We start from the raw sequence: 40,874 nt of genomic DNA, 5'->3' as shown, positions 1-40,874 counted from the left end.
GGGGCACCAAGCGCGCGGGCACCAAACGGCCACCCGCTAACGAACCCGCAGCGTTCCCCACAGCCCCAGCGCCGCAAAGGCCAACACCGGCAACAGCGCCGAAAGCGACGGCGGCACCCCATAAACCACCCCCGCCTGCCCCAGCGCCCGATTGAGCAAGAAGAACGCCACCCCCACCAGCACACCAATGACAATCCGCTGCCCCGCCCCCGACGAACGTACCGCCGTGAATACCAGCGGAATGGTCACCAGCAACATCGCCAACGTCGCCAGCGGCGTCGCCACCTTCTCCCAAAGCGCCAACCGATACGGCCCGCTGTCGAGTTCATTGGCCTCCAGATAGCGGATGTACGTCCACAGCTCCGGCACCGGCAGCGTCGAGGGATCCGCCACCACCACGGCGAGCACCTCCGGGCTCAGCGCCCCCTCCCACGACCACTGCGCCAGCTCCCGGCGCTCCAGCTGATGCTCGCCGTAGACCGTCTTGACCACGTCCTCGAGCCGCCACTGTCCGTCGTGGTAGTGGGCGCCCTCGGCATCGATCCGCTCGGTCAGACGCCCCTCGACGAAGCGGAAGAGCGTCACCGACTCCAGGTGGGACGCCGAGCGCGGCCGCTCGGCGCGCAGGAAATCCCGCCCATCCCGGGCCCACAGCGCCCCGTCCGGTCCGGTGCGCAGCTCGTCGGCCTCGGACAGCCCGCGCACCGCCGCGGCCTGCCGCTCGGCCGGCGGCACCACCAACTCGCCCACCGCCGTCGCCAACAGGGCCAGGATCACCCCACCAACCAGCACCGCACCGGCGATCTGCACCACCGAGACCCCGGCGGCGCGCATGGCAGTCAGCTCCTGCCGGGCGGCCAGGGCACCCAGACCCATCAGGGCGCCGATGAGCGTTGCGAAGGGGAAGGCCTCGTAGGCCAGCGCCGGCGCCTCGAGCAGGGCCTTGAGCAGCGTGGTGGGGGTATCCAGGTCGTCGTCGGCGACCCCGTCGACCATGCTAAAGACAAAATCCAGAGCGAGGATGGCGGCCAGGGCAACCAAGGACGCCGCGATAACCGTCCGCGCCAGGTAACCGGTGAGGATGCGCATCAGCCACGCCCCCGGGCCGCCGACCGCAGCCAACCCGGCCCAGCGCCGAAGCGCCGGCGGGTCCAGAGCACCACGGCCACCCCAGCCAGGACGTGGACCCACCACAGCCCCAGGGGGGCCGGCACGATACCCGCCTCCAGCCACTCGCGTCCGCTGCTCAGCAGCTGGAAATAGGCGACGAAGACCAGCACCGCGCTGAGCAACTTGCCGTAGCGGCCATCGCGGGGCTCGGCCTTAGCCAGCGGCACCGCCAGCAGGCTCAGCACCACCACCATCACCGGCATGGAAAGCCGCCACTCGATCTCGGCCCGGTCCTGCAACCCGCCGGCGGCCCACAGCTCACCCATCGGCGTGCCCTCGCGGTCGCGGCTCACCTCCCGCGGCGTGCGGGTGTCGATCAACAGCCCGTGGCGATCGAAAGCCGTCACCCGCCAGTCCAGCTGCCCCGGATGACCGTCGTAACGGTACCCGTCCTCAAAGACGAAGAAACGCTGCCCCGTCTCCGGGTCGATCAGCTGCCGGCCCCGGTCAGCGCGGATGACGGTCTCCAGCTCGCCATCGCGGGCGTGGGCGAAGACCTCGCGCAGCACGCCGTCGCCCTCGGTACGGCTGGCGTAGACCGTGCCGGCGTCACCGCCGCCGATGAACCGGCCGGCCTGCAACGCACCGAGATCCGCGGTGCGTGCCGCCTGTTCGGCGTAGACATCAGCGGTGTGCGAGGCCCACGGTGCCGCCACGGTGGACAGCCCCCCCACGGCCAGCGCCACCGGCACGGCCAACAGGAGCAGGCCGCGCATCTGCCGCCCGGGGCCCACGCCGCAGGCGGCGAGCACGGGCAGCTCGCTGTCGCGGTAGAGCCGGCCCAGCGCCAGGACGATGCCGAGGAACAGCGCCGCCGGGATCACCACACCCAGATAGCGCAGGATCTGCAGGCCCATGAGCACGGCCACCGCCTCGCCGGGCAGATCCCCACCGGCGGCATCGGCCAGGTAGTCGATGAGCTGGTTCGCCGACAGGACCGCGAAGAGTACGGCGAGCACGGCCAGCGCCGCCCAGGCCGCCTCGCGGACCAGATAGCGATCGATGATGGTCAGATCCAAGGGTGACGGCCCCATCCCGGCGTGCGCTGCAAAAAAGCTACACGATTCCGTAGACTGTGCGTCTGCGCAAGGCAACCGACGCAGCGCGGCCGAGCATAACCGAGCCAGCGCGCGGTGACGAGGGCACGGGAGACTTCCATGGAGCTCAGGACCAAAAGCGGCGATCCGGCACGGCAACGCACGGCGTGCGTGGTAGTGGGCGTCTACGAGCGCCGACGGATGAGCGAGGCGGCGCGGGCGGTGGATACCGCCAGCGACGGCTACATCAGCCATCTGCTGCGCCGGGGGGATCTCGACGGCGAGGCCGGGCAAACCCTGCTGCTGCCCGACTGCCCCGGGGTGCGCACCGACCGCGTGCTGCTCGTCGGCTGCGGGCGCGCGCGCGACTTCAGCGAGCGCACCTACCGCAAAGCCGTCGCCGCCGCCGCCCGCGCGCTGGAGCAGGCCGGCACCGGCGAGGCGACCCTGTTCTTGCCCGAGCTGCCGGTCCGCGGCCGCGACGTGGCCTGGCGCGTGGCCACCGCGGCCGAGCTGCTCGAGACCACGCTCTACCGCTTCGACGCCTACAAGAGCGACCCGCGCCCGCCGCGCCGCCCGCTGCGCCAAGCCACACTGGCCGTGCCGCGCCGCGCCGATCTGCGTCGCGCCCAGCCGGCCCTGACGCTGGGCCAGGCCGCCGGACGCGGCGCCAACTTCACCCGCGACCTGGGCAACACCCCGGCGAACATCTGCACCCCCGGCTATCTGGGCGAGCAGGCCGAGGCACTGGCCGAGCGCTTTGACAGCGTCCACGCGGAAGTCCTTGGCCCGGCACAGCTCGAAGAGCAGGGCCTGGCGGCCCTGATGGCCGTGGCCCGGGGCGCCGAGACGCCGCCCCGGCTGATCGTGATCCATTACCGCGGCGGCGCCGACGATCAGGCGCCGGTGGCGCTGGTCGGCAAGGGCATCACCTTCGACAGCGGCGGCATCTCCATCAAGCCGTCGGCGAGCATGGACGAGATGAAGTACGACATGTCCGGCGCCGCCGCCGTCTTCGGCGCCGTCCACGCCGCCGCCGAAGCGCAGCTGCCGCTCAATCTGGTGGCCATCATCCCGGCCACCGAGAACATGCCCGACGGCCGCGCCACGCGCCCCGGGGACATCATCGACAGCCTGGACGGCCAGCGCATCGAGGTGCTCAACACCGACGCCGAGGGCCGCCTGGTGCTGGCCGACGGCCTGGCCTACACCCGGCGCCTGGAGCCGAGCGAGGTGGTCGACGTGGCCACCCTCACCGGCGCGGCCATCGTCGGACTCGGCCACCATCGCCACGCGGTGATGGGCAACGCCCCGGGGCTGGTGCGTGACCTGCTGCAGGCCGGCGAGCGCGCTGCCGACCGCGGCTGGGAGCTGCCCCTGGACGAGGAGTACGACGAGCAGCTGCGCTCGCCCTTCGCCGACGTGGCCAACATCGGCGGGCAGCCGGCGGGCACCATCACCGCCGGCTGCTTCCTGCAGCGCTTCGCCCGCGGACTGCGCTGGGCGCACCTGGACATTGCCGGCACGGCCTGGAAAAGCGGTGAGCACAAGGGCGCCACCGGCCGTCCGGTCCCGCTGCTCACTCACTTCCTCGCCGGCCGTGCCGGCTGGACCCTGTGAGCCGGGTCGACTTCTACATCCTCGGCGGTCCCGGTGCGGCGCTGCGCGAGCGCTTCGCCTGCCGGCTCGCCGAGAAGGCGTACGAAAACGGCTACGGCGTGCTGCTGCTCACCGAGGACGACGAACAGAGCGAGCGGCTCGACGCCCTGCTGTGGACCTTCCGCCAGGGCAGCTTCGTCCCCCACGCCACCCTCGCCGCCCGCGACGGCGAACCGGTGGTGGTGGGCCGCGACGAGCACGCCGCCGACGACGCCGTGCTGGTCAACCTCACCGAGCACACCCCGGCCACCTGGCGGGAGCGCCGGCGCGTGGCCGAGGTGGTCGACCAGCGCGAGGCGGTCCTGCGCGCCAGCCGCCAGCGCTACCGCCTCTACAAGGAGGCCGGCTGCGAGCCGCACACCCACCGCATCGAGGAGGGGCGCCGATGAACCCGTCCAACGACGAGCCGCAACCGCCGCTGCTCTACGACGTCGTCGTCCCCGGCGAGCAGGTGCGCGCCAACGACGGCCCGTGGCTGCGTCCCGAGGCCGACGGCGACGCCCCCGGGGAGCAGCCGCAGCCGCCCTTCGCGGAGGCGGCAGCAGCGCCCGCCGCCTCCGAGCCCTCAACGGCGCATGATGCCGCGCAAGCGCCGCCGGCCGGAGCGGCGTCCCCCCTAACCGCGGCGCAGCGCGCCGATATCGAGCGCCACGCCACCCGGGAGCTGGCCCGGCACCTGCGCAGTGAACTCGAGCGCCGCCTGCCCGACGCCCTGCGCGAGGCCGAGGCGCCCATCCGCAAGGCGGTGGACGATGCGCTGATCGACGCCGTGGCGGCCAGCCGCCGCCAGCAGCCGCCGGAGGAGCCGAGCGGCGGCTCCGGGGGCACCACCCCCGGAGCGGACGACTCCGAATATCCGAACACGAACCAACCCGCACCGAATCGCTGAGGATCGAGGCCCCGATGGAGAAGACGTACGACCCGAGCGCAATCGAGTCCCGACTCTACGAGCTCTGGGAGCAGGGCGGACACTTCGCCCCCTCCGGCGAGGGCAGCCCGTACTGCATCATGATCCCGCCGCCGAACGTCACCGGCACCCTGCACATGGGGCACGCCTTCCAGGACACAGTGATGGACGCCCTGGTGCGCTACCACCGCATGGAGGGCCACAACACCCTCTGGCAGCCGGGCACCGACCACGCCGGGATCGCCACGCAGATGGTCGTCGAGCGCCAGCTTGAGGCCGAGGGGCTGAGCCGCCACGACCTGGGCCGCGAACCATTCCTGGAGCGCGTCTGGCAGTGGAAGGCGGAGTCCGGCGGCACCATCCAGAACCAGCTGCGCCGCATGGGCGCCTCCGTGGACTGGAGCCGCGAGCGGTTCACCATGGATGAGGGCCTCTCCGAGGCGGTCACCGAGGTCTTCGTCCGCCTCTACGAGGAGGACCTGCTTTACCGCGGCGAGCGCCTGGTCAACTGGGACCCGGTGCTGCACACCGCCGTCTCGGATCTGGAGGTGGTCTCCGCCGAGGAGCAGGGCCACATCTGGCACATGGTCTACCCCCTCGCCGACGGCAGCGACTCCGTGGTGGTGGCCACCACCCGCCCGGAGACCATGCTCGGCGACACCGCCGTGGCGGTGAATCCGGAGGACGAGCGCTACACCCACTTGATCGGCAAGAGCGTGCGCCTGCCCCTGGTCGGCCGCGAGATCCCGATCATCGGCGACGACTACGTCGACCCGAGCTTCGGCAGCGGCTGCCTGAAGATCACCCCAGCCCACGATTTCAACGACTTCGCCGTCGGCGAGCGCCACGGCCTGGCGCGGATCAACGTCCTGACCGAGGATGCGCGCATCAACGACAACGCCCCGGAGCGCTATCAGGGCCTGGATCGCTACGAGGCGCGCGAGCGGGTGGTCGAGGACCTGCGCGCCGAAGGCCTGCTCCAGCAGGTCGAGGACCATAAGCTGATGGTCCCCCGGGGCGACCGCAGCGGGGCAGTCATCGAGCCGTACCTGACCTGGCAGTGGTTCGTGCGCGCCGAGCCCCTCGCCCGCCCGGCCATCCAGGCCGTCGAAGACGGGCGCATCCGCTTCATCCCCGGCAACTGGGACAAGACCTACTACGAGTGGCTGCGCAACATCGAGGACTGGTGCATCTCGCGGCAGATCTGGTGGGGCCACCGCATCCCGGCCTGGTACGACGAGCAGGGCCGCGTGTACGTCGGCCGCTCCGAGGCCGAGGTCCGCGAGCGCCACGGCCTGGGCGACGCGGTGCTCACCCGCGACGAGGACGTCCTCGACACCTGGTTCTCCTCCGCCCTGTGGCCCTTCTCGACCCTGGGCTGGCCGCAGGAGACCGAGGCACTGCGCACCTTCTATCCGACCTCGGTGCTGGTCACCGGCTTCGACATCATCTTCTTCTGGGTGGCCCGGATGATCATGTTCGGGCTGCACTTCATGGGCGACGTCCCCTTCCGCGAGGTCTACATCCACGGCCTGGTCCGCGATCCGGAAGGGCAGAAGATGTCCAAGTCCAAGGGCAACGTCCTCGACCCGCTGGACATCGTCGACGGCATCGACCTGGAATCGCTGGTGGCCAAGCGCACCGCCGACATGATGCAGCCACAGCTGGCCGAGCGCATCGAGCAGATGACCCGCCGCCACTACCCGGAGGGCATCAAGGCCCACGGCACCGACGCCCTGCGCTTTACCTTCGCCTCGCTGGCGACCACCGGGCGCGACGTCGTCTTCGACCTCGGCCGCGTGGAGGGCTACCGCAACTTCTGCAACAAGCTCTGGAACGCCGCCCGCTACGTGCTGATGAACACCGAGGGTGCCGACTGCGGCAGCGGCGGGCCGTTGGAGCTGGGCGCGGCCGAGCGCTGGATCCGCTCGCGGCTCGATCGCACCGTCGCCGAGGTCCGTCAGGCCTTTGCCGACTACCGCCTGGACCAGGCCGCGCAGGCGATCTACGAGTTCACCTGGGACGAGTACTGCGACTGGTATCTGGAGCTCTCCAAGCCGGCCCTGCGCGAGGGCACCGAGGCCCAGGCCCGCGGCACCCGCCAGACGCTGATCCAGGTCCTCGAGGAGCTGCTGCGCCTGACCCATCCGCTGATGCCCTTCATCACCGAGGCGATCTGGCAGCGCGTCGCCCCGGTGGCCGGCGTCACCGGTGAGACCATCATGCGCCAGCCCTACCCGACCCCGCTGGCCGAGCGGCGCGATGAGACCGCCGAGGCGGAGATCGACTGGGTGCAGCGGGTGATCCTCGGCGTGCGGCGGATCCGCGGCGAGATGGACATCTCACCGAGCCGGCCGGTGCCGGTGCTGCTGCGCCACGCCGGCGAGCGCGACCGGGCCCGCCTGGCCGAGCACGAGGGATTCGTCACCACCCTGGCCCGGCTCGAGTCGATCCGCGTCCTCGAGGCCGACGAGCAGCCGCCGGAGTCGGCCCTCGCCCTGGCCGGCGAGATGGAGGTCCTGGTGCCCATGGCCGGGCTGGTGGACAAGGACGCCGAACTCGCCCGCCTGGCCAAGGAGCGCGCCCGGCTCGAGGGGGAGATCGAGCGCGCCGAGAAGAAACTCGGCAACGAGAGCTTCGTCGCCAAGGCCCCGGCCGAGGTGGTGGACAAGGAGCGGGCGAAGCTCACCGAGGCGCAGCAGGCGCTGGAGAAGGTCGCCGAGCAGGAGCGGCGGGTGGAGGCGCTCTAGAACGGGGGCGTCACCGCCCTGGCCATGATCAGCGCATCCTCACGGCCGGAGGGGGCCGGATAGTAGTCCGGCCGCCGGCCCACCTCATGGAAGCCGTGGCGCTCGTAGAGGGCGATCGCCGCGGTGTTGGAGGGTCGCACCTCCAGGAAGAGGTTCTCGGCCTGCATCACCTCGGCGCGCTCGACGGCCACGCGCAGCAGATGAGCGGCGATGCCCTGGCGCCGCCAGTCGGGGTCGACGCAGATATTGAGGATGCTCCCCTCGCCGCCGGCGCAGCTGACCACCAGGTAGCCGAGGAGCTCGCGCCCGTGCGCCTGGACGAAACAGCCGTAGCCGGCCGCCATGCAGTCGCGGAAGATGCGTCCGCTCCAGGGATAGGCCACCGAGCGCTGCTCGATGGCGAGCACAGTACGAAGATCCTCGTAGGTCATCGGCCGGGGTTTGCCGATTGAATCCGCCATGGCTGTTTCTTGCTTGTTATGGGCAGCCCCGGAAGCACTACTGCATCCGTACGATCGCGAAGATCGCCGCCAGGATCACGGCCGTCTGCCCGGCAAGTAGACCGACCAGCCAACGCAGGACGCTGGCGCGCAGCTGCTCGATCTCCTTTTGCAACCGCAGTTCCGTCTCGCGCAGGTGCGTCTGTGTCGCCAGGTCCTTGACCTCCGGATAGCGCTCCTCCATACGCTCGAACGCCTCCGCAATCAGACGCGCGCGCGTTTTATCGTCAGGCGCGGAGGCCAGCTGCTCGTAGAGTTCGACAACGGAAGTCATGCCTTCGACGCTAGCACCAGCGAGATCCGACGGCAACGCGGTAGGCCCTGGGCATCGGCCGCCGCTCTATCCCACCTGCTTGGGCACCGAGTCGTTCTCCACCAGCGCGCGGATCCGCTTGAGATCCTGCCACACCTTGGCCTTCTCACCGGGGGAGCGCAGCAGGTAGGCCGGGTGGTAGGTCACCCAGACCGGGATCGACTGCTCGCCGTAATGGTGGAGCTGCCCGCGCAGCTTGGCCAGCGGTGCTTTCGTTTCCAGCAACTGCTGTGCTGCCACCCGCCCGAGGGCGACGATGGCCTTCGGCTCCAGGAGCTCGAGCTGCCGGCGCAGGTAGGGGGTGCAGGCGGCCACCTCGTCGGGCCGCGGATCGCGATTGCCCGGCGGCCGGCACTTGACGATGTTGCCGATGTAGACCCCGCCGCGGTCGCGGCCGCGATCGATGGCGGCGAGCATGGCATCAAGGAGCTGCCCGGCGCGGCCGACGAAGGGCTCACCCTGACGATCCTCCTCCGCACCGGGCCCCTCGCCGATGATCACCAGATCCGCCTGCCGGTCACCAACCCCGAAGACTGTCTGCGTGCGCCCCTCGCAGAGCTTGCAGGCCTGACACCCGGCCACCCGCGCCGCCAGGGCGTCCCAGTCGAGGCCGTCGCAGTCGTTGCTCGGATCGGCCGGCGCCGCGGGGGCAACCGGCTCCGGTGCGGCGGCAGCCTGCCCGCCCGTCTTGTCCTCGGGGGTCGCGGTGGCGGAGGCATCGGACGTCGCCGGCACCGCACTCTCTGCGGCACCACGCTCCGGCGGATGGCCGTCGACCGCCGTCCGCGCCGGGCCGTCACCGGCGGCGCCGGCGGCAGTCGACGCCAACGGCGCCTCCGGCTCTAGCACGGCGGCGTCGCGGGGGATGTAGCAGTCCACCCCCAGCCGGCGCAGGTAGCTGAGCCGCCGGGTATCCACGCCCTAGACGTCCGCGGCCTGTGGGTGGCGCCGATCCGGCGAGGCGAGGAGCTTGTTCAGGGCGTTGATGTACGCCTTCGCCGAGGCGATGACGATGTCCACATCGGCGCCCTGGCCGTTGGCCACGCGGCCGCCGCGCTCCAGCCGCACGGTGACCTCACCCTGGGAGTCGGTGCCGGAGGTGATGTTGTTCACCGAGTAGAGCAGCAGCTCGGTGCCCGACTGCACCAGCGAGTCCACCGCCATGAACGCCGCATCCACCGCACCGCTGCCCGGGGCCACGGCCTGGCGCTCCTCGCCGTCGATCAGCAGCGAGACGGTGGCCTCCGGCTGCTCGCCGGTCTCGGAGCAGACGTGCAGCGAGAGCAGCCGGATACGCTCGTTCTCCAGCGCCGCGCCGGCCTCGGTGACCAGCGCCTGCAGGTCCTCGTCGAAGATCTCGTGCTTCTTGTCGGCCAGCGTCTTGAAGCGCGCGAAGGCCTCGTTGAGCTGCTCCTCGGAGTCGAGGTGGATGTCCAGCTCTTCGAGCCGCGAGCGGAAGGCGTTGCGGCCGGAGTGCTTGCCCAGGACCATGCGGTTGGTGTGCCAGCCGACGTCCTCGGCGCGCATGATCTCGTAGGTCTCGCGGTGCTTGAGCACGCCGTCCTGGTGAATGCCGGACTCGTGGGCGAAGGCGTTGACGCCGACGATGGCCTTGTTCGGCTGCACGTGGAAGCCGGTGATGTTGGCCACCAGCTTCGACGTGGGCACGATCTCGCGCGCGTTGATCCGCGTCGAGCAGGAGAAGACGTCCTGGCGGGTCTTGACCGCCATGACCACCTCCTCGAGCGCGGCGTTGCCGGCGCGCTCGCCCAGACCATTGATGGTGCACTCCACCTGCCGCGCCCCGGCCTGGACCGCGGCCAGGGAATTGGCCACCGCCACGCCCAGGTCGTTGTGGCAGTGCACCGAGAAGACCGCCTTGTCCGAGTTGGGGATGCGCTCGCGCAGGGTGCGGATCAGCCCGCCGAACTGCTCCGGCAGGTTGTAGCCCACCGTATCCGGGATGTTGATCGTCCGCGCGCCGGCGTCGATGGCCGCCTCGATGATCCGGCAGAGGAAATCGTGCTCGGAGCGCCCGGCGTCCTCCGGCGAGAACTCCACGTCGTCGCACAGCTGCCGGGCCAGACTCACCGCGTGCACCGCCGCATCCACCACCTGATCCGGGGTCATGTGCAGCTTGTTCTGCATGTGGATCGGCGAGGTGGCGATGAAGGTGTGGATGCGCCCGGCCTCGGCCTGGGCCAGGGCCTCGCCGGCGGCGTGGATATCGGGATCCCGGGCCCGGGCCAGGGCGCAGACCCGGCTCTCCTTGATGGCCTCGGCCACGGCCCGGACGCTCTCGAAGTCGCCGCTGCTCGCCGCCGGGAAGCCGGCCTCGAGGACGTCGACGCGCATGCGCTCAAGCCCCTTGGCGATGCGCACCTTCTCCTCGCGGGTCATGGAGGCGCCGGGGCTCTGCTCCCCGTCGCGCAGCGTGGTATCGAAGATGTAGAGATGGTCGCTTGCACCCATGGCTGCTCAGCCCTGTGTCGTGGCGGCCTACGCCGCCGAATGGAATACGTTCACGGCGCCGCCGCGGGCACCCGTGCAGAAACGGTCGTGGGGAAGGATTCGAGCCGGCCGTCAGGCCGGCAGTCGATCCCCGCCGCGCAGGCGGGCGTTGCTAAGCAGCCGCACGCCGCCGGCGCCGCTGCAGCGAAGCCAGCGGACGTGGGGCGCGGGATTGGCCGGGCAGGTATTCATGATGCCTTCGAATATATCGCCGCAGCGCCGCCCGGGCAAGCGTTCAGGCGCGCCGGTGGCGGCGCCGCCGGCGCAGCCGCAGCACGGTCAGCACCGGGCCGGAGAACATGTAGATCAAAAAGCCCAGACAGATCGCCGTCGGCGGGTGCACCGCCACCAGCGCCATGGCCAGCACCAGCCCCACCACCGAGGTGAACCGCACCCGGTAGCGGAAGTCGAGCTCCTTGAAGCTCTCGTAACGGACGTTGCTGACCATCAGCACCGCCCCAAGCACCACCACCACCCCCACCGGGATGGCGGCCTCAAGCCCGGTCAGCCCGATACGGTCGCCGAACCAAACCAGACCGACCACCGCCCCGGCCGCCGCCGGACTGGGCAGCCCCTGGAAGTAGCGCTTGTCGTCCACCCCGCTCTGGGTGTTGAACCGCGCCAGGCGCAGCGCGGCCCCGGCGACGAAGAGGAAGGCCACCAGCCAGCCAACGTTATCCCAGGGCGTGCCGGCGCCGGTGTTGCCCAGCGCCCACAGGAAAGCCACCGCCGCCGGGGCGAGGCCGAAGCTGACCATATCGGCCAGGGAGTCGTACTGCACCCCGAAGTCGCTCTGCGTACCGGTCAGCCGCGCCACCCGGCCGTCGAGGCCGTCGAAGACCATGGCCACCAGCACGGCCACCGCGGCGCGACCGAACTCGCCGTCGATGGCGGAGATCACCGCCATGAAGCCGAAGAACAGGCACCCCGTGGTGAACAGGTTCGGCAGCAGGAAGATGCCGCGGCGACGGACCCGCTTATTCATGCCGCGCCCCCGGCACCGTATCCAGCGGGAGGCCGTCGGCGTTCCAGGCCATCACCCCGCCCTGCAGGTTGAAGACCGGCTCGAAGCCGTGCCGGGTGAGCAGGTGCGCCGCGCCGGCCGAGCGCATGCCGCTATGGCAGTACACCACCACGGGACCACCATTCGGGCAGTGGCCGCGCAGCTCCTGCAGACGCCGACGCAGTTGATGCTTGGGGATGTGCACGGCGCCGGGGAGGACGCCGCCGCGGACCTCGGGACCGGTCCGCACATCGAGGAACAGGGTCTCGCCGTCGTTGACCTGGCGCACCGCCTCGGCCACCGGCAGCGGCCGATAGCGACGCGTCAGGCGACGCCAGAGCAGCCGCCCGCCGAGCACCGCCACGGCGGCGATCGCGACAAAACGGACAGGGTCCTGCTCGATCCAGTGAAGCAGCTCGGTCATGGGGCTCCCGGCGCCACCGGCGGGCGGGCCCGACGGGCCCGCCCCACGCGCGGACGCTGGCTCAGTCGCGGTCGACCAGCTTGTTGGCCGCGATCCACGGCATCATGCCGCGCAGACGCTCGCCCACCTCCTCGATGGGGTGCTCGGCGGCCAGCCGGCGGCGGGCGTGCAGGGTCGGCGCGCCGGCCTTGTTCTCCAGCACGTACTCCTTGGCGAAGTCGCCGTTCTGGATCTCCTCGAGGATCTCGCGCATCGCCTCGCGGGACTCCTCGTTGATGACCCGCGGGCCGCGGGTGAAGTCGCCGTACTCGGCGGTGTTGGAGACCGAGTAGCGCATGTTCGCCAGGCCGCCCTCGTAGAGCAGATCCACGATCAGCTTGGTCTCGTGCAGGCACTCGAAGTACGCCATCTCGGGGGCGTAGCCGGCCTCCACCAGCGTCTCGAAGCCGGCCTCGATCAGCGCGGCGATGCCGCCGCAGAGCACGGTCTGCTCACCGAACAGATCGGTCTCGGTCTCCTCGCGGAAGGAGGTCTCGATGATCCCCGAGCGGCCGCCGCCGTTGGCCACGGCGTAGGCCAGGGCGATCTCCTTGGCCTGGCCGCTGGCGTCCTGCTCGATGGCGATCAGCGACGGCACGCCGGCGCCGGCGACGTAGGTCGAGCGCACGGTGTGGCCGGGGCCCTTGGGGGCGATCATGATCACATCGTGATCGGCCGCCGGCTGGATCTGGCCGTAGTGGACGTTGAAACCGTGGGCGAAGGCGATCGCCGCGCCGTCCTTGAGGTTCGGCGCCACCTGCTGGTTGTAGATGTCCGGCGCCGCCTCGTCGGGGACGAGCATCATCACCACGTCGGCCCCCTGGGTGGCCTCCTCCACCGAGGCGACCTCCAGGCCGGCCTCCTGGGCCTTCGCCGCCGAGCCCGAGCCCGGGCGCAGGCCGACGACCACGTTGACGCCGGACTCCTTGAGGTTGTTGGCGTGGGCATGGCCCTGGGAGCCGTAGCCGATGATCGCCACGCGGCGGCTGGTGATCAGCGAAAGATCGGCGTCCTGATCGTAATAGACCTTCATGTTTCCCCCTGAACGGATTCGCGAGTCCGCCCGCCGCCGGGCGGGCGGAGATGAGACGGGACGGCGCTAGACGCGCAGATGGCGCTCGCCGCGGCTGATGCCGATGACACCGGAGCGGACCACCTCCAGGATGTTGCTCGGGCCGATGGCCTCGATGAAGGCGTCGAGCTTGTCGCTCGTGCCGGTCATCTCGATGGTATAGATCTTCTCGGTGACGTCGAGGATGCGGCCGCGGAAGATGTCCGTCAGGCGCTTGAACTCCTCGCGCTGCTCGGCGACGCCGGCGGTGACCTTGATCAGCATCATCTCGCGCTCGATGTGCTTGCCCTCGGTCATGTCCACGACCTTGATCACATCGAGCAGCTTGTTCAGCTGCTTGATGATCTGCTCGATGATCTGATCGTCGCCGATGGTGACCAGGGTCAGCCGCGAGATGCTCGGGTCATCGGTGGGGGCGACCGTCAGGCACTCGATGTTGTAGCCACGGGCCGTGAACATGCCCGAGATGCGCGACAGCGCGCCGGACTCGTTCTCCACCAGCATCGAGATGATGTGCCGCATGTAGCTCTCCCCCGGACCGCAATGTGCGGAGTAAATGCGGGAAAATACTGGCCGGTGGGGCGGAGGTCAAGCAGGGGCCAGCCAACCTCTCCATCGGCCGCCACCGCAACCGCCTCGGACGAGAGCACAGCCTACCATCTCGCCGATACGCGCCCATGACCGCGGTTTGACTCCCCTCGCGCGCGCGAGCTAATTTTTGGGTCGAAAGCCTGCGTGCAGGGAGAGATCATGCGGCACACAGGGAACCTCTGGATCGCCGGCCCGCTGACGTGCCTGATCGGCCTGGTTTCAACCTCAGCTACGGCCCAGACGCCGGGGCAGGATCAGGCCTCTTTTAGCCAGGAAATCTCGGTCAAGGAACCCATCCAGGCCGGGATTGAGGAACCGAACCCCCACATGAAACTCAACGGAGGGGCCCCCATCACCGCCGGGGAGAGCGCCTCCGGAGCGTTCAGGTATCTCGTCAAGGGTTTAGGCCCCATGGAGATCACCTTTGACGAGTCGCTCCGACAAGGTCCCGATGGGGCCGAGGATCATGCAGACCTAAAGGTACCCGGGACGCGGCAGGAGTTCGTCACGGGGGTGCACGTGGATGACGGAGAGGTGACCGCAAAGACCGACGAGGAAGCACCCTCCGGCAGCTATCAGTGGGAGGTCACCGTCACCGCCTCGTACGACTGGTGACACCACCCCTAAACGCCGCGAAAGCGCCGCCCAGGTAAGCGCCCCTCCCGGCTAGCACTTCACTGCGACTCCAGACCGAGCTTCCCGGTGCGCTCCCAGTGGGCGATCTCGTCCAGCGGAGCCTGATCTGCGGGGACGATCACCGAGTCCCCATCGTCTGGATCACCATTGAGCATCCGCACCTCCTCGACCAACGCCGCTAGATCTTCGTCGGACATTGGGGCCCCCAGCCGCTCCAGCACGTGCTCGAGGTGGTCGCGAAGGCTGTACCCCTCGTCGAATTCGAAGCGAATCTCCTCTACCGGAGACGCTGGCTCAGCAGCCTGGACGATCTCACCGTCATCGTGGATGGTCAGGTCGTAACCGCGGGCTAAGTCCCCGTCGTCCTCGATGGCGACCCGCTGCGCGGTCGCTGACTGCGGCACGCCAAGGCGCTCCGCCTGCTCTTCGGAGGCCTGGATCCGGTAAGCGCTAGGAGGAAGTTGGTCGAGGATGTAGAGGCCGTCAAAGACACTGCGCTCGCTGCGCACGACCTCGCCGCTCTCGGCATCGACCGCTTCCATCTCGAAACCCGAAACCTCCTCGGGGTCGTGCAGCCCGCGCCGCCGGTGCACCGTACCGTCCACCTCCCCGGTCTCGTGCAAGGCGTACTCCAACGGCAACACCCTGCCGGGGCGCGGCTGGAAGCTCACCCCCTCCTTGGCCGGTCGCACGAAGGGGTTCTCGATGGAGCCGACATCGACCTCGACATTGACCGGCTCGTGTGGCTCCAGTCGGGCCACCCAGGCCTCACCGTCCTCGTTACTGGCCCCGCACTGACGGTCGGCACAGACCTCGACATTCTCCACGGGCTCCCCGTCCTGGTGCACGCGGGCCAGGACGGCGCCGTGATCGTAGCCGCGCCCGGCCTCCGGATCGGGATACCAGCCGCCATCCGGATGGGGCAGACCGCCGACGTCCACGCCGACCGAGACCTGCCAGCTCCCCTCGGTATCGATCTGGCCCCGCCCCGACAGCCGCCAGTACTCGCGGCTCGTGCGGGAGAGCCCCAGCCGTAGCCGGTGGGGGCGATCGTTGAAGCTCCCGCGCACGCTAGCGCTGCCGCGCCAGTTCGCGTTGAGGTCCTGGCTGTACTCCGCGTTAGCGCTGTCCATCTCCGCCTCGGGGGCGAGGTCGTAGCTGACCCCGAGGCTCAGCCGCCCCTGGCGATGGCGGCCCCAGCGGGTTTGGAGGCTTCCCCGCGCTGCGGGATCCTCGTCATCCGTCCGGCTGACGCGGAGCGAATGCCTCAGGCGCTGCCCACCGATGGTCACGTTTTCGCGGGTGCGCAGCCGCTGCCAGGTGGATTCGCCGTCCGCCGACTCCTGGTGCTCATAGCGCAGCCGCGTGCGCAATGGCCCGAGGGAGCCGGCGGCCTGGAGCTCATGGCCGTGGCGCAGCTCGCCGCTGACGCGGCTGCGGATGGCCTCACCCTCGAGGCCATCCACATGGGTGTACTCGTAGCCGAGATCCAGCGGCCCCAGCCCCCGATCCAGGGACAGCCGCCAGGCGCTGCCATCCTCGCGATCGAAGGCACCGCGCACACGGCCCCAGACGCCCAGGGCGCTGAAAGCGGCGTCCGCACCCACAAGCTCGCGCTCGGCCGGAGCCGCCTGCTCATCGGGCTCCTGGTAGTGGACGTCCGCGCCGACAGTCACGGCCTCGGTCACGCCGACATCCACCCGCCCGGCAGCGCTCCGGACGTGCTCATCGGCTGGGTCCTGCTCGTAGAGGCTCTCGCCCTCCCAGACGGCGTCGAGGCTGTAGTGCACCCTGCCCGGGGGCAGCAGCCCGGGGCCGATCTCGATGGTGCGCGTGATGGTCTCCCGCTCACCGTGCGGCCCGTAGAACTCGATGGTGTAGGGGTTGGTGCCCGGCCGGGCGTCGATATCGTCGAACTCGAGGCGGTCCGTATCGACGTCCTGGGCGAAGTCGATCAGGTCACCGTCGCGATAGAGTTCGACATCCCAGCCCTCGGGGACCTCGATCTCGATTGTCTGATCGGTGAAGGTCGTTCGCGCCACGCCCTCCGGACGGTTGGTCGCGGTCACCCCCATCCCGGAGCGACCGCGGCGGACCAGGTCATAGCGCGGCGGATTGACCCGACCTAGCTCGTAGCGCTCCAAAGCCGGGTGGCCAACCTGCTGGCCGAGCGCGCCGTCGAACCGGCGGAGGCCATCCTCGTCATTGGCCAGGAGCCGCCACTCCGACTCGTGCCAGAGCACATCACCGGCCCCTGCAAGATCGCCCCGTGTAGCAGTCTGCTCGTCGTTCAGCCGCTGATCGAGGCTCAGGGACCATGCGGGGCGGGTCAGCGCGCGCCGCGGGAGCGGCTCCCGGGGCAGCCACGCCTCCCCCTCGTCGGCGGGAGCCCCGTCGCGAAGCTCCGCCCAGCGGGACTCGCGCTCCAGCCGGCTGAGCACAGGAAGCTCCTCCTCAGCGCGCATGTGGATCTCGGCATCGCGCGGGCGGTGCTCGAAGTCCACGGGCAGGAACGCCTGGATGGCCTCCTCCCGGAGGTAGAGGTCATCGTGCTCCTGGATCCAGTCCTCGTCCCCGAGGACCAGGGGGTCGCCTCCGACCTTGCCCATGCCGCTGTCGGCGTCGAAGGAGACCGTGCGGTCGGGATCGAGGACCCACCCAGTCACCTCGCCCTCGCGGGGTTGCACGTCCAGCGCCAACTCCAGGTGGCTGGCGATCTGCCCGAGGGGGTAGTAAACCGCTTCCCCCTCCTGGATCAGGTACTCGGTATCGGCGAGCGTGTAGCCCTCTAGGCTGAGGCGGACGATCATGTCGCTCCGCGCTTCCTCGTCCGCCTCCTCGAGGGCATCCAGTGAGAGGGGGCTCGATGCGAGGCCGATCGATGGCTGCAGCGCCAGGGAGAGGCCAACGACACCGGCCAGGAGCGCGGCGCGGGCGGACACCACCCCGACCGGTCACTCGACCGTCACGACCTCTTCCGCGAGGACATGGCCGCCCTCGGGGGCCGGGCTCCCGTCCTCCGCCTCGTCGAAGGCCCGGTAGACCAGCCGCAGCCGGTCACCCGCCCGGATCCCGGCCTCGGCATTGTCGAGCTCGATGATGCGGTGATCCGCCATGGAGGCGGGCACCACGGCGCGGGAGCGCTCCAGGACCGGCTCCGCCTCACCCTCCCGGTAGACGGCCAAGTCGCCGTAGACGCCCCGCTCGCCGTTGCGCTCGAGCACCACCTCGAGGGTATCGTCATCCTCCTCGGCCACGCGGCGGACCTCGCCGAAGGCGGGCTCGGCCTCGGGCTCACCGTAGGTGATCGCCATGGGCACGCTCATGGCGAACAGGGTCTCGATCTCCACCGCCACCTCGTCCTCGCCGAGATCGTCGGCGAAGGCCTGGGCATCCCCGGTCGGCATGGTCCGGACCGCGAGCCGCGCCCGGTACTCGCCCGGCTCCAGGTTATCCGGGAAGCGGGCCATCATGCGCACGGTCTGGCTCTCGCCCGGCTCCAGCGTCATCTGCCGCGGATGGAACCGCACCAGGTCAGCCCCGTAGTAACCACGATCGCTGTTCGGAGGCTCGACCGGCTCCTTCAGCTCTGTGCCGGCGCGGGGTGTCACCTCCTCGTCCAGGACCAAGACGCGATACTCCTGGCGCTCGTCGCTGCGATTGAAGACCTGGACCTGCGTGGCGCGCTGCTGCTCATCCAGGAAGACGCGCTGCGGGGCGAGCTGCAACGACGCCACCGCATCGCCCACCACCGCCAAGCTGAGCCCCGCAGTTGCCAACCACGAGGCGCCGAACGCGAGCTTGCGCATGCTACCAACCTCCCCACAACTAAAAGGACGGGGGCTCCGGCATCCTCGCTTGCCCCCGGCAAGGATCCCCGATCACTTAGAAGTCCGCATAATCTACGCGGGCTTCGATCGTTGCGCTATAGTCGCCTGCTCGGATGTCCTCCGGGATCGGGGACTCAGTTGTGGCCTGATCGCCGTTGGCGGGACAATCACAGACCTTGATCGGATAGCTGTACTCACCATCGCTGTCCAGCTCAACGGGACCCTTCGAGAAGTCGAAGGCCGCCGTGAGCATCATCTCAAACGTGTCGGTGCCGTTCTTCACCTCCAGGATGGGCCTCTTGTCATCGACATCATGCAGATCGCCGGTCAGCTCAAGATTGACCAGCTTATCCGGCTCGCCCTCGATCGTGAGCTGGGGCACATCGTAGCTCTCGGGCAAGGGCTCGCCGGCGAAGAGCGGGTCATCCCAAGTCAGGTCTGGCCCGACCGTAACCGTGACCGGATCCCAGACCTCAATATCGACCTCATATTGTGCATCGTCTACGTGAAGCTCATCCCCACCAGCCCACGCTGAGCCTGCAGCCAAGACGAGTGCACTCGCCGCGGTCCATGTCGCAACGCTCGTGTGAGCCCGGCGCGGTGGATAGCGCTTCGATTGGCTCATGGCCCACCTCCTCTAGCCTTGATCCAGCGGGCCCCCTACGGGGCCCGCGCTTCATCCTTCGGATCCTCGACTAAGGAGGCGCTTAAAACTCGTAATCCGCAGTGATCGTCACGGTCTCCGTGTATTTACCCGCAGTCGTGCCGTCGTCGAGATCAGCCGAGAACTCGCCACCGACCCCCGCGTCGCCGCCATCGAGCGTGACGTTCTCATTGTCGGGCAGGGTCACCGTGATGTCGTCCGTATCGGACATTTCGCCCTCGCTAGTGTACGTGACGGTCACCCCAGCACCCTCCTCGCCCTCGACGGTAGCGGTGAAATCATCCGTAGCTTCAGCGCCCGGGGCATACCCATCGTCATCAAGGTTCGGCTCGGAGACATCGGTGATCTCCACCGGCTCCCAGACCTCGACCTCAACCTCGAAATCGTCAATGTCCTGCGAGTTGTCGGCCGCGACGTTCCCGGCCCCGATGGCCAGAACGGAACCCGCGGTCAGCGCCAGCGCACCCTTGGTCCAGTCGAACTTCCGCATGACTGCTTCTCCTCTGTTTCCCTGTGCGAATCCTTTGGTCTGCTTCAGCCAAGAAGCGACTTCCGGTGGTCCAGCCCCGGGTCATTTCTCCGATCGTCGACCCGGGATTGGCTGGCACTTGGGACGCTACCAAAGGCCCCTGACCGTCTCCGTCCAGCTGTTCCGACGAATGGGCGCCCTCGACCGTCCGAAACATCAGACACCCGCGCACTGGCCGATCTGTCCATGGATCTGGACACTCCACCCTTCCATCGCCCGTCGCCCCTCCGGTTAACTAGACGTTTACCAGTGAGGGGCCGCAACGGGGCCCCGGGAGGAGCGCAAGCGCGGGGCTACTTGGACAAGGAGTGCACCGATGAGCACGGAGCTCGAGGTCTTCATCCGCCGCTGTGCCAACGAGCAGGGCCTGTCCCTGGCCGAGGTCGCCCGGCGGGCCGGGATGAGTCGGCAGTCGCTCTACGATTTCTGGTCCCGCGACGGGTATCCGAACCTGGGCACGGTGGCGGAGGTGGCCGAGGTGCTCGGGGTGCACCCGCTGCGGCTGCTGGAGCTGCAGTTCCCTGACCACGGCGACGGCGAGGATCGCTGCCACACCCTGCGCTGGAACCTGGACCGGGCCGGGCTGGCCGCCGCGCTGCTCGAGCACGGCCCACAGCCCGTCGTCGGCCTGGACGCTGAGGGCCGGGTGGCGCTCTGCAATCCGGCCGCCAGCGAACTCCTCCAGCGCCAACCGCAGCGGGTCCTGGGCGAGCCGGCCGAGCGCATCCTGCCCGGCGAGGCGCTGGCGCGGATCCGCACCCAGTGCCCGCTGATGACCGGTGACCCCGCCCCGCCCCACGCCACCCCGCGCGGCGGCGTCCGGCTGAGCACCCGTCGCGGCGAGGACGGCAGCCTGCTGCAGGCCCGGGCGCAGCTGATCGAGGCGCCGCTGCACGAGCGTCCGCTGGTCCTGCTGCTGCTCGCCCCCCGGGAACCGGGCCCCGGGGCCACAGCCGAGGGGCCGCCACACCCCGTCGATCGGGAACCGCTTACCGGTCTCCCGGACCGGGACTCCACCGAGGCGCTGCTGCGCTGGACCATGCAGCGCGCCGAGGCCCGGGACACCGAGCTGGCCGTACTGGTAGTCCAGCTCGACGGCTTCGAGCGCACCGAGGCCGGGCTGGGTGCGGAGATCGCCGATCGGGTGGTGCACGGCGTCGCCGAGCGTATGGGCGGGCAGTTGCGCCACGCCGATCTGCTCGGCCACCTGGGACGCGGCCAGTTCGCCGCCATCCTGCCGGAGACCGGCTCGCGCAGCGGCGCCCTGCAGGTCGCGCAGCGCATCGGCCAGGCCCTCGAACAGCCGGTGGAGACCGGCACCTGCACCTGCCGGCTGCAGCCGCGCATCGGCATCGCCCTGTTCCCCGAGCACAGCCGCCACGCCGCCACACTGCTCGAGCAGGCGCGCTCGGCGACCACGCACACCGCTGCGGACCACCAACCCGGGCAGATCGTCGAGCCAGACCTGGGCGATCGCGTCGCCCGGCGCGTGTCCCTGATCCGCGACCTGCGCCGGGCGCTGGATCGGCACACCCTCTGCGTCCATTACCAGCCGGTCTTCGATCTGGCCAGCGGTGAGCTCACCGCCCTGGAGGCCCTGCTGCGCTGGCCCGAGGATCCCACCCCCCAGCCCGGCATCGAGGAGGTCATCGACGCCGCTGAGCAGGCCGGCCTGCTCGGCGATCTGGACCGCTGGGTGGTGGAGCAGGTGCTGGCCGACCTCGCCGACTGGCACGCCCAGGGGCGCCGCGTCCCGCGGGTGAGCGTCAATACCGCCGGACGCACCCTGGGCACCGGCGCGCTGGATCCGGCGGTGCTCAGCAAGCGTCTGGAGCGGCTGGGCCTGCCGGCGCACACCGTGGACATCGAGCTCTCCGAGCGCCAGCTGCTGGAGACCGGCGGCGCCGGCCATGAGGGCCTGGCCCACGCCCGCCGGCACGCCTTGGGGGTGACCATCGACGACTTCGGCACCGGCTACGCGTCGCTCGTCTCCCTGCGCGATCTCCCCGCCGGGCGGCTCAAGGTGGACCAGACGCTGATCCGGGACCTGCCCACGGACCCGGACCAACAGGCGCTAGTGACCAGCATCGCCGGGCTCGCCCAGCGCTTCGGTATGGGGCTGGCCGCCGAGGGGGTGGAAACCGGCCAGGAGGCGGAGCTGCTGCAGCAAATGGGGTTCAACGAGGCGCAGGGCTACCACTTCGGCCACCCCGCGCCGGCGGAGGTGATCGCCGGGCGGCTGACCGCGGCGTCCTGACCCGCTGCTCCCTTCGCCCCCGCGCCCCTGCTGCGCTACCCTAGTCCGGTTCCGCGGCCCAGCCGTCGCCGAAGACCGGATCCAGACAGGGAGCGAATCGATGCGCGTCACCCGTTTTCCGCTATCCACCACCCGCGAGACCCCGGCCGACGCCGAGATCGTCAGCCACCAGCTGATGCTGCGCGCCGGCATGATCCGCCGCCTCTCCTCGGGGCTGTACACCTGGCTGCCCCTGGGGCTGCGCGTGCTGCAGAAGGTGGAGCGGATCGTGCGCGAGGAGATGAACCGCGCCGGGGCGCTGGAGGTGCTCATGCCCGCCGTGCAACCGGCGGAGCTCTGGCAGGAGTCCGGGCGGTGGGAGAAGTACGGCCCGGAGCTGCTACGCATCAAGGACCGCCACGACCGCGACTGCTGCTTCGGCCCCACCCACGAGGAGGTGATCACCGACCTCTTCCGCCGGGAGATCCGCAGCTACCGCCAGCTGCCGGTGAACTACTACCAGATCCAGACCAAGTTCCGCGACGAGATCCGCCCGCGCTTCGGCGTCATGCGCGCCCGCGAGTTCCTGATGAAGGACGCCTACTCCTTCCACCTCGATGAGGACGACCTGCGCGCCGAGTACCAGCGCATGCACGAGGCGTACTGCCGGATCTTCCAGCGCACCGGACTGGCCTTCCGGCCGGTGGAGGCCGACACCGGAGCGATCGGCGGCAGTGTCTCCCACGAGTTCATGGTCCTCGCCGACTCCGGCGAGGACGCCATCGCCGTGTGCGAGCCCAGCGGCTACGCCGCCAACGTCGAGCTGGCCCCGGCACTGCCGCCGCAGGAGCCGCGCCCGGCACCCGGCGCGAACATGGAGGAGGTGGCCACGCCGGAGCAGCGGACCATCGCCGAGGTGGCTGCCTATCTGGGGCTGCCCGAGTCGCGCAACCTCAAGACTCTGGTGGTCGAGGGCGCCGAGGGCGGACTGGTGGCGCTGCTGCTGCGCGGCGACCACGAGCTCAACGCGCTCAAGGCCGAGAAGCACCCGGCGGTCAAGGCGCCGCTGACCTTCGCCGAGGCCGAGCGCGTCGAGCGCGAGCTGGGCTGCCCGTTCGGATCGCTGGGGCCGGTGGGGCTGGCGGGGATCCCCTTGATCGCCGACCACGCCGCCGCCGCGATGGCCGATTTTGCCTGCGGCGCCAACCGCGAGGGCTACCACCTGACCGGCGTCAACTGGGGCCGCGACCTGCCCGAGCCGGAGACCGCCGACCTGCGCGAGGTCGAAGCGGGCGACCCGAGCCCCGACGGCGAGGGTACTCTGACCCTGCGCCGCGGTATCGAGGTGGGGCACATCTTCCAGCTCGGCACCACCTACAGCGCGGCCATGGGCGCCAGCGTACTCGATGAGCAGGGCCAAGAGCGCACCGTGACCATGGGCTGCTACGGCATCGGTGTCTCGCGGGTGGTGGCCGCGGCCATCGAGCAGAACCACGACGATCAGGGCATCTGCTGGCCGGCGCCCATCGCTCCGTTCCAGGTCGCCCTGGTGGCCATCAAGGCCGAGGATCCGGCGGTGGCCGAGGCCGCCGAGGCGCTCTACGGCGAGCTGACCGCCAGCGGCATCGATGTCCTCTACGACGACCGCGACGCCCGCCCCGGGGTGAAGTTCGCCGACATGGAGCTGATCGGCATCCCCCACCGGGTGGTGGTCAGCCCCCGGGCGATCCAGGACAGCAGCGTGGAATACAAGGGTCGCCAGGACGACAACCCCACCAGCGTCCCCCGCACGGAGATCGTGACATGGCTGAAGAACCGTCTGACCTAGGCCCCCGCGGCCGCGTCCTCATCGCCGGCTGCGGCCGCATCGGCCAGGCCCTGGGCAGCCGCCTGGGCGCCGGCGGGGCCGAGGTCTTCGGCCTGCGCCGCCAGCCCGAGGGCCTGCCCGAGGGGATCACCCCGATCGCCGCCGACCTCGAGGACCCGGCGACCCTGGCCGAGGCGGTGCCCACCGGGCTCGATACCGTCTACTACATCCTCACCCCAGGGAGCTACGACGACGACGGCTACCGCCGCGCCTTCGTCGACGGCCTGCAGAACCTCGCCGGCGTGCTGCGTCGCCACCCGGCCGCGCCGCGGCGGCTGGTCTTCGTCTCCAGCACCGCCGTCTACGGCCAGCAGGCCGACGAGTGGATCGACGAGGACAGCCCCACCGAGCCCGGGCGCTTCTCCGGGCAGCGCCTGCTCGAGGCCGAGGCCATCGCCCTCGCCGGCCCGTGGGCCGGGGTCGCCGCCCGCTACGGCGGCATCTACGGCAGCGGCCGCGACTTCCTCATCCGCAAGGTCGAGGCCGGCGAGCCGTGCCAGGAGGGGCAGTACACCAACCGCATCCACAGCGAGGACGTGGTCGGCAGCCTCGCCCACCTCGGCCGCAACGAGGTCCCCGGCGGGGTCTACCTCGGAGTGGATGACGCCCCCTCGACCCAGTGCGAGGTGATGGACGGCATCGCCGAGCTGCTCGGCGTGCCGCAACCCCCGCGCGGCGAACCGGGCAGCGGCGGCATGCGCGGGGTGGGCAGCAAGCGCGGCTCGAACCGCAAGCTCAAGGCCAGCGGCTACCGCTTCCGCTACCCGACGTTCCGGGAGGGGTATGCCGCACTGATCGGCGGCGGGGCGTAGCGCGCCGGCGCACGCGGCCGGTGTGCGGCAGCCACAGCCGCCAATGGCCCGTCAGCGGACGGTGAAATCCGCCGGGGCCGGGTCGTCGGCCGGCTCGCAGTGGACCGCGGTGACGCTGGCCGCCGGCGGCCCCTGATGCAGCCACTCGCGCAGCTGCGCGACCGCCTCCGGCGGCCCGCAGGCGAGCACCTCCACGCGTCCGTCGCGCAGGTTGCGGGCGTAGCCGGTAACGCCCAGGCGCACCGCCTGCTCCTGGGTGGCGGCCCGGAAGCAAACCCCCTGCACCCGGCCGCTGATGGTACAGCGTGTCTTCTCGTCGGTCGTCGTCATGCTACCTCCGCACGCGCCGCCGGGCGCCCTGCGTCGGCCACCTCCTCGGCGGTGGGCTCAAGCAGGGCGCTCAGCGGCAGATCAAAGCTCTGCTCCCAACGTTCCTCCACCCGGCGCAGCCGCTCGGCCAGCCGGCGATCCCACGCCACGCCCGACTCCAAGCCCGCCGCCGGGGGCAGCGGGTAGGCGAGCATGCGGTGGAGCTCGGCCAGCTTGAAGGTCGAAGGATCCCGCGCCAGGAGCCAGGCGCCGTCGGCGCTGCGCTCGATGACGTGGTGCCGGCGCAGGGCCTCGAGGGCCTCGGCCAGGCCGGGCTCGCCGGCCTCCGGCTCCTGCTCGAGCAGCTCGGCGAAGGTGACCCCCTCGCCCCGGCGCTGCGCCTGATAGAGGTGCCCCAGGATATGCACCGCCAGCACCAGTGCCCACCGGTCGCGGGCCAGGTGGCCGCCGGTGCGCCAGCGGTAGCCACGCAGCGCCTGAGTGACCTCCGCACCGATGAGGATCACCAGCCAGGAGATGTACAGCCAGACCAGGAAGATGGGCAGCGCCGCCAAGGCCCCGTAGATGACCTCGTAGGTCGGCGCGCGGGCGATGAACGCCGCGAAGCCGCCCTTGGCCAACTCGAACAGCCCCGAGGCCACCACGCCCCCGATCACGGCGTGGTGCACCGGCACGCTGCGGTGCGGCACCAGGCTGTAGAGCAGCGTAAAGACAACGGCCTGCACCACGAACGGCGCCAGGTTGAGCAGCTGGGCGATGAGATCCGACGGCGGCTCCAGCGGGCCGAGGCTCACCGTGCCCATGTACGAGGTGGAGGCCACGCTCACGCCAAGCAGCAGCGGGCCCATGGTCAGCACCGTCCAGTAGACCATGAACCGCTGAAGGGTCGGCCGCGGCCGCTCCACCCGCCAGATCTCGTTGAGCACCCGCTCGATGGTGTTGAGCAACAACAGTGCGGTCACCGTCAGACCGGCGATGCCCACTGCCGTGAGCTCGGCGGCGCGTCCCATGAAGTTCTCCAGGTGCTCGTCGATGGCGTCGCTCGCCGCCGGCACCAGGTAATCGACCATGGCTTCGCGCAGGCGGTCGGTGACCCCCTCAAAGACCGGGAAGGCCGCCAGCACCGAGAAGCCGATGGTCATCAACGGCACGATGGCCAGCAGGGTGACGTAGGCGAGCATGCCGGCGCTCTTGGCGCACTGATCGGCCTGGATGCGCTGGACCAGGTACTCGCCGAACCCCCACGCCTGGCTGACCAGCGGGTGGGCGGGCAACGCCCGGAGCCTGTCGGCGGCAGCGCGCAGGCGGCCGCGCAGTTCCGTCATGGTGGAGCCTCTCCGTGCAGGCGTTAGAATGCCGGGTACCGCAACCAACGGAGATACCGCCGTGGCCAGGATCCTGGTGCTCTACTATAGCCGAAGCGGCGCCACCGCCGATATGGCCCGCCACGTGGCCCGGGGCGTGGAGGCCGTCAACGGCGCCAGCGCCGTGGTGCGCACGGTCCCGCCAGTCTCGCCGGACTGGGAGAGCGTCGCCCCGGCGGTCCCCGACGAGGGGGCGCCCTACGCCATCGTCGAGGAACTGGAGCACTGCCACGGGCTGATCCTGGGCAGTCCCACGCGCTTCGGCAACATGGCCGCCCCGCTGAAGTACTTCCTGGACACCACCAGCGGCGCCTGGCTCTCCGGGACGCTGGCCGGCAAGCCCGGGGCGGTTTTCACCTCCACCGGCAGCCTCCACGGCGGGCAGGAGTCCACCCTGTTGAGCATGATGCTGCCGCTGCTCCACCACGGCATGTACCTGGTCGGCCTGCCGTACACCGAGCCGACCCTGGCCAAGACCACCAGCGGCGGCACGCCCTACGGCCCCAGCCACACCGCCGGGACGGCGGGTAACCGGCCGATCACCGACGAGGAGCGCAAGCTGTGCAACGCCCTCGGCCGCCGCGTGGCGCGGTTGGCCGTCCAGCTCTACGGACCCGAGGCATGATGTCGGCCAAGGCCCTGCACCGGATCGCCATCACCGCCTTCATCGGCCTGGTCGTGCTGATGACCAGCTGGCTGCTGTGGCTGCATCCGCCCGCGGATGCGCTGATGCCCATCGCCCTGATCACGCTGCTCGGCCCGCTGGCGCTCACCGCCCGCGGGGTCCTCTACGGCCGCCGCTACACCGTGGCCTGGAGCGCGATCTTCGTGTTGATCTACTTCATCCACGGCGTTACCTACGCCGCGGTGCCCGGCCCGGAGCGCTGGCTCGGCGTCCTCGAGATCGCCCTGGCGGTGGTCTACTTCACCGCCGCCCTGATGTATCTGCGTCAAGCCGGGAGCGCTCGGCAAGGATCTCGCGGACAAACGGCACCGTAAGCCGGCGCCCGGCGGCCAGCGAGGCCCGGTCCAGGGTCTCGAAGAAGGCCAGCAGTCCGGGTAGCTCCCGCGGCAGGCGGCGGATCAGGTAGCGCGCCGTGGCGTCCGGTAGCTCCAGCCCGCGCTGTGCCGCGCGCTGGCGGAGGATGGCCAGGCAGGTGGCCTCATCCGGCTCGCGCACCGCGACCACCGGTCCCCACCCCAGGCGCGAGCGCAGATCCGGCAGCCCCAGCGGCAGCTCCGCCGGCGGCCGTTGCCCGGCGAAGAGCAGCCGCCCGCCGCGCTCCACCACCCGGTTGTAGAGGTGGAAGACCGCACCCTGCCACTCGTCGCGCCCGTGCAGCGCATCGAGATCGTCGAGGGCGATCAGCTGCGCCTGCTCCCAGCCGTCGAGCACCGCCGCGCCGTGGCCGAGCAGCTGATCCAGCGGCAGGTAGACCGCTACCCCGCCGGCGCTGGTCACGCGGCGGCAGACCCCCTGGAGCAGGTGGCTCTTACCGACCCCGTGGGGGCCGTGCAGGTAGAGCGCCGGCGCCTCGAGCACGCCGTCGGCCAGGTCCGTGACCAGGCGCAGGGCCGTATCGTTCTCGCCGGGCACGAACCGGTCGAGCTCGGCGGCGGCGTTCCAGCGGATGTTCAGTGGCAGTTGCACCGATCCCCCCGGTGGGCATTGCGGGTGGGCTCATTCCAGGGCGCCGTCGCCGCCCTGTCAAGCGCCGCCTTGTCCAGCGGCGCAGGCCTGTTAATCTCCCGCGCACGGAACCCGGCCCGCGGCCGCCGCGGGCCGCCGACCCGACACCCACACGGATCGAGGAGCCGCTCACCATGCGCAGACGTTCCATCCACCTGGCCGCGGCCGTGGCACTGGCCACCGCCGGCGGCAGCGCAGCCGCCGATGGCCGCGAGGCCTCGGCCAGCCTCGGTATCGCCATCAACCAGGGCAACACCGAGTCCGAGCGCTACAACCTCAACGCCGACTACCTGGAGCGCACCAACGCCCACCGCTTCACCGCCAACCTGGAGCTCAACCGCGGCAAGGACGGCGACGGCGATGAGGACGTCAACAACTCCCGCATCGGCGCCGGCTACGACTGGTTCTTCCACGGCCCCTGGTACGCCAACTCCAATCTCTCCTGGCGCCAGGACCGCAAGGCCGACCTGCGCCAGCGCTACGTCGCCGGTATCGGTGCCGGCTACCAGTTCTTCGACGACGACCGCATCCGCCTCTCCGCCGAGGCCGGCCCCACCTACATCAGCGAGGAGAAGCTGGACTCCGGCGATCGCAACCGCGAGGCCGCCGCGCGCTGGGCACTGGACTACCGGCAGTACTTCATGGAGGGGGCCCTGCGCTTTTTCCACCGCCACGAGCTGATCAGCGAGCTGAGCGACTCCGACGAGTGGTTCGTCACCTCGCGCACCGGGCTGCGCATGCCGCTGATGGAGAACCTCAGCGCCAGCCTGCAGCTCAATTACGACTACGACAACAACACCGAGGCCGACTCCCGCTACGACGCCACCACCCTGGTCAACCTGACCTACGACTGGTGAGCCGCGCACGCAGCGGCTACGGCTGCCAGCGGTAGCTGCGGGTCAGCTGCCCGCCGCCGGGGCCGACCTCGGCGGCGGGCAGGGCCTCCGGCCAGAGCATCTCGGCGTCGTCCAGATCCTCGGCCACCCGCTCGGGGCTGCGCGCCAGGAGCAGACGCAGGGTCACCCGATCGCCGGCAATGCGCTGCACATCCACCTGCTCGACGCCGGTGACCTCCTCCAGATAGCGCACCGCACCGAGGTAATCCTCCACGGCGTCGATGCCGGTCAGGGCGATCTCCAGCTGCTGGCCGTCGTGCTCACCGGGGACCACGGCGAAGCGGCGGGTCAGGGCGCCACCGACCTCATCGAGCCCCTCCGTCACCACGCGCTCCAGCTCACCCGGGCCGGTGTGATGCTGCAGGGCGTCCTCGCCGGTGAGCACCGTCCAGCGCGCCCGCCAGGCGCCGGTACCCGCCTTGCGCAGGCCCACCGCCACCACCGCGGCGCTGCCGTAGCGCTGCGAGGCCTCGCGCAGCGACTCGTCGAATCCGCCCCAGATGTCCACGAAGCCCACCGCCTGCCGATCGCGCAGATCCAGTGTCGGGTACATCAGCGGCAGGGCGCGCTGCTCGGCCCCGTCGTGGAGCGTTTCGAGCACCTCGCCCTCGGTCCCCGCCGCGGCGAAGCCGAGCAGATCACGCCGACCGTCGATCTCCGTGGCCACCCAGAGCAGGATCGCCGCCCGGTGCTCGCCCCAGACGGCCACGTCGCGCTCGCCCAGGTGGCGGCGCAAAACCCCGCCCTCGTAGCGCAGCTCCACGGCCAGCCCATCGTCCAGGCGCAGGTAGCGGTAGCTCTCCAGATAGCGCTCCGCGTCGTCGAGGAGCTCCCCCGCCGGGTGGTCCTCCAAGCCGTGGTAGACCCCCACCATGCGCCCGATGACCCGTTCCAGGCCGGCCTCGACGGCCGCCTCGCGCTCGGCGTCCTGACGGCTGTCCACACGGACCTCGGCGGTGTAGAGATCACTCGCCGCCGCCGTACCCACCCCGAGCAGGGCGCAGGCGGCCAGGACCACGACCGGCAGGGCGCGGCGACGGGGGTGAAGACGATCGGGGGCGGAGGGTGCGGCCGTGCTCATGGGCGGGCTGTCGGTCATCCGTAGGGGTCAGGGTTCAGGGTGGATCATTGAGGGTGCAGAGCGCACGCCTGCTGTCCAACATACCACGAGCCACGGGGCCCCATGGAGCCGCGATCCACGTCGCCGGGGCCCGACAGGCTGCACCGACGCCGTGGCATCAGGGCGCCCTGCAACCCCGGCCGCCCGCGTTCAGCCGGGCGCTTGGCGCCGCCGGGGGCCGGGCGTCATACTACGCGGCATTGGCTTACGAGCCCTGCCCACCGGTACACCCCAGGAGAACCGCCTTGGAAGAGCAACGCCCGCTGACCTATCGCGACGCCGGGGTCGATATCGACGCCGGTAACGACCTTGTCAGCCGTATCCGCCCGGCCGTCGAGTCCACCCGCCGCCCGGAGGTGCTCGGCGGCATCGGCGGCTTCGGCGGCCTCGTCGAGCTGCCCGACGGCTACCGCCGCCCGGTGCTGGTCGCCGGCACCGACGGGGTCGGCACCAAGCTGCGCCTGGCCATCGAGACCGGCCGCCACCAGGGGGTGGGTACGGATCTGGTGGCGATGTGCGTCAACGACGTGGTGGTCCAGGGCGCGGAACCGCTGTTCTTCCTCGACTACTACGCCACCAGCCGCCTCGACGTGGATACCGCCGCCGCCGTAGTGCAGGGCATCGCCGCTGGCTGCCGCGACGCCGGCGCCGCGCTGCTCGGCGGCGAGACCGCCGAGATGCCCGGCATGTACGCCGACAGCGACTACGACCTGGCCGGCTTCTGCGTCGGTGTGGTCGAGCGCGAGCAACTGATTGAGGGCACCACCGTCACCCCCGGCGACGTGCTCATCGCGCTGCCCGCCTCCGGCCCGCACTCCAACGGCTACTCGCTGATCCGCAAGATCCTTGAGCGCCACCCCGGGGCACTGGACGAGACCCTGGAGGGCGAGTCGCTGGCCGATCACCTGATGCGGCCGACGCGCATCTATGTCACCCCGGCGCTGCGGCTGGCCGAGTCGGTGCCGGTCAAGGCCTTCTGCCACGTCACCGGCGGCGGCCTGCCGGAGAACTTGCCCCGGGTCCTGCCCGAGCACTGCGCGGCGGCGCTGGAGCGCTGGCCGTGGCCGGCGGTCTTCGACTGGCTGGCACGCGCCGGCAACGTCGAGCGTGGTGAGATGCTGCGCACCTTCAACTGCGGCGTCGGCTTCGTGGCCTGCGTCGACGCCGCCGACGCCGAGCGTGCCCTGGCCGTGCTCGAGGAGCAGGGCGAGTCCGCCTGGCGGCTGGGCGAGGTGGTCGCCGCCGACGACGGCGCGCCGCGGCTGACCATCGACGGGGCCGCACCGTGAGCCAGGGCCCGCGGATCGCCGTCCTGCTCTCGGGCAGCGGCAGCAACCTGCAGGCCCTGCTCGACCAGCACGCCGCCGGGCAGCTGCCCGGGACCTTCGCCTGCGTACTCAGCAACCGGGCCGATGCCTACGGGCTACAGCGGGCCGAGGCGGCCGGTGTGCCCACGGCGGTGGTCGACCATCGCCTCTACGCCGACCGGGAGGCCTTCGACGGCGCCCTGGTTGAGCAGTTGGAGGCGGTGGGCGTGGATCTGGTGGTGCTCGCCGGTTTCATGCGCATCCTCACGCCGGTCTTCGTCCAGCGTTTCGAGGGGCGGCTGCTGAACATCCATCCGTCGTTGCTGCCGGAGTTCCGCGGTCTCCACACCCATGAGCGGGCCCTGGAGGCGGGGGTCGAGGAGCACGGCTGCACGGTGCATTTCGTCACGCCGGAGCTCGACGCCGGCCCGGCCATCGTGCAGGGGGTGGTGCCGGTCCATGCCGGGGATTCGCCCGAGGCGCTGGCGCAGCGAGTGCAGGTGCAGGAGCACCGGGTCTATCCGCTGGCGGTGCGCTGGTTGGCGCAGGGGCGGCTGGCGCTGACGGAAGCCGGGGTCGAGCTGGACGGGCGGGTGCTTTCGGGGCCGGTGCGCATCCGGGCGGAGGATGCGGTCGATTCACTCTAGGGGGGCGAGCACTGTCCGGGTGGGCCCCCTGGGTCGAGCGCAGGACGCGCCCCTACGGGGTCCCCTGTGCTGCTCACCCCGGCGGGGCCGCTCGCTTAACTCGCGGCGCTGACGCGCCGCTCGGACAAAACCTCGCTGATCCGCGCGAACCACGATGGGTTCGCGCGGATCCCCCGCCGGGGCTGCGCTGCTCGGCGCGCCCTGAAGGCTCGACCCAGGGGGCCCACCCGGACGGTGCCTAGCCGCCCTCAAAGAGATCGACTAGCGGGGAGGCCGCGCAGGCACCGCGAACCTCCCGCCCTCCCGGCTGCCCAAGGTGGCAGAAGGACCGCACCCGCCCGGAAGGAGAGATGATGAGCCACCGAACACACCCTGCGCCCAAGCACCGCTCGCTGTCCGTCTGGCTGGCCGCCGGTCTTTTGGTTGCGGCAGCCTCTCTGGCCGCCCCCGCCGCGCTGGCCGAGGCGGAGCGCATCCCCGAGTTCCGGGCGGAGTATGAGGTGAAGTACGGGCGTCTGACCCTGGGCACCAGTCGGCTGGAGCTGGAGTATCTGGGCGATGACCGTTACCGCTACGAGATGTTCGTCCGTCCCCGCGGGCTCGCCCGGGCGGTGCTGGGCACGGACCTGACCGATATCAGCGAAGGGCGTGTCCTGGAGGACGGCACCCTGCGGCCGGAGCGCTTCATCCATAAGCGCGAGGGCCGCGACGAGCGCCACGAGGAGATCACCTTCGACCACGACGCCGGGCAAGTGACCTTCGAAGACGGCGAGCGCATCGACCTAGAGGAAGGCGCGGTGGACCGGCTGCTGCCGCAGCTTCTGATCATGCGCGATCTCTCGGCCACCTTCGACCGGGTGCTGACCTACCGGATCGCCGACGACGGGGAGATCTCGGACTACAGCTTCGAGCGCAAGGGCCGCGAGCGCGTCTCGGTCGCCGCCGGTTCCTACCGGGCCGAGCGCATCCAGCGCGTGCGCGACGGCGACAGTTCCCGTGAGTCCAACGCGTGGGTCTACCGGCGCATGCACAACCTGCCGGTGAAGATTGAGCACGCCGACAGCGGACGCACCTTCGTCATGGAGCTGACCGACGTCAGCGGGCCGATTCGCGACGACTGAGGCCGGCGGTCAGGAGCGCGGCAGCGTGACCCCGTCCTGGCCCATGTACTTGCCGCCCCGATCGGCGTAGGAGATGTCGCACGGCTCGTCAGACTCAAAGAAGAGCATCTGCGCCACGCCCTCATTGGCGTGGATCTTCGCCGGCAGCGGGGTGGTGTTGGAGAACTCCAGCGTCACCCGCCCCTCCCACTCCGGCTCCAGGGGCGTAACGTTGACGATGATCCCGCAGCGGGCATAGGTCGACTTGCCCAGGCAGATGGTCAGCACGTTCCGCGGGATGCGGAAGTACTCCAGCGTGTAGGCCAGGGCGAAGGAGTTCGGCGGGATGATGCAGACGTCGCCGTGGACGTCCACGAAGCTCGCGGCATCGAAGTCCTTCGGGTCCACCACCGCGGAGTTGATGTCGGTGAAGATCTTGAAGTCCTTGCCGCAGCGGACGTCGTAGCCGTAGCTCGAGGTCCCGTAGGAGATGACGCGCTCTCCCTCTGGCGTATCGCGCACCTGACCCGGCTCGAACGGCTCGATCATGCCGTACTCCTGCGCCATGTGCCGGATCCACCGGTCCGATTTGATCGTCATACACGCTCCCGAAAATCATCCAAACCGCAGGCCGACCGCCAACTGACACCGCCTAGCAGCCCCCTAGTGATGAGGGATGATGACCAAATGCTCCGGCCCCGCGGCCGGGACAACTTCCCGCCCAATACGCCGGTCGAAAGTGACCAGCGCTCCGCTGTGAACCACCGCGAGACTCAACAAATAGGCGTCCGTAATTTGCCGATGGCCAGACAGCCGCCCCCAGTCCACCCGTCCGGATTCAAGCAGACTGGTATCGGCCGCCCAGAACTCATGGGAAGGATCGCGGGTCGCCTCCGAGAGGCGCTCAGCAACTTCAGACGAGGGAAGCGCGCAGGGGTATCGGGGCTGCGACATGACGCGAATACAACCATTTTCAGTCAGCGGACAGGATGCCCAGCCCCGATCCAAGTGCGCTTCAAGCCAGTCTGTCGCTAACCGGTTGAACTCATGTCCCCCATCAAGCAACGCAATCAGGACATTGACGTCTAAAAGCGCCCTCACCTACTCCCCTTCTTCGTCTCGTAAGGCTTCGACATCCGCATTGGTCACAGGCCGAGAACGCGCCGGGAAGGGGCGAAACCCCCCGACGCGAACACCTGCCACTGGCCGACGCTCCGGGTTCCGGTCCCGCTCCAGCGCCTGCCGGATAGCCTCCGAGACCACCTGATCCGTGGAGCAGTTCCGGCGCCGCGCCAACTCCTTCGCGGCCTCCAGGATATCCGGGTCAATATCCAGCGTTGTCCGCATGCAGGCATCTCCTCGAAGCCTTGATCGACGTTAGCCTAGCTCAGTAATCCCCCCCTCACAAACCGCCTAGAGCATATGCCCGAGCATCGCCGTGGCGATGGTGAAGTAGATCAGGATGCCGGCGATGTCGGCGATGGAGGTGATCAGCGGCGCGCTGGCCGTGGCCGGGTCCAGGTTCAGCCGGGCCAGGCCGAAGGGCAGCAGCATGCCGATCATGCTGCCCATGAAGACCACCGCGACCATGGCGAAGGCGACCACCCAGGCGATGTCCAGGCCGCCGCGGTAGAGCCCCAGCGCCCAGACCGCCAGGCCCACGGTCAGACCCAGGGCGATGGCCACGCCGGCCTCCTTGCCCCAGAGCCGTAACCAGTCCCGTGCCTTGACATCCCCGGTGGCGAGCGCGCGCACCATCAACGTGGCCGACTGGGTGCCGGCGTTGCCCCCGGTGTCGACGACCAGCGGCAGGAAGGTGACCAGGACGATGACCGCCTCGATGGTCTCCTCGAAGGAGGCGATGATCTCGCCGCCGAACATGTTGATGAACACCAGCAGCACCAGCCAGCCGACCCGCCGCTGGTAGAGCAGCTTCATGCTGGCGTCGCGCATACTGAAGTTGAGCACACCGACACCACCGACCTTCTGGAAGTCCTCGGTGGCCTCGGCCTCGGCCACGTCCATGACGTCGTCCGGGGTCACGGTGCCGAGCAGCACCCCCTCGGTATCGACCACGGGCAGCGCCGTCAGGTCGTAGCGCTGCACCGTCTCCACCGCCTTCTCGCGATCCTCGAACGCCGAGACACTGATGAAGTGATAGTCCATCAGCTCTTCGACCTTCGTCTCCGGCGAGGCGACGATGAAACGGCGGATGGTCAGCGCGTCGAGCAGGCGTCCGTCACGGTCGGTGACGTAGATCACGTTCACCGTCTCGGCCTTCTCGCGCTGGCCGCGGATATGCTGCAGGCTGCGCTCCACGGTCCAGTCGGCACGTACGGCGATGTAGTCCGGCGTCATCAGCCGGCCCACACTCTCCGCCGGATAGCCGAGCAGCTCGCGGGCCTCGCGCTGCGCCCCCGGGGGCAGCAGTTCGAGCAACCGCTGGGTGGCTTCGGCGGGCAGCTCCTGGAACAGCGCGGTGCGATCGTCCGGTGTGAGCGCAGCGACGATCTCCCGCGTCTCGTGGTCGGTCATATCCTGGAGCAGCGCGTCCTGATTGTCCCCGGAGAGGTACGAGAAGACCTCCGAGGCCCGCGGCCGCGGCAGCAGCTTGAACAGGAAGATACGCTGCGACTTCTCCAGGCTGAGGATCAGTTCGGCGATGTCCTGATCCGGCAGCTCCTCGATGCGAGCGCGAACGTCTTTCCAGCGCCTCCCATCGAGGAGCTGTCGGATCTCGTCGAGCAGCTCTTCGTAGGCCATGCTTGGCTCCTTGTCGTGCGTCTTCTTGGTTGGGCTTACCTCGGGGCGGCGTCAGCCGCCCTGCCCGCGCGCGCCGCCACGGCGGAACCGGCCACCCAGGCCGAGGCGCGGCAGCCAGCCCCGGCGTTCCGGAGCGCTCGCCTGGACGGCCGCTCGCCGGAGCACCCCGGTCAGCCGCCCGTAGCGATCGACCACCGGCAGTTCGTCGGTCCCGGCGCGATCCATGGTGCGCACGGCGTGCGGGGCGTCGTCCAGCTCCTCGAGCGAGGGGCGCGATGCGGCCAGGCGGCCCACCGGGGTCTCGCCGGCGTCCTGCAGGACGCCGCGGGCCACCACCCCACGGTAACGCCCATCCCCCTGGACAACGTACGCCTCGCGGCCACCGTGGGCGTCGAGCATGCGCGCGGCGGCCGCGGCAGGCACGGCGTCGTTGACGGGGACGAAGTCGTCGCTCTGGCAGGCCCCGACGCAGGCGCTCGGCAGCGTCAGCAGATGGCGCAGGGCCTGGCGACGCTCCTCGGGGAGGCGGCGCTCCAGATCGCGGTAGACATCGCGCGGCAGGTGGCGGGCGACCCGGGCGAAGGCGTGCAGCGGGGTGTGCTGCGCCTCGCGGGCGGCCTCGCGGATGGGCTGCTGCGCCAGGCGGCGGGCGCGGGCGATGGCCTCATCGGTGGCGTGGCGGGTGTCCGTGGCGGCGGTGCGCGGCTTGTCGAACATGGCGACTCCTCCCTGTTGGCGTGCAGCGGCACGCAGCGGCGCATGCAGCCGCGCCGCGTGGATTCGTATCAGGGGGAGGCCCTGCCTGTTGCGAGGCCCCCGGCCCTGCCTGTTGCGGAGCGCCGTCGCGGCGGGCTCCGGGCAGGGCCGGGTCGGATCAGACCCGGGCCGAGCGGCCCGCCGCGTGGCGGTCGTGCCGCAGCGCGCCGGACACGGGGTCCGGGGCCACGGCGCTGGTACTCGGTACTTGGCTATCCATTCGTTCCGTTCAGGCGGCCCCGGGGGCCATCCACACACTCGGTCGGCTGAGATCGGTCCTTAAAATAGCGGCAGGCGGCGCTTGCGTCAATTTTTGCGGCGCATCACGGTTGACCCGCCCGCCCCCCTCGCGTATGAAAGCCGGCTTCGGTTCGACACAGATGAGGAGCACGCCGGATGGCCCTTTGGATCGCCGTGCTGCTGGGGGTCGTGCAGGGGATCTTCATGTTCCTGCCGGTCAGTTCCACGGCCCACATGGTGTTGCTCGAGCACTGGCTGATCGGCCGGGACCACCCGATGCCGGCACCAGAGAGCGCCGAGATGATCCTGTTCAACCTGGTGGTCCACGTCGGGACGCTGGTCTCCATCGTGGTGGTCTTTGCCCCGAGCCTGCTGCGCTTCACCCGCTACAGCCTGCGCGACGCCTACGGCTGGGCCCGGGCCGGACGCTTCCAGGGGCCGCCGCTCTACGCCCGGCTGTTCCTGCTCGGCATGCTCTCGGTGCTGTTCACCGGCGTGGTGGGGCTGACGTTGAAGGCCGTCTTCGAACAGGTCTTCGCCAACCCGTGGATGATCGGCTTCACGCTGATCCTCACCGGCGCCCTGCTTTTCTGGACCGACAAGCTCCCGCCCCGGCGCCGCGGGCTGCGCCAGACGGGGGTGGGGACGGCGACGATCATCGGCATCGCCCAGGGCTTCGCGCTCATGCCCGGGCTCTCGCGCAGCGCGCTGACCATCGTCTTCGGCCTGTTCGCCGGTCTCAAGCGGCGCTGGGCGGCGGAGTACAGCTTCTTTCTGGCCATCCCGACCATCTGCGCGGCCACCCTGCTCCAGGCCATCGAGGTCTACCGGCTCGGCGGCCTGGAGAGCGTGAGCGTTGCCGCCCTGGCCACTGGCTTCGTGGTCGCCGCGGTGGTCGGCATCGTGTCGCTGAAGCTGGTGATCTACTTCCTCTACCGGGCCCAGCTGAAGGTCTTCTCCTTCTACGTCTGGGCCCTGGCCGCGGCGATCCTCTTCGGCTGGATCGACCTGCCCATGTAGGGCCTCACCCGGCTGGCGGGCGCCGATACCCGCCAGCCGGTGGGGTCAGAAGCGGATGGCGTCGAAGGAGACCCCCAGGTAGAACTCGTCGTCCTCGCCGGAGGACATCTCCCGGCCGTAGGCCAGATCGACCTGGACCAGGTCGTCGAGCAGGCTGCGCCGGACCCCGAAGGCGCCCCGGGCGTCGTTGTCGCTTTCGGTATCACCACTGACCTGAAGGATCACGTCCCAGCGCTCGGTGAAACGCCAGTCCAGGCCCAGGCCCCAGATGCCGTCGGTGTCATCGGCCTCGCGGTTGTGGTTGACGCCCAGGTTGGCGTGAACCGTGGTGCGCTGGCCCCAGTCCACGGTCAGCGGCACCAGCAGGAAGTGGTCGCGGCGCTGGTCGTTGCTGATGTCGTAGTCGGCCCCGGCGGCCAGCCCCAACCCGAAGCCGTCGCGGCGGCGGTCGCGCCAGAGCCACAGCCCCTCGACATCGAGAAAGGCACGGGCGTAATCGTCTTCAACACCCTCGGTGCCCAGGCCCACGGTGGTCTGCCAATTGCCGGTACCGCGGGTGGTCAGGGCGCCGAAGGTGCCCACCCGGTCCGCGTCGCTGCGATCAACCTCCTGGTGCCAGAGCTCCACGGTGCCGCTGCGCCGGTCGATCAGCTCGGCCTCGATGATGTCGTAGGCGTCGCCGGGCAGCGGCCCGCTGAGCGCCGCGCCACTGGCCAGGGCGCCGCCGAGGCCGGCGGCCGCCGCCATCCACCCACCGTAACGTTGCATACTGCCTCCTGTTCATGTTGCGGGATCTGGCATAATGCGCGGTTTCCCGCACAGCAAACCGAATCCGGAGATATGGCACGCCGCATACTCGTCACCAGCGCCCTGCCCTACGCCAACGGCCCGATCCACCTGGGCCACCTGGTGGAGTACATCCAGACCGACATCTGGGCTCGCTTTCAGCGGCTGCGCGGCAACGAATGCTACTACGTCTGCGCCGATGACGCCCACGGCACGCCGATCATGCTGAAGGCACGGGAGCGCGGCGTCGAGCCGGAGCAGCTGATCGAGGAAATGGCCGCCAGCCACCAGGCCGATTTCGCCGATTTCCTCATCGGCTTCGACCGCTACCACTCCACCCACTCGGAGGAGAATCGCCACTTCGCCGAGCTGATCTACCAACGCCTGGAGGCCGGCGGCCACATCGAGCGCCACACCATCGAGCAGCTTTACGACCCAGGCGAGGGGATGTTCCTCCCCGATCGCTACATCAAGGGCACCTGCCCGCGCTGCGGCGCCGCCGAACAGTACGGCGACTCCTGCGAGGCGTGCGGGGCCACCTACACCCCCGCAGAGCTCCAGGATCCGGTCTCGGTGATCTCCGGCGAACGCCCGGAAATCCGCCAGAGCGAGCACCTGTTCTTCCGCCTGCAGGACTTCGAGGCCATGCTGCGCCAGTGGGCCAGCACCGAGCACCTGCAGCCGGAGATCATCAACAAGCTCAACGAGTGGTTCGAGGCCGGGCTGCGCGATTGGGACATCTCCCGCGACGCGCCGTACTTTGGCTTCCGCATCCCGGGCACCGAGGAAAAGTACTTCTACGTCTGGCTCGATGCGCCCATCGGGTACATGGCCAGCTTCCGCCGTCTGGCCGAGGAGCGCGGCATCGACTTCGACGCCTTCTGGGATGCCGAGCGCGCCGACGAGACCGAGCTCTACCACTTCATCGGCAAGGACATCGCCTACTTCCACACCCTGTTCTGGCCCGCGATGCTCCATGGATCCGGCTACCGCACCCCGACGGCCGTCTACTGCCACGGCTTTCTGACCGTCAACGGGCAGAAGATGTCCAAGTCGCGCGGGACGTTCATCACCGCGCGCACCTACCTCGAGCACCTGGACCCGGAGTACCTGCGCTACTACACGGCGGCCAAGCTCTCGGATTCGGTGGAGGACATCGACCTCTCCTTCGACGACTTCGTCCAACGCGTCAACTCCGATGTGGTGGGCAAGCTGGTGAACATCGCCAGCCGCTGTGCCGGGTTCATCACCAAGCGCTTCGACGGCCGCCTGGCGCCGCGGCTCAGCGCCCCGGAGCTGTTCCGCACCTTTACCGCCAGCGCCGAGCGCATCGCCGAGCTCTACGAGCAGCGCGAGTACGCCCGCGCGGTGCGCGAGATCATGCACCTGGCCGACCAGGCGAACCAGTACATCGACGCCGAGAAGCCGTGGGAGCGGATCAAGGACCCCGAACAGGCGCAGGCGGTGCAGGAGATCTGCACCATGGGGCTGAACCTCTTCCGCATCCTGGTCCTGTACATCAAGCCGATCATGCCGCGGCTGGCCGAGGACGCCGAGGCGTTCCTGAACATCGAGCCGCTGAGCTGGGCGGACGTGCAGGCCCCGCTGCTCGATCACGGCATCAACAAGTTCAAGCCGCTGAAGACGCGGATCGACCCGCAACAAGTGGAGGCCGTCGTGGACGCATCCAAGGAGACCCTGGCATCAACCGAGGCGCAGAGCGAGGCGCCGAAGGGCCTTCTGGCCGAGGACCCCATCGATGAGCAGATCACCATCGAGGACTTCGCCAAGCTGGATCTGCGCGTGGCGGAGGTGAAGGTGGCCGAGACGGTGGAGGGCGCCGACAAGCTGCTGCGCCTGGAGCTGGATCTCGGCGGCGAGACGCGTCAGGTCTTTGCCGGGGTGCGTCAGGCGTACAGCCCGGAGCAGTTGCTGGGCAAGCGGGTGGTCTGTGTGGCCAATCTCAAGCCGCGCAAGATGCGCTTCGGAACGTCGGAGGGCATGGTCCTCTGCGCCGGGCCGGGCGGTGAGGATCTCTGGGTGGTCGGTCCGCAGGACGGTGCGGAGCCGGGGATGCGGGTGAAGTAACCCGTTCTGGCTGCGATCCGGCGGGGTTTCGGGTGTGCGTTGGTTGGGTGAGGGGTGCCGGGTGCCGCTGAGTGCGCGCTGCCTGACGGCGGCGTCCCCTGCGCTGCTCGCCCGGGCCGCGGAGACCGCGTGGGCGGTTGTGGCGGTGGGGACCCGGTGGCCTTTTGAGCGTGCCGAGCAGCGCAGCCCGGAAGGGGGTTCAGCGCGAACCTCTCCT

The 40,874-nt window shown here is 69.9% G+C and carries 39 protein-coding genes and 1 pseudogene; 16 read left to right on the top strand and 24 right to left on the bottom strand.

Features of this window, described 5'->3' with window-relative positions; all coding sequences use genetic code 11:
• Window positions 1-36: 36 nt before the first annotated feature.
• Together lptG and lptF are read right to left on the bottom strand one after the other, a co-directional pair.
• Entirely contained in the window at window positions 37-1,089 is a 1,053-nt protein-coding gene (gene lptG / locus LRF89_RS10460; protein ID WP_238637047.1) for an LPS export ABC transporter permease LptG, read from the bottom strand.
• Entirely contained in the window at window positions 1,089-2,189 is a 1,101-nt protein-coding gene (gene lptF, locus LRF89_RS10455; protein WP_238637046.1) for an LPS export ABC transporter permease LptF, read from the bottom strand. Before lptF ends, lptG begins: the two co-directional genes overlap by 1 nt.
• 138 nt (window positions 2,190-2,327) lie before the next feature.
• Between lptF and LRF89_RS10450 the strand changes: the two genes are divergently transcribed.
• From LRF89_RS10450 to LRF89_RS10435, 4 genes are read left to right on the top strand one after another with little or no spacing between them, the layout of a single operon-like run.
• Window positions 2,328-3,827, top strand: coding sequence for a leucyl aminopeptidase (locus LRF89_RS10450; protein WP_238637045.1), 1,500 nt, complete (start codon window positions 2,328-2,330; stop codon window positions 3,825-3,827).
• Window positions 3,824-4,255, top strand: a complete 432-nt coding sequence (locus tag LRF89_RS10445) for a DNA polymerase III subunit chi (RefSeq protein ID WP_238637044.1) — start codon at window positions 3,824-3,826, stop codon at window positions 4,253-4,255. The genes LRF89_RS10450 and LRF89_RS10445 overlap by 4 nt, the downstream gene beginning before the upstream one ends.
• A complete protein-coding gene (locus LRF89_RS10440) occupies window positions 4,252-4,755 on the top strand; it encodes a hypothetical protein (RefSeq protein WP_238633789.1) in 504 nt (167 codons plus the stop codon). Before LRF89_RS10445 ends, LRF89_RS10440 begins: the two co-directional genes overlap by 4 nt.
• A gap of 14 nt (window positions 4,756-4,769) precedes the next feature.
• Window positions 4,770-7,523, top strand: a complete 2,754-nt coding sequence (locus LRF89_RS10435; protein WP_238637043.1) for a valine--tRNA ligase — start codon at window positions 4,770-4,772, stop codon at window positions 7,521-7,523.
• Here LRF89_RS10435 and rimI read toward each other — a convergent pair.
• The 8 genes and pseudogenes from rimI to ilvN form a co-directional block, all read right to left on the bottom strand.
• Window positions 7,520-7,984: a ribosomal protein S18-alanine N-acetyltransferase gene (gene rimI, locus LRF89_RS10430; RefSeq protein WP_238637042.1), complete on the bottom strand. Its 465-nt coding sequence runs from the start codon at window positions 7,982-7,984 to the stop codon at window positions 7,520-7,522. The genes LRF89_RS10435 and rimI overlap by 4 nt on opposite strands.
• A gap of 118 nt (window positions 7,985-8,102) precedes the next feature.
• Window positions 8,103-8,297 (bottom strand): annotated as a pseudogene (locus tag LRF89_RS10425) (DUF1640 domain-containing protein); the annotation flags it as partial.
• 66 nt (window positions 8,298-8,363) lie between these two features.
• Entirely contained in the window at window positions 8,364-9,254 is an 891-nt protein-coding gene (locus LRF89_RS10420; protein WP_238637040.1) for a uracil-DNA glycosylase, read from the bottom strand.
• Between the two features lie 3 nt (window positions 9,255-9,257).
• Entirely contained in the window at window positions 9,258-10,808 is a 1,551-nt protein-coding gene (locus tag LRF89_RS10415; RefSeq protein WP_201168970.1) for a 2-isopropylmalate synthase, read from the bottom strand.
• Between the two features lie 274 nt (window positions 10,809-11,082).
• Window positions 11,083-11,832, bottom strand: coding sequence for a CDP-diacylglycerol--serine O-phosphatidyltransferase (pssA, locus tag LRF89_RS10410; protein ID WP_238637039.1), 750 nt, complete (start codon window positions 11,830-11,832; stop codon window positions 11,083-11,085).
• Window positions 11,825-12,274, bottom strand: a complete 450-nt coding sequence (locus tag LRF89_RS10405) for a rhodanese-like domain-containing protein (protein WP_238637038.1) — start codon at window positions 12,272-12,274, stop codon at window positions 11,825-11,827. The genes pssA and LRF89_RS10405 overlap by 8 nt, the downstream gene beginning before the upstream one ends.
• Window positions 12,275-12,335: 61 nt before the next feature.
• Window positions 12,336-13,364: a ketol-acid reductoisomerase gene (ilvC, locus tag LRF89_RS10400; RefSeq protein WP_304119233.1), complete on the bottom strand. Its 1,029-nt coding sequence runs from the start codon at window positions 13,362-13,364 to the stop codon at window positions 12,336-12,338.
• A gap of 48 nt (window positions 13,365-13,412) precedes the next feature.
• Window positions 13,413-13,907, bottom strand: coding sequence for an acetolactate synthase small subunit (ilvN, locus tag LRF89_RS10395; RefSeq protein WP_011813499.1), 495 nt, complete (start codon window positions 13,905-13,907; stop codon window positions 13,413-13,415).
• Window positions 13,908-14,120: 213 nt separating this feature from the next.
• Here ilvN and LRF89_RS10390 point away from each other — a divergent pair, with 213 nt between their 5' ends.
• Window positions 14,121-14,591: a hypothetical protein gene (locus LRF89_RS10390; RefSeq protein WP_238637037.1), complete on the top strand. Its 471-nt coding sequence runs from the start codon at window positions 14,121-14,123 to the stop codon at window positions 14,589-14,591.
• Window positions 14,592-14,650: 59 nt separating this feature from the next.
• Here the strand turns inward: LRF89_RS10390 and LRF89_RS10385 are convergent, their stop codons facing one another.
• The 4 genes from LRF89_RS10385 to LRF89_RS10370 form a co-directional block, all read right to left on the bottom strand.
• Window positions 14,651-17,557: a hypothetical protein gene (locus LRF89_RS10385; protein ID WP_238637036.1), complete on the bottom strand. Its 2,907-nt coding sequence runs from the start codon at window positions 17,555-17,557 to the stop codon at window positions 14,651-14,653.
• A gap of 9 nt (window positions 17,558-17,566) precedes the next feature.
• Complete coding sequence (locus LRF89_RS10380) at window positions 17,567-18,421, bottom strand: hypothetical protein (protein ID WP_238637035.1); 855 nt, start codon at window positions 18,419-18,421, stop codon at window positions 17,567-17,569.
• 76 nt (window positions 18,422-18,497) lie between these two features.
• Entirely contained in the window at window positions 18,498-19,067 is a 570-nt protein-coding gene (locus LRF89_RS10375; RefSeq protein ID WP_238637034.1) for a hypothetical protein, read from the bottom strand.
• A gap of 82 nt (window positions 19,068-19,149) precedes the next feature.
• A complete protein-coding gene (locus LRF89_RS10370) occupies window positions 19,150-19,596 on the bottom strand; it encodes a hypothetical protein (protein ID WP_238637033.1) in 447 nt (148 codons plus the stop codon).
• Window positions 19,597-19,951: 355 nt separating this feature from the next.
• On the opposite strand from LRF89_RS10370, the gene LRF89_RS10365 reads away from it, so the two are divergent.
• The 3 genes from LRF89_RS10365 to LRF89_RS10355 all read left to right on the top strand — a co-directional run bounded on the left by LRF89_RS10365 (window position 19,952) and on the right by LRF89_RS10355 (window position 24,550).
• On the top strand, window positions 19,952-21,892 hold the full coding sequence (locus LRF89_RS10365; protein WP_238637032.1) for an EAL domain-containing protein: 1,941 nt from the start codon (window positions 19,952-19,954) through the stop codon (window positions 21,890-21,892).
• 100 nt (window positions 21,893-21,992) lie between these two features.
• Window positions 21,993-23,699 (top strand): proline--tRNA ligase, encoded by a 1,707-nt coding sequence (locus tag LRF89_RS10360; protein ID WP_238637031.1) that lies wholly within the window; start codon window positions 21,993-21,995, stop codon window positions 23,697-23,699.
• A complete protein-coding gene (locus LRF89_RS10355) occupies window positions 23,675-24,550 on the top strand; it encodes an SDR family oxidoreductase (RefSeq protein ID WP_238637030.1) in 876 nt (291 codons plus the stop codon). Before LRF89_RS10360 ends, LRF89_RS10355 begins: the two co-directional genes overlap by 25 nt.
• Before the next feature lie 51 nt (window positions 24,551-24,601).
• On the opposite strand, the gene yccX is transcribed toward LRF89_RS10355, so the two are convergent.
• Complete coding sequence (yccX, locus tag LRF89_RS10350) at window positions 24,602-24,880, bottom strand: acylphosphatase (protein ID WP_201168999.1); 279 nt, start codon at window positions 24,878-24,880, stop codon at window positions 24,602-24,604.
• On the bottom strand, window positions 24,877-26,205 hold the full coding sequence (locus LRF89_RS10345) for a virulence factor BrkB family protein (RefSeq protein ID WP_238637029.1): 1,329 nt from the start codon (window positions 26,203-26,205) through the stop codon (window positions 24,877-24,879). Before LRF89_RS10345 ends, yccX begins: the two co-directional genes overlap by 4 nt.
• Before the next feature lie 61 nt (window positions 26,206-26,266).
• On the opposite strand from LRF89_RS10345, the gene wrbA reads away from it, so the two are divergent.
• Window positions 26,267-26,869 (top strand): NAD(P)H:quinone oxidoreductase, encoded by a 603-nt coding sequence (wrbA, locus tag LRF89_RS10340; protein ID WP_238637028.1) that lies wholly within the window; start codon window positions 26,267-26,269, stop codon window positions 26,867-26,869.
• Complete coding sequence (locus LRF89_RS10335; RefSeq protein ID WP_201169008.1) at window positions 26,866-27,243, top strand: DUF2069 domain-containing protein; 378 nt, start codon at window positions 26,866-26,868, stop codon at window positions 27,241-27,243. The genes wrbA and LRF89_RS10335 overlap by 4 nt, the downstream gene beginning before the upstream one ends.
• Here the strand turns inward: LRF89_RS10335 and hda are convergent.
• Window positions 27,170-27,895 carry a DnaA regulatory inactivator Hda gene (hda, locus tag LRF89_RS10330; RefSeq protein WP_238637027.1) on the bottom strand — a complete coding sequence of 242 codons (726 nt, stop codon included), beginning with the start codon at window positions 27,893-27,895 and terminating at the stop codon, window positions 27,170-27,172. The two genes, LRF89_RS10335 and hda, sit on opposite strands and share 74 nt — an antisense overlap.
• Before the next feature lie 173 nt (window positions 27,896-28,068).
• On the opposite strand from hda, the gene LRF89_RS10325 reads away from it, so the two are divergent.
• Window positions 28,069-28,791, top strand: a complete 723-nt coding sequence (locus LRF89_RS10325; protein WP_238635175.1) for a DUF481 domain-containing protein — start codon at window positions 28,069-28,071, stop codon at window positions 28,789-28,791.
• A 16-nt stretch (window positions 28,792-28,807) separates the two neighbouring features.
• Here the strand turns inward: LRF89_RS10325 and LRF89_RS10320 are convergent, their stop codons facing one another.
• Window positions 28,808-29,911 carry a DUF2066 domain-containing protein gene (locus tag LRF89_RS10320; RefSeq protein WP_238637026.1) on the bottom strand — a complete coding sequence of 368 codons (1,104 nt, stop codon included), beginning with the start codon at window positions 29,909-29,911 and terminating at the stop codon, window positions 28,808-28,810.
• Between the two features lie 284 nt (window positions 29,912-30,195).
• On the opposite strand from LRF89_RS10320, the gene purM reads away from it, so the two are divergent.
• From purM to LRF89_RS10305, 3 genes are all read left to right on the top strand, one after another.
• On the top strand, window positions 30,196-31,239 hold the full coding sequence (gene purM, locus LRF89_RS10315; RefSeq protein WP_238637025.1) for a phosphoribosylformylglycinamidine cyclo-ligase: 1,044 nt from the start codon (window positions 30,196-30,198) through the stop codon (window positions 31,237-31,239).
• Window positions 31,236-31,904, top strand: coding sequence for a phosphoribosylglycinamide formyltransferase (gene purN / locus LRF89_RS10310; RefSeq protein ID WP_238637024.1), 669 nt, complete (start codon window positions 31,236-31,238; stop codon window positions 31,902-31,904). The genes purM and purN overlap by 4 nt, the downstream gene beginning before the upstream one ends.
• A gap of 353 nt (window positions 31,905-32,257) precedes the next feature.
• On the top strand, window positions 32,258-33,025 hold the full coding sequence (locus LRF89_RS10305; RefSeq protein WP_238637023.1) for a DUF3108 domain-containing protein: 768 nt from the start codon (window positions 32,258-32,260) through the stop codon (window positions 33,023-33,025).
• A 9-nt stretch (window positions 33,026-33,034) separates the two neighbouring features.
• On the opposite strand, the gene dcd is transcribed toward LRF89_RS10305, so the two are convergent.
• The 5 genes from dcd to LRF89_RS10280 form a co-directional block, all read right to left on the bottom strand.
• Complete coding sequence (gene dcd, locus LRF89_RS10300) at window positions 33,035-33,604, bottom strand: dCTP deaminase (protein ID WP_238637022.1); 570 nt, start codon at window positions 33,602-33,604, stop codon at window positions 33,035-33,037.
• A gap of 63 nt (window positions 33,605-33,667) precedes the next feature.
• Complete coding sequence (locus LRF89_RS10295) at window positions 33,668-34,105, bottom strand: TA system VapC family ribonuclease toxin (RefSeq protein WP_238637021.1); 438 nt, start codon at window positions 34,103-34,105, stop codon at window positions 33,668-33,670.
• Window positions 34,106-34,351: a CopG family transcriptional regulator gene (locus tag LRF89_RS10290; RefSeq protein WP_238635182.1), complete on the bottom strand. Its 246-nt coding sequence runs from the start codon at window positions 34,349-34,351 to the stop codon at window positions 34,106-34,108.
• 66 nt (window positions 34,352-34,417) lie between these two features.
• Window positions 34,418-35,767, bottom strand: a complete 1,350-nt coding sequence (gene mgtE / locus LRF89_RS10285; protein ID WP_201169021.1) for a magnesium transporter — start codon at window positions 35,765-35,767, stop codon at window positions 34,418-34,420.
• Window positions 35,768-35,818: 51 nt separating this feature from the next.
• The gene (locus LRF89_RS10280) at window positions 35,819-36,484 is read right to left on the bottom strand and encodes a CBS domain-containing protein (protein WP_201241791.1); all 666 of its coding nucleotides are present in this window, start codon (window positions 36,482-36,484) and stop codon (window positions 35,819-35,821) included.
• 435 nt (window positions 36,485-36,919) lie between these two features.
• Between LRF89_RS10280 and LRF89_RS10275 the strand changes: the two genes are divergently transcribed.
• Window positions 36,920-37,783 carry an undecaprenyl-diphosphate phosphatase gene (locus LRF89_RS10275; protein WP_238635183.1) on the top strand — a complete coding sequence of 288 codons (864 nt, stop codon included), beginning with the start codon at window positions 36,920-36,922 and terminating at the stop codon, window positions 37,781-37,783.
• 45 nt (window positions 37,784-37,828) lie between these two features.
• Here the strand turns inward: LRF89_RS10275 and LRF89_RS10270 are convergent, their stop codons facing one another.
• Window positions 37,829-38,551 (bottom strand): hypothetical protein, encoded by a 723-nt coding sequence (locus LRF89_RS10270; RefSeq protein WP_238637020.1) that lies wholly within the window; start codon window positions 38,549-38,551, stop codon window positions 37,829-37,831.
• 24 nt (window positions 38,552-38,575) lie between these two features.
• Between LRF89_RS10270 and metG the strand changes: the two genes are divergently transcribed.
• Window positions 38,576-40,657: a methionine--tRNA ligase gene (gene metG / locus LRF89_RS10265; protein ID WP_338018520.1), complete on the top strand. Its 2,082-nt coding sequence runs from the start codon at window positions 38,576-38,578 to the stop codon at window positions 40,655-40,657.
• The last annotated feature ends 217 nt before the right edge of the window (window positions 40,658-40,874 follow it).

The sequence above is a fragment of the Halorhodospira sp. 9621 genome, assembly GCF_022228055.1.
In the GTDB taxonomy this organism is placed as follows: domain Bacteria; phylum Pseudomonadota; class Gammaproteobacteria; order Nitrococcales; family Halorhodospiraceae; genus Halorhodospira; species Halorhodospira halophila_A.
The sequence above is the reverse complement of the archived record's forward strand: the minus strand, read 5'-3'. Positions and strand labels throughout refer to the sequence as shown.

What these genes read in the sequence shown, in the direction of transcription:
- rimI (WP_238637042.1), bottom strand. Translation starts at nt 7,984, where the DNA reads ATGGCGGATTCAATCGGCAAACCCCGGCCGATGACCTACGAGGATCTT.
- LRF89_RS10355 (WP_238637030.1), top strand. Translation starts at nt 23,675, where the DNA reads ATGGCTGAAGAACCGTCTGACCTAGGCCCCCGCGGCCGCGTCCTCATC.
- LRF89_RS10375 (WP_238637034.1), bottom strand. Translation starts at nt 19,067, where the DNA reads ATGAGCCAATCGAAGCGCTATCCACCGCGCCGGGCTCACACGAGCGTT.
- LRF89_RS10440 (WP_238633789.1), top strand. Translation starts at nt 4,252, where the DNA reads ATGAACCCGTCCAACGACGAGCCGCAACCGCCGCTGCTCTACGACGTC.
- mgtE (WP_201169021.1), bottom strand. Translation starts at nt 35,767, where the DNA reads ATGGCCTACGAAGAGCTGCTCGACGAGATCCGACAGCTCCTCGATGGG.
- yccX (WP_201168999.1), bottom strand. Translation starts at nt 24,880, where the DNA reads ATGACGACGACCGACGAGAAGACACGCTGTACCATCAGCGGCCGGGTG.
- LRF89_RS10325 (WP_238635175.1), top strand. Translation starts at nt 28,069, where the DNA reads ATGCGCAGACGTTCCATCCACCTGGCCGCGGCCGTGGCACTGGCCACC.
- LRF89_RS10450 (WP_238637045.1), top strand. Translation starts at nt 2,328, where the DNA reads ATGGAGCTCAGGACCAAAAGCGGCGATCCGGCACGGCAACGCACGGCG.
- pssA (WP_238637039.1), bottom strand. Translation starts at nt 11,832, where the DNA reads ATGAATAAGCGGGTCCGTCGCCGCGGCATCTTCCTGCTGCCGAACCTG.
- LRF89_RS10305 (WP_238637023.1), top strand. Translation starts at nt 32,258, where the DNA reads ATGAGCCACCGAACACACCCTGCGCCCAAGCACCGCTCGCTGTCCGTC.
- LRF89_RS10290 (WP_238635182.1), bottom strand. Translation starts at nt 34,351, where the DNA reads ATGCGGACAACGCTGGATATTGACCCGGATATCCTGGAGGCCGCGAAG.
- ilvN (WP_011813499.1), bottom strand. Translation starts at nt 13,907, where the DNA reads ATGCGGCACATCATCTCGATGCTGGTGGAGAACGAGTCCGGCGCGCTG.
- LRF89_RS10280 (WP_201241791.1), bottom strand. Translation starts at nt 36,484, where the DNA reads ATGTTCGACAAGCCGCGCACCGCCGCCACGGACACCCGCCACGCCACC.
- LRF89_RS10405 (WP_238637038.1), bottom strand. Translation starts at nt 12,274, where the DNA reads ATGACCGAGCTGCTTCACTGGATCGAGCAGGACCCTGTCCGTTTTGTC.
- dcd (WP_238637022.1), bottom strand. Translation starts at nt 33,604, where the DNA reads ATGACGATCAAATCGGACCGGTGGATCCGGCACATGGCGCAGGAGTAC.
- LRF89_RS10365 (WP_238637032.1), top strand. Translation starts at nt 19,952, where the DNA reads ATGAGCACGGAGCTCGAGGTCTTCATCCGCCGCTGTGCCAACGAGCAG.
- LRF89_RS10335 (WP_201169008.1), top strand. Translation starts at nt 26,866, where the DNA reads ATGATGTCGGCCAAGGCCCTGCACCGGATCGCCATCACCGCCTTCATC.
- LRF89_RS10270 (WP_238637020.1), bottom strand. Translation starts at nt 38,551, where the DNA reads ATGCAACGTTACGGTGGGTGGATGGCGGCGGCCGCCGGCCTCGGCGGC.
- LRF89_RS10275 (WP_238635183.1), top strand. Translation starts at nt 36,920, where the DNA reads ATGGCCCTTTGGATCGCCGTGCTGCTGGGGGTCGTGCAGGGGATCTTC.
- lptG (WP_238637047.1), bottom strand. Translation starts at nt 1,089, where the DNA reads ATGCGCATCCTCACCGGTTACCTGGCGCGGACGGTTATCGCGGCGTCC.
- LRF89_RS10435 (WP_238637043.1), top strand. Translation starts at nt 4,770, where the DNA reads ATGGAGAAGACGTACGACCCGAGCGCAATCGAGTCCCGACTCTACGAG.
- LRF89_RS10370 (WP_238637033.1), bottom strand. Translation starts at nt 19,596, where the DNA reads ATGCGGAAGTTCGACTGGACCAAGGGTGCGCTGGCGCTGACCGCGGGT.
- LRF89_RS10360 (WP_238637031.1), top strand. Translation starts at nt 21,993, where the DNA reads ATGCGCGTCACCCGTTTTCCGCTATCCACCACCCGCGAGACCCCGGCC.
- LRF89_RS10345 (WP_238637029.1), bottom strand. Translation starts at nt 26,205, where the DNA reads ATGACGGAACTGCGCGGCCGCCTGCGCGCTGCCGCCGACAGGCTCCGG.
- LRF89_RS10320 (WP_238637026.1), bottom strand. Translation starts at nt 29,911, where the DNA reads ATGAGCACGGCCGCACCCTCCGCCCCCGATCGTCTTCACCCCCGTCGC.
- LRF89_RS10415 (WP_201168970.1), bottom strand. Translation starts at nt 10,808, where the DNA reads ATGGGTGCAAGCGACCATCTCTACATCTTCGATACCACGCTGCGCGAC.
- LRF89_RS10380 (WP_238637035.1), bottom strand. Translation starts at nt 18,421, where the DNA reads ATGCGCAAGCTCGCGTTCGGCGCCTCGTGGTTGGCAACTGCGGGGCTC.